Genomic DNA, 57,671 nt, shown 5'->3' on the forward strand with positions numbered 1-57,671 from the left:
CAATTTTTCGTAAATCCGCATTGATTGGATTTTGATTAGCAAGTAAAAAACCGCCAACTAAAGCAAAAGCTAGGTAAAGATACATCGTTTCTCCTTTAAATAAGTGTTTTTACAGCTTTTATAAAAGCTGGGAGTTTTTTAATGCTACCACATTTTTGTAATTTTTAGATAAGGTTCCTCTCAGAATAACTCAAATTATTTTTTGAGATAGTCTTTCATTTCTTCAAAGGTCACTTCATTAATGTTAGCGGTGCCAATTTCAGGAACAATGACGGTTTTGATGATTCTTCCACGTGCTTTTTTATCATGAGTTAAGGCTTTAAACAAAAGCTCTTCATCCCAAGGTTGATATTCGTCAGGTAAACCATATTTTTTGACCATCTTTCGGATTTGGTCAGTAATTCCTTTGGGCATAAGGCCTTTGAGTTCGGCAATTTTACTGATTTGAACCATTCCAATAGCAACTGCTTCTCCATGCATCACTTTGCCATAGCCTGCAGTATTTTCGACAGCATGGCCAATCGTATGACCAAAGTTCAGATAGAGCCGTACGCCATTGTCTAACTCATCATCAACAACCACTTTTCGTTTTACTTCACAAGACCGATAGATAATTTCTTCAATCTTATCAAGATTTTCGACCAAATCATCCGCTGACAAGTCTGTCAGTAAATTCCAGAGGTCTTTGTCAGCAATTAGGGCGCACTTGATGACCTCTCCCAATCCTTCGCGGAATTCTCTTTGACCGAGCGTTTGCAGAACCTCAGGGTCAATTAAAACCCCGTCAGGTTGTGTAAAAGTCCCAATCATATTCTTAGCCATTTTGGAATTAATTCCTGTTTTCCCACCAATAGAACTATCCACTTGAGCGGTCAAACTTGTTGGAATTTGCAAGAAATGAATGCCACGCATATAAGTAGAAGCTACAAAACCAGCTAAATCACCTGTCACTCCACCACCGAGTGCAATAATTCCATCAGAACGTGTCATTCCAAATTCGGCGCAAAAATTCCATGCATTTTCGGCTGTTAGTAAATTTTTACTGGCTTCTCCTTCGGGAAATTCAAAAGTTGCGACTTCAAAACCTGCTTTTTCAAGTTGGTCAACAACTTTCTGACCATAAAGTCCGTTAACATGATTATCAGAAATCAAAACAATTTTTTGCTTCTTCCACAATGAAGAAACCCATGTTCCCATATTAGCCAAGGCCCCATTTTCGATGATGACATCATAGGGATGTTCTGGTAAATTCACATTTAATTTCATGCTTCTTTCTCCATTTCTAATGTAATTTTTACAACAGGCATTTCTTTACCTGTCCATAAATAAAAGCTTTCGGCCGCCTGCCCAATGAGCATGCCAAGTCCATTTTCAGTTTGAGCGCCTTGCTCTTTTGCCCAACGTAAAAATGGTGTTTCTCTTACTTTATAAATAGCATCTACCACCAAAAGTTTTTCAGGAAGAACTAAGCTCTTTTCTAGCGGCAAAGATTCTCCGTCCATTCCGACTGAGGTTGCATTTACTAATAAGTCGGTCTGTTTCAACTCTTTTTGTAATCTATCAACTTCAGATAAGTCTGTCAGTAAAATTTCAATCCCTGTTTTTACTGACAGCTTTTCCAATTTTTCTTTTAGCGGAATATATGAGGCCGATTTTCTTGCTGCGACCACAATTTTTTTAGCTTCAGACAAAGCCGCCTGAGCAATAATCGCAATTGCTGCACCGCCTCCACCAAGAATAAGCATTTGTTTATCTTTGATATTGAAATGATATTTTTCTAAACTATTGAAGAATCCAATACCATCTGTGTTATGTCCAATTAATTTACCTGATTGATTGACTACTGTATTAACAGCACCAATTAATTCAGCGACCGGACTCAATTCATCCATAAATGGAATAATTTCTGTTTTATAGGGCATTGAAATATTAAGCCCATACATATCCAAAGTACGAACATTATCCACAATAGCTGGCAATTTTTCAGCCTCAACTTCCCAGGCTAAATAAACACCATTTTCATCAGTTAAATCAAAAGCCAGATTATGAATAAAAGGTGACAAGCTGTGTTTAATTGGGTTTGCTACAACAGCAGCCATACGAGTGTAGCCGTTAATGTTCATAAAAATTCTCCAAAATTACTGATGAAACTACTAACATATTCATAAGTGCGCAAGACGCAACCGGCTATGCTAGTGTCTTTGTCAGTAAATTCTATTGTCATTGACATATCAATCAACAAAAAAAGGACTGACAGTTTTGTAAGTCCTATTTTATCATAAAGTTAAGCTTCCTTGCGACTTCCAAGAACGCGTTTCAAAACCCCAATAATCGCCGGTAATAATGAAACAAAGACAATGGCAATCATGATGATTTCAAAATGTTTTTTAACAAAAGGAATTCCACCAAATAAATAACCTGCACCTAAGGCAACAATAACCCAAGCAAAACCACCAATGAAGTTAAAGAAAATAAACTTTTTATGTGGCATTTTACCAGCACCAGCTGTAAATGGAACAATTGTCCGAATGATTGGCATGAATCGCCCTAAGAAAATGGCCCAAGAACCCCATTTTTCAAAAAATTGATGAGCTTCTTCCATATATTCTGGTTTTAAGAAGCGAGAAAGCCATTTATGTTTTGGAATGACATCCCCAAATCTTCGACCAATTTCATAATTCAACAGATTAGCAATGAAAGCAATAATCCCCATCACCAAAATCAATAAGCCAATAGATAATTTTCCGTTTGACATTGCTGCCAAAGAACCAACAAAAAATAAAATTGAATCCCCAGGCAAGAATGGGAAAATCACTAATCCTGTTTCAATAAAAATAATCGCCCCTAAAACAACATATATCCAAATATGACCATTAGGCATCTGGGCAAAATTAGCCATCCAGTCATTAAAGAAACCAAAAATCGAAAGTTGTACAAACATAATATTCCTTTTCAAAAGTTAAAAATTCTTACAATAGTTCTGTTTACTTAAATAGAATACATAAAGAATTCATTCAAGCACTCGTTCAATTTTACAACAAAAAGCCCTTTTTGACAATAACAACTTTCTTATATTTTATCAGAGAAATCTCAAATTTAATGGTCAAACAATGTCAGAAAACCTGACATCAGCTTGCTTATGAGCAACATTTGTGGTATAATTTTCCCAGAATAAAATAAACTGAGCTTAGCTCCTAAAATATAGGAAACTAAAAGAATGTTATTCCAACACTTATTTTGAAGAACATTTTTTTAATTTTCATTTTTTTATATTTAAAAGAAGACAAGCTCAAATCTCATATTCGAGGAGACAAAATGAAGAAATTATTTTTCGCTCTGGCAATGATGCTTGCCACTGTTACAGCTTTCCTAGTCGCACCTTCGGTTAAGGCCGAGACAACTGTAAAAATTGCATCCGATAGCTCATACGCACCATTTGAATTTCAAAATGGTCAGAAAAAATGGGTAGGGATTGATGTTGATATAATGCAAGAAGTTGCTAAAATCAATGACTGGAAATTAGAAATGTCATATCCAGGTTTTGATGCAGCTCTTCAAAACCTTAAAGCTGGGCAAGTAGATGGTGTAATTGCCGGTATGACAATCACCGACGAACGTAAACAAACTTTTGATTTTTCTAATCCTTACTATACATCAGCTTTGACCATTGCTACTACTAAAGACTCTAAACTTACTAATTACAGTGATCTTAAAGATAAAGCAGTCGGAGCAAAGAATGGGACTGCTGCTCAAACGTGGCTTCAAGAAAATCAAAAGAAATATGGTTACACAATCAAAACCTATTCTGACGGTGTTCATATGTTTGCCGCTCTAAGCTCTGGTAATATTGCTGGAGCAATGGACGAAGTTCCAGTTATTTCTTACGCTATGAAACAAGGGCAAGATTTAGCAATGAACTTCCCATCAATCTCCCTTCCAGGAGGCTATGGTTTTGCCGTAATGAAAGGCAAAAATTCAACGCTCGTTGATGGTTTCAATAAAGCACTCGCTGAAATGAAATCAAACGGAGATTATGATAAAATCCTAAAAAAATATGGGATTACTGCCACTAAAAAAGCAACACCTAAAAAAGATGTTTATACCATTGCTTCAGACAATAGCTTCGCTCCATTTGAATTCCAAAATGATAATAAACAATTCACTGGTATAGACGTTGACTTGCTTAACGCTATTGCTAAGAACCAAGGTTTCAAACTGAAATGGAATTTCATTGGTTTCCAAGCAGCTGTTGACTCTGTTCAATCTGGACATGCTGACGGAATGATGTCAGGAATGTCAATTACTGATGCTCGTAAACAAGTTTTCGACTATGGTAATCCTTACTATTCTTCAAACTTGACTATTGCCACATCAAGTACAGATGACTCTATCAAGTCATGGAAAGACCTTAAAGGTAAAACACTTGGCGCTAAGAACGGAACTGCCTCTTTTGATTATCTTAACGCCCATGCAAAAGAATATGGCTACACCGTAAAAACTTTCTCTGATGCGACAACCATGTATTCATCATTGAATAACGGTTCTATCAATGCTCTAATGGATGATGAACCCGTCATTAAATACGCCATTAAACAAGGGCAAAAATTTGCCACACCAATTAAACCAATTCCTGATGGTCAATATGGATTCGCTGTTAAAAAAGGAAGCAATCCAGAATTGATTGAAATGTTTAACAATGGTTTAGCAAATCTCCGCGCCAATGGTGAATATGATAAAATCATCGATAAATATTTAGCTACTGGTGCTAAAACAGTCCAATCAAGTACAAAAGAAAATACTTTCTTTGGTATTTTAAAAAATAACTGGGAACAAATTGGCCGTGGTTTACTCGTTACACTTGAACTTGCTATTCTATCATTTATCTTAGCAATGATTGTCGGAATTATCTTTGGACTTTTCTCAGTAGCTCCAAGCAAGATTCTTCGTACAATTGCCCGCATTTATGTTGACCTTAACCGTTCAATTCCGCTTTTAGTGTTAACAATCTTTATCTTCTACGGAATTCCTAACTTGTTACAAATCATTACGGGTCATCAATCACCACTTAATGAATTTACAGCGGGTGTTATCGCCCTTACTTTGAACTCTTCTGCTTATATTGCAGAAATCGTTCGTTCTGGTGTTCAAGCTGTACCTTCTGGACAAATGGAAGCTAGTCGCTCACTCGGTGTGACTTACCTGACATCAATGCGCAAGGTTATCTTACCTCAAGCTATTAAAATTACAATTCCTAGTTTGATTAACCAATTCATCATTACATTGAAAGATACAACATTAGTTTCAGTTATCGGACTTGTTGAATTGCTCCAAACAGGTCAAATTATCGTGGCACGTAACTTCCAAGCCTTCCGTGTTTATGGATTAATTGGTTTAGTTTACATGATTGTCCTCCTCTTCTTAATGTGGATTGGACGTCGTGTTGAAAAAAGAATGAAATAAGGAGAACATACTAATATGGGAATCAATACTCAAATCGAAGTCACTGATCTTCACAAATCTTTTGGAAAAAACGAAGTTCTAAAAGGAATTACAACAAAATTTGAAAAAGGTGATGTAGTCTGCATCATTGGTCCTTCAGGTTCTGGGAAATCAACTTTTCTTAGAGCTTTAAACGGGCTCGAAACAGCTACTTCTGGCGATATTATTATTGACGGATTTAACCTTACTGATAAAAATACAAATCTTAATCTTGTTCGTCAAAACGTTGGAATGGTTTTCCAACATTTCAATCTTTTCCCAAATATGACTGTGATGCAAAATATTACATATGCTCCAGTTGAATTGAAAAAGATGTCAAAAGATGATGCAGATAAAAAAGCGATTCAACTTCTTGAAACAGTTGGCTTGTTAGATAAGAAAGATGCAATGCCTGAAATGCTTTCAGGAGGTCAAAAACAACGTGTTGCCATCGCCCGTGCCCTGGCAATGAATCCTGACGTTATGCTCTTTGACGAGCCAACCTCAGCGCTTGACCCTGAAATGGTTGGTGACGTTCTAGCCGTTATGCAAAAATTGGCCGAAGAAGGAATGACAATGCTGATTGTTACTCACGAAATGGGCTTTGCACGTAAAGTTGCTAACCGCGTAATCTTTACGGATGGTGGAGTTATCTTGGAAGATGGTACACCAGAAGAACTCTTTGATAGCCCAAAACATCCCCGTTTACAAGATTTCTTATCAAAAGTTTTGAACGCATAAAATAGAAAAATTCCCATTAAAATTTAAATGGGAATTTTTTTATTTATTATTTTATTTATTAATAGTCTATTTTATTATAAATACAAGTGTTTTTGATAAAATAAAAACCAGAGCTCTGGTTTTTTATTTTTTTACTATTTTCCAAAATTTATAAAACTTATTAAATAATGTAATTGTTCCAATAGCAACTACACCGCCAGCAAACATTCCAACTGTTCCTGCCACTTGCATTTCCAAATTGTGAGCTGACACGTTTGGAGATTTAGATTGCTCGTTATTTAATGCTACACCAGATGATTGAGGCATTTGGTAAATCTCTGTAGGCACTTTTAACGACGGTTTAAGTGATGAATTAATCTCCTTGTTTACTTCTTTGAAGGTATCATTCAATCCACTATTAGGTTTTTCGTTTTCATGAATTACTTCTTTTTTTACAGTCTCTTGTTCCTGTGGTTGATCTACTGTTGTCGAATCTTTGCTAGTTTGTTTACCTTGTTCATTTTTTCTTTCTGCTGTAGAACTCTGCTTACTTGAATTGTTATCACTTGTGGTAGGTACAATAACTTTTGAAACGATGATTGTAAAGTACAACTCTTGATTTTTATATTTCGCACCTGAGATAGCATCTTTTAAAGTAGCATATTGCTGACCATCAGTTGTTACTACTTTCGAAATATAGTAATTCTCCGGTAAATTAGGGAGTTCAGGCATAATAACTGCTTCATTTAGCTCACCTTCAGTATCATTAATTGCTGGCAGTGAAATCGACTGGTCTACCACATCAGCACTATATTGATAATTAAAATGTGCTTTTCCAATAGGAAGCTTCTTATAACTAACATTAATTACATTATTTTCCGCATCATTATTTGCCACAACTAAAGGAGCGGCTGACACAAAAATATACCCGGGTATTTCTGGTGTAAGGAAAGAAAAGGTATTTATATCAACAATATCTCTGAGCTGTTTACCTAACAACTTAATTGTATCTCCCACATTAGCTTTTATTGTGGAAGGGGGAAAATTTGCTATTGGTTGGTTGGTATCTTGATCAAGATAGTTCACCTGAACGCTCTGCGTTCCTTTATAAGCATTAAACACATCTTCTGTACTCGAATAGGTCAAACGTCCAAAATTACCTCCAGTCGAGCCAATTATCCCCAGTGACATTGAACGAGCAACTGTTATTTTTTCCGAAAGAGTTGTAGCTTTTTCCCCATTTTCTGACGATATTGTATATGTTAACTCCCCTGTTACATTCTTATCATTAGTAGATGTGCTACTTGGCTGCCAGTCTATTTTCATATTTTCAGTAATTGGACTGCCAGTATTTGGAACTGAAGTAGTTGGATAACCCTGTTTAATTAACTCCCCTAAATTATTTGTCTGACGAATTGAAATATTATTGGATGGCGCGTTTTCTGTACCAGAACCGTCTAAATCTACATCAGAGTTTTGATATAGATCTCTACCCATGAAGATTGAATCAGACAGGCCACCAATACCCAAATACTTTCCAACAACCTTTGAAGTCCCATCGGCAGCTAAATTTAATTCTAAGTTATTTGCAATAAAATCTGTAGATTTTGGTGTTAAGATAAATCCTAGAGAATCACCAGCAGCAAAAGGGTCTGTACTAGAATTTGCTTGTAATGAGAAATTACCCGAAAAGCTCACTTTCTGAGTCATATCAATAGCACCATTAAATAAAGCATATCCAGCAGATTTAGACTTATTATTTACTAAATTCACTGAAAAGGGAGAAGTTGCTACAGTCTCAGCTGACCCAGTATTTGTCCATAATGCCGAATTCTGATTCGCCTCTAACGGATATATATGATTTCCGGTATCAAAACTTTGACCTGGAACTAGCTGAGAAATTGTAGTATCTGCCTGAACTACTCTATAGAAAGCATCATTCAAAAAATGGAATGACAGTGTATAAGTGAAAATGATCATAAAGAGAATCAATTTTGAACAAAAATTGATTTTCTTTATAAAATAAGAAGTTGTTAACTTAAAATATTTGTCGTTATTGTTCAAACTTAATTCCTTTCTTATAAATTATTCTAATTGACTTTCACTCACTAACTGCCTTGATTTAAGAAGAGCACTCTTTTCATTCATAATTAAATCACGAACTTGCAAATCTTGAGATTCTAATTCTAATAAGTTAATCGCTTCTGATAAATTCTTAACTTCTTTAGCTTCTATGCATCCGATGATATAATTCACGCTTCTAGAATTAAGATATTTTTCTGGTAGTTGAGGCACCTCTAAAATTTCTTCTTTTAGAACCTGCTTTATTTCTTTTATAATTTCATTTTCTTTTTTTTGATATTTTTTCAAAAATAATCTTTTAACCATTCTTTTCCCTAAAGGAAAATAGTCTCTCATCCATAACCATTGGGAGCCTATACGTATACCATTACCTAATATCAGGGCAACAAAACTGATTGAGAACATTCTTACAAAAACTTCTGTGGCACCTGTTTCTGCTGCTACTCTCCCAAACATACCAGATTTTTCATTCATAAACCAAACAATTAAAATCAAAGAAATGATAAATCCTAGAAAAATTGCTTGCCACTCAATCTGACGGGCGACTCGTCGTTCATAATTCTGTTTCAACTCATCTGAACTTTGTAAAAGTTCTTCTAGCTTTGTTAATACATCCAATAGCTGATGACAATAATCAAGAATCACGTTGCCCCTCTCTAATTTACATGTTTTATTTAACGAACTCCATCAATTTTAACATGTTTGTCTTTATTTTGCAATCTTATTCCTTTGAAATTAAAAAACACCCGTAGGTGCTTTTTTATCTATGAGATGAAACGTTCAATCGGTTAAGCGCTCGGTGGAGTGCCACTTCCGCTCTTTTTATTTCATCTGATTTTTTCTCAGCTTTCGCAACTTCAAGTGCTTTTTCAGCTCGAATTTTTGCACGTTCCGCACGTGATACATCAATATCACGATTACGTTCGGCAGAGTCTGCAACAATTGTTACAAGACTATCTTTTATTTCGATAATTCCACCATTAACTGCAATATAATCAACATGCGTTTCATCATCTGGACGACGAACTTTAAGTTCATCAATTTCAAGTCCAGCGATTGTTGAAATCATATTTGGTAAAATACCAATTTCACCATTCGTAGTCCGAGCAGTAATATAATTTGCATGGTGATCATAAATCATACCAGCAGGGGTAATTACTTGAAGTGTCATGACGTTTTCAGACATTCGATCCCTCCAATTTTTTCTATGAAAATTTAAATTACAAAGTTAAAAATACTTTTCTATAACCAAAACTCTAACAGTCACTCAAATTTTACAATTTAATCAACTTTTACTGACAGAATTTTTGTCAGTAAATTTTTTAGTCAATAGAGGATTTTCACTTTCTCAATTTATCAGAAATCGAATTAATAGCCCATTGATTTTGCTTTTTTGAGTACATCCTCAATTGGACCTACACCACGGAAAGCATCTTCAGGAACTTCGTCATATTTACCCTCCAAAATTTCTTTGAAGTCATGAACAGTTTTATCAATTGGTACATATGAACCAGGTTGACCAGTAAACTGTTCCGCCACGTGGAAGTTTTGTGAAAGGAAGAATTGGATACGACGTGCACGTCCAACGAGAACTTTTTCATCATCAGACAATTCGTCCATACCAAGAATAGCAATAATATCTTGCAATTCCTTGTAACGTTGGAGAACACGTTGAACTTCCATTGCCACTTTATAGTGTTCTTCACCAACAATTTCAGGTGTAAGCGCACGTGATGATGAAGCAAGTGGGTCAACGGCTGGATAAATCCCCATTTGTGTCAAGCGACGTTCCAAGTTAGTTGTTGCATCCAAGTGAGCGAAGGCTGTAGCTGGCGCTGGGTCAGTATAGTCATCGGCAGGGACATAAATCGCTTGGATAGATGTAACAGAACCCTTCTTAGTAGAAGTGATACGTTCTTGCAATTGCCCCATTTCAGTAGCAAGTGTTGGTTGGTAACCAACGGCAGAAGGCATACGTCCCAAAAGGGCAGAAACTTCTGAACCAGCTTGTGTGAAGCGGAAGATGTTGTCAATGAAAAGCAATACGTCTTGGCCTTGGACATCTCGGAAATATTCCGCAATTGTCAAACCAGTAAGGGCAACACGCATACGTGCTCCTGGTGGTTCATTCATTTGACCAAAGACCATGGCAGTTTTTTCAATAACGCCTGATTCTTTCATTTCCCAGTAAAGGTCGTTCCCTTCACGAGTACGTTCCCCAACACCAGTAAACACAGAAATACCTCCGTGTTCTTGGGCGATGTTGTGAATCAATTCTTGAATAAGGACAGTTTTACCAACACCGGCACCACCGAAAAGTCCAACTTTACCACCTTTAAGATAAGGTGCAAGCAAATCGACAACTTTAATCCCAGTTACAAGAACTTCATTTGCAGTTGACAATTCGTCAAATGTTGGGGCTTTTTTATGGATAGGATTACGTTCTGCATCAGCAGCAAATTCTTCCCCGCCGTCAATAACATCACCAAGGACGTTAAAAACACGACCAAGAGTAGCTTCCCCAACAGGAACGCTGACTGCTTTACCAGTATCAAGGACTTCAAGTCCACGAGTCAAGCCATCAGTAGATTCCATAGCGATTGTACGAACTGCACCATCACCAAGTTCCAAAGCAACTTCAAGAGTAATTTTTGTTTTTAGGCCGTTGACATCTTTGTAGACAATCAAGGCATTGTTAATCTCAGGCAATTTGGCATCAGAACCAAATTCCACGTCAACGACGGGACCGATAACCTGAGTAATTTTACCAGAACTCAATGTTTTTCCTCCTGTTTTTATTTTCTGTCAAAGAACAGAATTTCTATCAGTAAATTAAAGAGCTGAGGCTCCTGCAACGATTTCCGTAATTTCTTGCGTAATCGATGCTTGACGAGCACGGTTGTATTGAATGGTCAAATCATTGATAACAGAGTGAGCATTGTCAGTTGCAGTACGCATTGCTGTCATACCTGCAGCGTGTTCTGCTGTCTTAGCATCAACGATTGAACCGTAAATCATACTTTCAGCGTATTGTGGCAACAATTGATTTAGGATTGTTTCACGATCTGGTTCTAATTCAAATGTTTCAAGAGATGGTTTTTGTTGACCTGATTCTTCAAAAGAAATAGGCAACATTTTTTCCATGCGTGCATCACTTACCAATGAGTTCACATGGTGATTATAGCAAACATAGAGTTCATCGAATTCTTCTGCTTGATATTCAGTTACAGCTTCTGTAACAATCGCTCTAACTTCTTCAAAAGTAGGTTGGTCTGAAAGACCGCGAAGGACATAAGAAACTTTAACATTACGCGCTTTGAAGAAATCTGCCCCAGTACCACCAAGTGCAAGAATAGTATATTCACTTTCATTTGCATGACGTTTACGGATAGTATTCATGACAGATTTTAAAATATTTGAATTATAGCCACCGACAAGTCCACGATCCGATGTGATTACAAGATAGCCAGTTTTTTTAACTTCTCGCTTTATCATCATCGGATTTTTTGCTGGCTCATTGTCAGAGGAAACCAAGTCAGTCGTAATTTTACGAACTTTTTCAGCATAAATTTGAAATGCTTTGGCATGAGATTCAGCTTTTTGAAGTTTCGCAGCGGAAACCATTTGCATGGCTCCAGTTATTTGACTTGTTTTCTTTGTTGAGGCAATCTTAGTTTTTATTTCATTAAGTGAAGCTCCCATTAGTTAGCCTCCTTATTAATAATTGGTTGTATTTTTGAATGCTTTAATTGCTTCGTCGAGTTTTGCTTCTTCTGGCAAATCTTTAGTTTCAGTAATCACGTTCAAGAGTTCTGCATAATTTGCATCGAAGAAATCGAACATTTTAGTTTCAAAATCAAGAACATCATCAACTGGAACATCATCAAGATGACCATGAGTCAATGCATAAAGAATTAAAACTTGTTTTTCAACAGCCAATGGTTTGTGCAATGGTTGTTTCAAAACTTCAACGGTACGACGACCACGATTCAATTTTGCTTGAGTCGCTTCATCAAGGTCAGAACCAAATTGAGTAAAGGCTTCAAGTTCACGGAATGACGCAAGGTCAAGACGCAAAGTACCAGCAACTTTCTTCATGGCTTTGATTTGTGCAGCACCACCAACCCGAGAAACTGAAGAACCAGCATCGATGGCAGGGCGTACACCTGAATAGAATAAGTCATTTTCAAGGAAAATTTGACCGTCAGTAATAGAGATAACGTTTGTTGCAATATAAGCTGAGATATCTCCGGCTTGTGTTTCAATGAATGGCAATGCAGTCATTGAACCACCACCAAGATCGTCAGATAATTTGGCAGCACGTTCCAAAAGACGTGAATGTAAGTAGAATACATCACCTGGGTATGCTTCACGACCTGGTGGACGGCGGAGCAAGAGTGAAAGTTCACGATAAGCAACCGCTTGTTTTGATAAATCATCATAAACAACTAAGACATGTTTACCATTGTACATGAATTCTTCACCCATTGCTGCTCCAGCATAAGGAGCGATGTAAAGAAGTGGTGAAGGTTGAGAAGCTGACGCAGTTACGACGATTGTATAATCCATCGCACCGAGTTTACGGAGCGTTTCAACTTGTGTACGAACAGTTGATTCTTTTTGTCCAATCGCAACGTAGATACAGATCATATCTTGACCCTTTTGGTTCAAGATTGCATCAATAGCGACTGATGTTTTACCTGTTTGACGGTCTCCGATAATCAATTCACGTTGTCCACGTCCAATTGGAACAAGGGCATCAATCGCTTTAAGACCAGTTTGCAATGGTTCAGAGACTGATTTACGTTGCATAACACCAGGAGCTTTTGCTTCAACTGGACGAGTTTTACCTGTATTGATTTCTCCAAGTCCATCAACAGGTTGTCCAAGTGGATTTACAACACGTCCGATGAGTTCTTCACCAACTTGGATTTCCATGATTTTACCTGTACGTTTTACAGTGTCACCTTCACGAATTGAGAGGAAATCACCAAGTACGATAATACCAACGTCTGTCGCATCCAAGTTTTGCGCCATACCAAGGACACCATTTGAAAACTCAACAAGCTCACCGCTCATCGCATTTTCAAGGCCATAGGCACGGGCGATACCGTCACCAACATAGGTAACGACACCAGTTTCAGCAACTTCAAAATCTGGTGTGAAATTTTCAATTTGTTTTTTAATCAGTGAGCTGATTTCATTAGCTTTAATTGCCAAAAATATGCTCCCTTCTAGAAATTTTTACTAGTTCAAGGCTATTTAGCTTTAAACTGCAGTTATACTGTTTGAGCATATAATAGGTAAGATTTAAAATTACCTTTGCATGTTCTCAAAAGTTTAACAGTGTGAGTTTGAAAAATTTTCTACTGAGTTTTGAGCAGAGAAAGAAAATTTTTCTATCCTGACTAAAGGATTTCAGCGGCGATTTTAGCCAATTGTGTTTTTAGTGAGGCGTCAATAATTTTTCCACGAGAATTCACAATGAATCCACCGAGAATTTTTTCATTGACTGTGTTAATTACTGTTACTTCATTTAGGTCAAATTTTGCTTTCGCCATAGCTGTAAATTTTTCAATTTGAGCATTTGTCAAAGCAATGCTTGAAACCACCTCAACGTCAGCAATCTTAAACATATCATCTGCTGCATTTTTAGTTTCATCAAGTATTTCACCCAAATCTCCTAAACGGCCATTTGAACGAACAGTATTAAGGAAATTTGACATTACTTCTGAGGATGTTTGAAGTAAAGTATCAATCAATTCAGATTTTGCAGAGAATGAATAAACTTCGCTACTTAAAAAAGAAGCCAAGTTATCTTCTTTGAAAAGTTGAATCATTTCGCGAACTTCAGCAAGAATTGCTTCAAGTTGCCCTTTTTCTTGGGCAACTTCTAGTAGCGCTTTACTGTATTTTTGTGAATTTACTTTTGTCATCTTATTCTCCTAACTTAGCGAGATAAGAGTCGATTAATTCCTGTTGCGCAGAAGCATCTAATGATTGTCCAATAAGCTTTTCAGCAATTTGAACTGAGATGTCCGCAACATCGCCTTTAACTGTGTTAAGAGCTTCTTTGCGTTCTTGCTCGATATCTTCTTGCGCACGCTTTTTCAAACTAGTTGCTTCTTCATTTGCTGTTGCAAGTACTTTCGCACGGTTTTGTGAGGCAGTATCATTTGCAACTTGAATGATGTTAGCAGCTTCTTCTTTTGAACCTGCAAGTTCTGCTTGACGTTGTTTAACCAAGTCAGCAGCTTGTTTGTTGTTCGCTTCTGCTGCATCGATATCATCAGATATTTTTTTCGCACGACTTGCAAAAACACTAGTAATTGCATTCCATGCAAAGAGGCGCAACAATACCAATAAGATAATAAATGCACCAGATACAACGATGATGTTACCGAGAACGGTATTCGGAGCAGCTTCTAATAATAATGTTGACAATTTCTACTCCTTTCTTAATGTTCTGCTATAATTTTGTGGCTAATGTACAAGTTTGTCAAAAGGACAAAGACATAAGCTTGGAGGGCTGAAATGAAAAGTGAAAAGCCAATCCATGCAACTTCAAGAATCCACGCAACTGGGAGCATCCACATGGTTGATTGAATCATACCGGCGATAAGACCAAGCATGATTTCACCCGCGAAGATATTCCCATAAAGCCGTAAACCAAGTGAAAGTGCATTTGTAAATTCTTCCAGAATATTCATTGGAAGAAGACCTTTCGGATCTTTCCAGAAGGCAACTTTGAGGTAACCTTTAAAACCGAATTTTTGTACACCCAGTGTATTTGACATTACAACAACAAGTAGTGCAAGTGTCAAATCGACTGTTGGATTTGCAGTTGGTGATTTCCAAAGAGAAACATCACCTGGCGTACTAATTTTAGTTACTAGCCCAATGCAGTTGGCAATAAGAAGGAAAGAAAAGAGGGTAAAGTTCATGAGCGTAAAGCGGGGTGCTTCATGAGGGCCGACGTTATCTTTGGAAACTCCATTGACAAAATCAACAACCCACTCAAGAACATTTTGTTTACCTTTGGGTTTGAGCTGCATATTGCGGCTCGCCCAGAATACCAGACCGAACACAATGAGGACAGTCACAAAAGTCATTACTGTGATTGTTCCATCAAATGGAATTGGCCCAATATTAAAGGTCCATGTTGATTCCATACCTGTTCTTCCTTTCTGTTTTTAAAATTTTGTTGAGAAAAATTTTAACGGAAAAGGAATGCCATAGCAAGGGCGATGAAGAATGTACCTTCGACAAAGGCGATACCCATGAACATCGAACCACGAAGTTTTCCTTCAAGTTCTGGTTGGCGTGCAACGGCTTGGAGGAAGTTTGAAACGATAAGTCCATCACCGATAGCGGCTCCGAGTGCTGCAAGACCGATAGCAATTGCTCCAAGAGCGGCAAGTGTAATTGTCATTATAGACCTCTTTCTATATTGCGATTTCGCAAATTTATTTTACTAAGAAATTCTACTACTATTCGTAGTTTTTGTCAAAGACAAGCATGAGAATTTCATCATTTCTCTCATTTTTGTCTTTGTAAGCGTTTGATAGACAAAAAATTGAAATTTTGTACCGAATAAACAGAGAAAATTTTTAGATTAAATCAAGCGTCCTTCTTGTTTATAATTTATTGGGAGCCATTTTAATACAGATTCGATTTTTTTGGTCCAATAATACCATTCGTGGACGCCATCGGAGTTTTCATAAGTGATATCGAAACCTAATTTTTTCAATTGGGCTGTCGCGTATTCATTTCCCGGAAAAAGAAAATCTTGTTTCCCACACCAAGCGTAAAGTTTGGGTTTGTTTTCTTGTTTTCTTTCTGCTAAAGATAAAATTTCATTATCTGACCCTTTAAAAGTTTCCCAATTTCCAAAAATCCCTCCCCAGTAAGCTGGATTTTCTTTGAAATTTTCTTCCATTCCGTCAAAAGTCAAAACGCCAGACAAACTAGCCGCATAACTAAAATGTTCAGTTCCTAATGCGAGACGATAAGCTCCATATCCTCCCATTGATAAACCAGCGATAAAGTTTTTTTCTCTTTTTGTGGATAGATTTGGGAAAAAATTGTTAATTACTTTGGGAAGTTCATGAGCAATCGCATCAAAATAATTCATACCATATGTGGTGTTCACATAAAAACCAAGATCTGTTGAGGGCATGACAATTGCCAAATTAGTATGCCGAATTAATCGTTCAATTCCTGAACGAATCATCCAAGAATTCTCGTTACCACTCATTCCATGCAAAAGATAAAGCACAGGAATATCTGTTTGGGTAAAACCTTCCACTTTACTTGATTCAGGATAAATAACATTAACTTTTCGATTCATCCCAAGAACTTCTGAGTAGTATTCGATATTAATTACTGCCATAAAATATCTCCTTAATAAATTTATGTTGTTATCATTTGTTGATAACTTTCTACCTATTAAAAGTGGATTTTCTTAAATCCCTTAATTTTGAAATTTCCTTTCTCTTTTATTCTGACCTTCTTTCACTTTTTCAAAGTGTGCGCTGTGAAGTCATTACTCCATTTTATTTTTGGGGTACATTAGAAATCAAATAATGGTAGTATTTTTACGTTTCTAGAGGCCTCCAACGTCTTCTTTATTGTAACATTTTATAGATGTCTTTTGCTCACTTTTTCCTTTCATTTATCTAACTGTTTGGATTCGCCACTGTTGATTAATTTGCGTCAGTTTAAGCGCTCCCTTTTGGTCAGTCCTAAGTATTTTTATTTGGTATTTTTTTAATGTTTCTAGAGTTTCTTGGTTGGGATGACCATAGCGATTTTTCTCTCCAACCGAAATGAGTGCAAGTTTGGGATTAATTTCTTTAATAAATTCGGGGTTTGAACTTGTTTTACTGCCATGATGACCTACTTTTAAAACATCAACTTTTAACTTAGGGTAATTTTTAAGAAGTTCTTTTTCTCCTTCTTGTCCTAAATCGCCCGTAAATAGAAATTTTGTCTGATAAAAATTTCCATAGGTCACGATAGAGTCATTATTAACCCCTTTTCCTGTGTACCCATTTGATATGACTCGTAATACGCTATCAAAGATTGGAATTGCGTCTCCAACTTTACTGACGTGAATCGCAACTTTTGATTTCTTCAATTTTTTTACAAAATGATTATTTGTCAATTCACCTGGACTAACCCAAATTTCTTTTATTTTTATTTTATCGGCTAAATACAAAAAATCTCCAACATGGTCAGCGTCCGTGTGCGTCAAAATGAGCTGGTCGATTTTACTCACCCCAACAGATTCAAGATATGGAATGAGTGTTTTTTCGGCATTTGTTTGAGTTTGGGACTTTTGCCAATTTTCTTGCGGAAGAGCTAATCGTCCGCCTGTATCAATCAAGATTGTTTTTTTATTAAATTTATCTTGCAAAAAAATACTATCCCCTTGGCCAATATCTACTGCTGTGATACTGGGGGAAATTGGATTTTTACAAATAAAAAAGCTACAAACAATTAAGGCAGCAAAAATTATTTGCCTTCTCTTCTTAAAGAGACTATCAATTAACAAACCGATAAGACAAAATAAGATTATCAATTCAATTGAGTTTGGATTCCCTAAAACTAAGGGATAGTGCAAGGGTAAATCAATCTTATAAATCAGCCACTCTAAAATTTGAAAAATTATATTTAAATTAAAACTATAGCCAATTAGAGACAAGAAAAAGACTCCCAGTAGCAAAGGTAGTAAAATTACGTCAAATAAAAATCCAAATCCAATCGTTAGTAGAATTGAAAAAGGTTGAAAAATATGAAAATCTAAAATGAGTAAAGGTAGAACACACAAGGAAATCACTGATGATTCTGTCAATAATTTTCTTATTCTTTTTAGTTCTGAAAATCTATGACTAATCATTGAAATAACAAAAGCATAAAATAAAGTTAATTGTCCTCCCGTTGTCAGTAAAAATTTAGGACTCACAATCATCAAAAGAAAGGTTGTCACTGCTAGATTATCTAATGCATTTAGACGGATATTTTTTTGAAATAAAGCTCGTAATACTGAAACCGAAAACCCTGTCATAAATGCATAAAAAATTGAAAATGGAATTTGCCAAATATTTAATTTTTCTCTTGTCATTCCTAGTCGCAGAACAATTCTACGAAACCAATCAATGAAAAAATTAACTTGCATTCCGGATAAGGCAAAAAGATGAATGATTCCTAACGAGCTGTAAATGTCTCCCATTTGATTAAAATCTTTACTTAAAAATCCAAAAAGTAAGCCAGTCATATAGTCATTCATTGGCTTTGGAAAATGAGTTTGTGACCAGACAATTGCTTTTCGTCTTAAAACGTGGAGGTCAAAAGTGTCGTTTAAAACTATTTTATTAATTTTATCAATCGTAATTTGCCGATATATATTCTGGCTTGCTAAATATTTTTGGTCATCAAATCCATTAAAATTTCTTTGTTTTTCCGGAATTTGGAGGTTTCCTGTGAAACTCAACTGACAATTTTGACTTAGATTTTGATAAAATTTCTGTTCTTTTTTACTTTTTAGAGTCTCGTAAACTTGATAATTTTGGCCTCTTTCTTTTCCTTGAAAACTTAATAAATCACCATTAACTTGGATCGTGTCGGGAATAATTGTAATTTTGGAAAGAGTGGTTGGCTGATTTTCACTATTATTAATCGTATCCATTTTTACTACTAAGAAAAAACTTCCCATCACTAATAAAACAGGAATGACTAAATAATATTTTCTATATAAGGCAAGTAAACTTGAAAAAATGAACAAAATGAGACAAAGTAAATTAAAATTAAAAATTAAAAAATACAAGATAACAGAAAGATAAGCTAAAAATATCAAAGGCATTTTATTCAAAACATAGCTCATCTTTCAATTTTTCTAGTGTTTTATCTCCAAAACCAGAAACTTTTCCCAAGTCTTCAAGTGATTTGAAATCACCATTTTTCGTCCGAAAATCGATGATGTCCTGAGCTTTTTTCTGACCAACACCTGTTAATTTTTGTAATTCTGTCACATCCGCTTCATTGATATTTATTTTTGAAGTGGTTGTAGAGGTTTGACTATTGACAGAGTTATTAGGACTGTCAGTATTTTCTGAGCTTGAACTTTCACCAATTTTTGGGACATATATTACTTCTTCATCTTTTAATTTCGCTGACAGATTAATTGATTTCTGGTCAGCTTAGTCAGTAAAACCACCGGCTTCTTTAATTAAATCAACTAAACGTTCATCTGACGAAATTTGATAGACATTAGGTTTTGTCACCGCACCTTTTAAATCAACCATAATTTTACTGACAGATTTTTCATTAGGTCCACTAAATTTACTGACAGACTTTTGGCTGCTGACGGGACTTAAATTTTCTACTGACAGATTTGTAGTTGGCTTTTGACCGTTGGTTAAAACGTAAAAAATTCCACCAGCAATGAGTCCACAAACAACTAAAATAATCATTTTCCAATATTCTTTTACTTTTTCTAAAATCTTATCCATACTTTTATATACGAAAAAACTCTTGGAAAGTTTCCAAGAGTTGAATTATAAAATATTTTTTATTTAAAGATGAATCGATAAGCCAAAATTATTAGAATGATAATGACGATAAGAGCCAAACGCAATGGAGAATTTCTCCGCCATGGATTTTTCTTTTCACCATTTTCACTAACCAGTCTGTCAGTTGTTTTTTTCTTCGAATTTTGACCTGTCAGTCCTTTAAAAAGTTGACTCATAATTTTTTCATCGCTGTAAGAAAGAACGTTTCGCGCATAAATTTTCTCACCCGCTTTTGCTATGGCAAGTGTTGCTAAAAGTTGTAATCCAAGAGCAATCCAAGCTTCTGTCGTTGTTGAATATTGAATAGCCAATCGGCTAGTCATCAATGTTGGACTGATAAATGGAATAAAACTAAGAACTTTCAAAACAATATTCCCCGGAACAGTCGAGCCAGCAATTCCCCCAATATAACCAATCATCGCTAAAAAGGCAATTGGCTGAGTAGCTTGTTGCACCTGGGCTTGCTCATTAACCAGAGATGCCACAATTGATGCGAGAATTAAATAGCCCAAAATCCCAATCAAAGACATGGCTACCAAATAAATTCCGAAACCGAAGGTAATCCCAGAAAGCATGGCCCCAATCGCTTTAATTTGATCTAAATTTTTGATAAAAGGATAAGCAATCCCGAAACCAAGCACATAAATTCCAAGCTGAGTCGCTAATAGTAGAATTACACCAATAATTTTCCCATAATACTGCACGTTTGAGCTAGTGGCCGCGAGTAACGTCTCCATAATACGACTGGATTTCTCGTTACCAATTTCCTGACCAATGATTCCCACATACATCATCATCAATGTAAAAATTAAAATCGAAGCAATGGAGCCAATTGCAATATTCGCGCCAGTCTGTCCATCACCTGTTGACTTTTGTCCAGAACTTGTTTGTGTTTTCATTGTAAACTTAGCTGGACTAAGAAGTTCTTGAACATCAGCGGCTGACAGATTGAGACGTTGTGCTGTTTTTGAAATATTAACTTGAGTCAACGCAGTTTGAAAACTTGATTGGTCAAATTTAACACTTGATTTATTATCAGTGACAATGGTATAAGCTCCATTATCTTCGGTTAAAAATCCATCAATTTTTCCGGAAGAAAGGTCTTTTTTAGCGCCTTCTAAAGAAGACTCATTACGAATGTCTGCTTTTAAAGTGTCGTTTTTAGAAAGAATCTGAGTTAGAGCAGGATTATCGACTACAGCAATTTTTGGACTTTGATTAGCCCCACTACTGATGACTAAACCGATAATTAAATAAATCGCTCCTAGCAAAAATGGTGAAAGGACTAGTGCCCAAAAGCCCACTCCTTTGACACGACTCCGGTAAATATTTTTTGCAACAAGCCAAGTTTGATTTTTCATTTTATTTCCTCACTTCTTGCACTTAAATTTTCTTGATTGTTCTCAGCTACTTCCATTCGGAAAATTTCATCCAGTGACGGTGGAGATTGAACAAATGCTTGAACATAGCCCTCTTTAGATACTTTTTGGAAAATTTCACGCCCAACTTCTGCCTCAGATATTTTTATTGAACGACCGCTTCCTCTTTTTTCAATTGATTCAACTCCTGTGATTACAGAAAGTTCTTCATTTGGTAGATCAGACTCCAAATAAATGCGGGTACGACCATAAGAAGCTCGTATGGCTTCAACCGTTCCATTTAAAATTGTTTGACCACCTTTTAACATTAACAAATGATCAGATAAAAGCTCAACATCACTCATATTATGATTAGAGAAAATAACCGCCGCTCCATTATCACGACTCCGTTTAATCTCATTTCGCAAGAGTTCTGTATTCACTGGGTCAAGACCTGTAAATGGCTCATCCAAAATCAAAAATTCAGGCTCATGAATTAAAGTGGCAATGAATTGAATTTTTTGGGCATTCCCTTTAGAGAGGGTTTGCACTTTATCAGTTGGTTTACCAACGACCTCTAAGCGTTTCATCCAGTCTTGTAGCTTTATCCGGGCATCTGCTCGTTTCATTCCATGGAGTTCCGCAAAGTAAAGAATTTGGTCTTCAACCGTCATCTTTTGATAGAGTCCACGTTCTTCAGGTAAGAAACCAATTTTTTGTTTAATTTCTTGGGTAATCGGTCCATCTTGCCAAGTAATTTTTCCTTGGTCAGCTGATATAAAATTAAGAATCATCCGAAAAGTCGTTGTTTTCCCAGCACCATTTTGACCAATTAAGCCCATAACTTCACCTGGTTTAACAAGCATATTGAGATTATCAACAGCGATTTTATCACCAAAGCTTTTTCGAACTTTGTCAATCTTTAATGTCATAATTTTCCTTACTCTTCCTTTTTTTCTAATTATATCATTTTATTTTCACTTTTAACCTCCTTTTCCCTCTTAAGTAAGACAAAAATGTCTTAATTTTGTCATTTTAATTTTCTTTCTTCATTTGATCTCTAAAACCTAAAAAACTTAGGATCAAAAGTAGCATGCTTGCAAAAAATGCAGGTCCAGCAGAACTAAAACTACTCATGCCCCACAGCCATCCTTGACCCTGAGCTAAATAAACTCCTGTGTTGATTAAGTCAATTAGAAAAACTAAACTCATGATGAGCCATAAAACTTTTAAGCTTTTCATTTTCCGAGATTTTATCCCCAGATGCCAAATCCAAAAAGCAGCAAAAGTAAAGATTAAACTTCCAAAAAGATAAATTAGCTCGACGGATTGAAGCCAGTAAAAATGCTGACTCTCAAGGGCAAAACCAATAACTGTCAATAGTCCTGCAAAAATCAGGACAGGGATAAAAATGGACCAGATAAATTTGTTCATTTTTTCTTCCTTTCTACTTTTAATTTATTTAATTTTATTTTAATATTTTTCTTACCAAACACAAAATGTTTTACTTTTTAATAAAATAATAAAAAATCTTGACTAATTGGCCAAGATTTTTTCTAGTTCATTCTCTGACAAATCTGTCAGTAATTTTATTGCAGTAACTTTGTCAGTATTTTGAAGAGAGCGTTCTAACCAAACAATACCATACCATTTTTCAAACTTATAACCCGCTTTTGGAAAAAGTCCAATTTTCTCAAAACCAAATTTTTTATGAAATGCAACACTTGCCAGATTTGGATAGGTAATACAAGCATAAGCACGCTGATAATTAAGTGCCGACAAAGCTGTCAGTAACTTTTGATAAAGGGCACTACCAGCGCCATGTTGCCGTTCATTTTCATCTAAATAAATTGATAATTCAACCACCCAATTATAAGCCGCCCGTTCTCGATAAGCGCCAGCATAAGCATAACCAATGATTTTGTCATTTTCAATCGCCACAATATAAGGATAGCGACTTCCTATTTTTTTCAATTCGCTTTTCAAATTCTGCAATCGTTGGGACTTCATACTCAAAAGTAATGGCTGTTTTTTCAACATAAGGTTTATAAATTTCTAAAAGTCTTTTAGCATCAGACTTTTTCGCTAATCTAAACTCCATTTCCTTCTCCTTTACATTTTTAACTATTATACACCATTTATTAATTACTGACAGAAATTTCTACACATTTTTAATTAACAAATTTCTATCAGAGGTAAATAAAAAATTACTGACAGCTCTGTCAGTAAAAATTTTCCATAATAAAAAAGCTGGATGCTCCAACTTTTACATCTTAACCAACGATTGTCACAATGACTAAACCAATTAAAGTTAGAATCACAACAAATCCTGCATTTACAATTGTAAAATATTTTACAAATCCTCGCGTTTCTCCACGCGCATTCATTCGAATAACTTTGTAAGCAATCAGCGTTGCCATTGACGAAACAATTGTACCAATTCCCCCAATATCAGCTCCCAGCACCAAAGAAACAGCATGAGGAGTGAACGGAGAAATCAAAATTGGGGCCGCGATATTAGAGATAAATTGACTCATAATCACAGTTCCTAAAAAAGAAGCTTGCGGTCCAACTAAAGTATCACTGATAAAATCAGTTAACACACTGATATTAGCAATATTTCCTACAATCAAAAAGAAAAAGATAAATGTAAATAAAAGGTGATAATCAATTCCTTTAAAAAGTCTCGGACGATAAATCAACACAACTAAAGCAACAATTGCTCCAGCAAGATAAAAATTCACATAACCAAAAACAGAAGCTGCCATCAATAACATCAAAACAACAAAAATAGAAGTTTCGACTTTATTAAATTGCGTCACTTTAGTTTCAATCACCAAAGGCTCATTATCAATGAATTGACAAGCAATCATCAAAATTAATAGTCCTAAAATCCATAGAGCCCCAGTTCCTTTAAAAAAGTCCAAATTAGTTAAAGCGACACCACCATGATGTGCAGCCACTTTATAAAAAGAATACAAATAAAGATTATGTGGATTGCCCTGTGGAAGTAAGGCAGAACCAATGTGACAGGCTGGAACAATCAATGCTGCTCCAATATAAACTGACTTTCGATTTTTAATTTCTTTAGTAATCGCTAAATAGAGCGGTAAGACCGTCAAGATTGTTAAATCATTTGTAAAAAAAACGGCTAAAAAGAAGGTAAGTAGCGTCGTAAATCGAACGAGCTGACGCGTTGTTGTACTTCTTTTGACTAAGGATTGTCCCAAATACTGTAACAAACCTGTTTCTTTAAATCCACCAATCACAAGCATCAAACCTGAAACCGTAACGATGACGTGATAATTAAAGAAACGCGTTGTCACTCCACCCAAACTAATGGCAATAATTGCAATAATAAACGAAATCAGAAAAACTTTGTCCACTAGAAACCAATTTTTAATGGCCGTCCATACTTTTTGGGATTCGCGCTGAGTAGCTGAATGTTCCACTACTTCTCCTAACTAGCATATAAAATTTTGCACCACAATAAATTATAACATCTAAAGATGGCAGTGACAAGCTTTTTCTCATTTAAAAGTAAATTAATTTCAAAGGAACATTTTCAGGTTGATAATCCATTTATTATCAATTCTTTCAATCTAAAATTCCATAAAAAAATCCCTCTGACTAGGAGGGATTTGAAAGAAATTAAGCTACTCGCTATAGCTTATTAACGTAACCATGACTTTTAGGTAAACGCTTTCCTATAAGGATAATTATATTCTATCATTTTGTGTATCCGTTTGCAAGAATTAACTGAAATACATTTAATCTTTTTTTATATTAGAAGTCATATAAGACTTTTTAACTTTTACAGAAAAATTTCAACTACCATTTTTCTAAGACCATAGCCATTTCCCAAAAATCGGCCTCCATTTTACTACTAATCAGAAAAGCCTCAAGCATCTGTTCTTGCTCTTGTTCATCACTATCCTGGTAAAGCCGATTGATAATATCGCACTCTTTTACTATTTGGAGGGTAGCTTCTTCACTACCATAGGTCTCAATCCATTTTTGGTACAACGGATTGGGCGACCCGACCTCAATTAATTGCATACCAATTTCATGATAAAGCCAAGCACAAGGTAGCATTCCTGCAATAGCACTATTGACAGTCCCATCAATAAGCTGTCGATACATATGAGAAACATAATGATAAGCAGTAGGAGCAATAGGCGTTTCTAAAACTTCTTGTTCACCAATCTCTAATTCTTTAAAAAATCCTTCACGAACAAAAATTTCTCCATTTTTTAGTTCTTCTGCATTTAATCTTAAATGTGCTTGAACCTCTTCACTAGTAGACTTCTCGGCAATAAGGAAATATAACTTGCTAAAATGTTCAAGATAATAACGATCCTGCAACAAATAATAGCGAAAAACCTCAGGAGCTAATTCTCCGCTCACTAACCCCTGAATAAAAGGATGATTAAAACTTCTTTCCCAAAACACTGATGATTTTTTTCTTGCTAATTCAGTAAATAACATTTAATTTTTTCCTTCATAATATCAACACTCAAGCCTATGCTTTAAAATAAACATGCCAATGTCGATGACAATTTGGATTAAAAGCAAAGTCACACTTCACACAATGCCCCTTTGAATAATTATTAAAATTCATTTTTGTTCCACAATGACCACAAAGGACTGGAAAATCATCTTTATCTGTAGCCATAAACTGATGATTTTCTAGCTCGTCATGACAATGATAACATGAAAAATATTTTTCACAATATCCACATTTTAGGGCGACAATATCATTTTCTTGACGATAATGAATACATCTGCCTTCCTCATCTATCGCTTTGCCCCAGATTTTTTCTCGCAATTAAGCTCACCTCTCACTACCAATCAACTTTCACAACTTCGCCACTTTTAAAAGTTTGTAATTCACCTGACTCTGCTTTTAAAATCAAGCTTCCATCATCAGAAAATCCTTCTACTCGCCCTTTAACAGCTTTTGCTCCCAATTTCAAAGTCACATTTTTACCAAACAACAATGACCTCTTTCGATACTCATCAATTAAATCTGGCTGTCTATAATTTGCGAAATTATTTATCACTTCTTTAGCCATTTCCGCTAATAACTGATTTCTGTCTATCTCATACTCAGGGTTTATTCCCTGAGCCTTTTCAGATAAATCCGCTGGAAAATCTTTTGTTGAAAGATTTAAGCCAATTCCCATAATGAAATTTCCAGCGGAGCTTGATTCTAAATCTAAAGCAGCTTCAGTGATAATTCCGCCAACTTTATAGGTCCCCAAATAAATATCATTAACCCATTTAAGTTGAAAGTTTTTATCTTTATAAAATTGCTCAAGGACCTTGACAACAGCCACAGCCGTACTTGTCGTCAATAATCCTATTTCCAAAACATCATGACTTGGGTTCGGTAAAATAAGACTAAAATATAATCCAGTATCACTTGGAGAATAGAAATTTCGGCCACGCCGACCGTGACCCTCCGTTTGATTATTTGCAACAAAAATAAGAGGTTGTTTGACCTCATGTGAAGACAAATATTGCTTCGCTAACTCTTGCGTAGAAGTCACCTCATCAAAAACAAAAATTTTATCTTCAAATTTCATTCCGCTATAAAAATTTATCGTATCTTCATCTAATGAATCATTTCCAACATACTTATAGCCCAAATTTTTACGGCTTTCGATTTGATTGCCCTTGCGCTTTAAAGTATTAATTGCTTTCCAGATACTTTCTCGACTAAGCTTTAGTTCCTCAGCTAATTCATCACCCGAAACCCAGTTTCCTTTTTGTTGAAGAAGTTTTAACAAGACAAATTGCTTTGTTGTTCGCATAATTATCACTTTCTAAAATACATTTCAAAGCCCCCTTCTTTTCTAAGACGTCGCACGATAAAAACAGTCAAAATGGCTTTGATACAATCACCAGGAATAAAAACTAAATTAGAAATCAACGAAGTAATTAATGGAATATTAGATTGAATAGATAGCCAGATTGCTCCGACTAGATCAACAAAAATAACTCCAAACACTAAAACAATGATTAATTCTCCAATCCAATTCTTGGAATTTGTAATTTGCAATTTCTTAATAAAAAAACCTATTAAAAATGGTGTAAAAAGCCAAGCTATTCGGTAGCCTCCCGAAGGTCCTAAAAAACTCGCTGCTCCCCCATTTCCACCCGTTAAAACAGGTAAGCCAATTAAAGCTAAGGTAAGAAATGCTCCTACCGAAATTGTACCATATTTGGGTCCAAGAAGTCCCCCAGCCATCATTATTCCCATATTTTGCAAGATAATTGGGATAGGAATAAAACCAATTGGTATTCCTGGTAAAAATCCTAGAAGAATAATAAATGCAGTCATAAAGGCTGAATACGTTAATGTTTTGACTTTTTGATTCTTAGTCATATTTGCTACTCCTGATTTTATATTTTACAATAAAAGAATTTTTTATTATACTGATATCATATCAAACAGTAACCCTAAAATCAAATTTAGGTTAACTATTAATTTTATTGTTTGCTTTTTTATTCATACAAAGGAAAATTTTAGATGGAAAAAAATAAATTTAATTTTTCAAAACTGGCCGCACTTTTTACTGATTATCCAGCTCTTAAAATAGATGAAACTTCCTATAACTACCAACAAATCAATGATTTAGTACAAAAAAAAATAGCAGATTATAGCAACTCCTCCAAAACTGTTATTACTCTAATAAATGATAGTCCCTTTAATTTTATTATTGATTTTCTCGCAATTATCGAAAGTGGAAATTATCCACTTGTCGTGGATAAATCTTTTAAGAAAAAGTCTCTTGAATTCGGACTTATTCCTGAGGATACTTTGTTTTTAGCAAGCACATCTGGGACAACTGGACAGCCCAAAATCTATTATCGTAACTGGGAGTCTTGGAAAATTGGCTTTGAAGTTTGCAATAATCTATTTCATTTGAACAAATTACAGGCTCTTGCAACTACAAGTCCTCTCACCACCTCTTTAGGACTTCACACACTAATGTGCGCTTTATATTTAGGGAAAACCTTCCTAGCAATTACAAAACCTTCTCAATTTACAAACATTAAGGAAAGTTATGCTCTCTTCACCGTCCCAACCTTTCTCTTAAATAACCTCAATGAATTATTTCCCTTAACTTCTCCAGAGATTATTTTTTTAGGTGGAGGAACACTGAGTCCAGAGGCAATTAATAAAGTAAGAAAAAAACTTCCACAAACTCAAATGATTGAATTTTATGGAAGCTCTGAAACAAGTTTTATTTCATGGCAAGCAGTTAATGATGGTAAAAAAGCATCCTCTGTAGGAAAACTCTTTCCATACGTAGAGCTCACTTTAGGACCACAATATCGTCTTACAGTTAAAAGTCCTTATTTATTTTCTGGTTATCTTAATCAACCTTATCCACAATCATGGACAACTGATGATTTAGGAACTTTAAAAAAAAATCATCTGTATTTATTTGGACGCCGGTCTGACATTATCGAGCACGGTGCAAATAAAATTTTTCCAGAAGAAATTGAGCGTATGGCAAAAGATTTATGTGAAGACTGCATCGCTTTTGGAGTTTTTGATGAAAGATATAGTCAAAAAATTGCTCTACTCCTCTTAAATCCTATCGAGAAAGAGAAATTAATCAGAATACTAGCTCAAAGACTTCCTAAATACAAACTTCCTCAAATATATTTAGAAACTCCTACTCTTAATTTTACTAAAAATCAAAAAATATCCAGAAAAGAATTAGAAAAAGAATATTTTAGAGGTGTCTATCATGAGCTTTAAAAATCCCGTCGGTATAATAGCAGCAAACCGTTTACCTATAGGAAAAATCAATGGTTTTTATAAAAAAACTTCTCCTGAAACTTTATATCAAAATCTAATTAAACAACAGTTTAATAAAAATACACTTCTCAAAAAAGCTGATATTGACTATATTATTTTGGGAAATGTGACTAATCAAGGAGGAAATTTGGCTCGACGTTGCGCCTTAAAAGCAGGATTTTCTAGCAAAGTCCCAGCTTTTACTATTGACCAGCAGTGCGGTTCTGGACTGACAGCTATGATTAGCTCTGCAAATTACATTATTTCTGGTGAAGCTTCCATTATTTGCACAGGTGGGATAGAAAGCACATCTCAAGCCAATATTGTGCTTGATTCAGAGAGTCATCAGCCGATTAACCGATTTAAAATGGCTCCTGAACCCTATGAAGATTTTGACATGGGAACAATTGCCGATATGACAGCCCTAAAATACAATATTTCTCGTAGTATTCAAGACCTTTACGCTCTAAATAGTCATAAAAAAGCGACTCAAGCCATTGAAGGAAAACTTTTAGAAAACGAAATTTTTCCCTATCAAGATGAAGAATTTACAATAAGTAATGATCAAACTGTTCGCCCTAATTGCTCAATAGACGCTTTGAGCAAATTAACCCCTGCTTTTACCACTAACGGAACAGCCACTGCTGGAAACTCTTGCCCAATAAACGACGGTGCTTCTTCAATCATATTGTCATCCACTAATAAACCTTTTGATTTTCAGGGATATTATCTAGGACAAACAACTATTGCTTTATCTCCATCAGATTTCTTATTAGGCCCAATAAAAGCAACTGAAAAACTTTTACAGAAATTTAGCCTTAAACTTAATGATATTGAGGCTATCGAATTAAATGAAGCCTTTGCCAGTCAGGCCATTTTATTCCAAAATTATTTTAAGCTTGATGATATAAAATTAAATGCTTATGGTGGTGCCCTTGCATTTGGTCATCCTTACGGTGCAACTGGTGGCATTCTAATTTCTCGACTCTTAAATCGCCTAAACCAAGTGCAAAAACCATGTCTTGGCATCGCAACTTTGTGCGTAGCTGGAGGTATGGGAATCAGTGTACTGATAGGTAACCACTGGTATCAAAAATGATTTTAATCGCTCAAACAAGTCTTCCAAGACATTTTAAATTAGAGGGCCAAAAAAATTTTCTCTCCTTACTTCCACAATTGTGGCAAGAATTAGAAGGAATTCCCCACAGTCTTAAAAATGGAGAAAATTGGTTACTATCCGAAGAAATTATTCGATATTCATCTTCTAATTATTCATTTGATAAACTGAAACTTTATTTACTAAGTGAACACATCACTCGTCATTCAAAAAAATATATAATCAATCTAAGTCTTGAAATAACTAGCAATACAAAGTTATTGGCACAAATTAACCTAAGTCTATTATCTGAGGATTCCTGGAATGAAATTATACAAAAAAATCAATAAGGCTGATTTAATTGATTATCTTCAATCAGTTAAAGATACCAATTCTTTACACTACGGTAAAAATCCTATTATACCTGGAAATTTTTTATTATTTATTTTAGAAGAGATGTATCAAGAGTTCTATTCTGTGCCTTTATCATATCTAAAAGCAAATTTCTGCTCACCAGCTTATTTGAATGAACGCTTTTGTTTTATATTTAATCAAAACGCTTTTCAAATTACTGACAGAAATCAAACATTAATCCTAAAAGGAGAATGGAAGCAATGAACAAACGAACAATTTTGATTACTGGTGCAACAAGGGGAATCGGCTGGGCAATTGCTCAGAAGGCTGCTCAATCCAATCACAAAGTCATTTTAACTGGCCGTGACCCACTAAGTTTAAAAAGTAGGGCTGAAGAATTACAAAAAAAATTTCCCGAAACAGAAATCCAAGCTATTCCACTAGATGTTTCTAATCGCTCTAGCGTTGCTAATGCAGCCAAATTAATAAAGGATATTGATATTCTAATTAATAATGCTGGAATTACTGCTGATAGTACTTTTAAGAAAATGAGTCCAGAAATTTGGGATGAAGTCATTTCTGTCAATTTGACCGGTGTCTTTAATAGTACTCACGCTTTGCTTGATAAAATCAATCAAGGTGGACAAATCATTACACTAACTTCAAAATCAGCTTTATTTGGTAACTTCGGGCAAGCAAACTATGCAGCGTCCAAAGCTGGCATCATTGCCTTTACGAAAACATTAGCTAAAGAATTGCAAAAAAATAAGATACGAGTAAATTCTGTTTCCCCTGCTGCCGTAACTGATATGACTCTACCAGTATTAAAAAGTTTAAAAGAAACTTATGGTCAGAATATCCCTGATGAATGGAAAATGGGTTCAAGCTCCGATGTCGCTAATTTTATTATTAATGATTTAATCGAAAGCGAAATGACAGGTAAAATTTTTTCCGTTAATGGCCCTGAAATTGGCTATTGGCAGGAACCCACATTTCATAAACTTTAATATGGCATAGAAAGAGAATTAAATGACTTGGTATCACGAATTAGGAATAAAATACCCTCTTTTTCAAGGCGGAATGGCTTGGGCTTCTAATGCCGAATTAGTAGCTGCTGTTTCAAACAATGGAGCTTTGGGAATTATTGGTAGTGGCGGACGGACAGCAAATGAATTGAGAAGAATGATAAGAAAAACAAAAACTCTCACTTCACAGCCTTTTGGTGTTAATTTAATGCTACTCGATAAAAATATCAAGCAACTTTTAGAAGTGATTTGTGAAGAAAAAATATCAGTAGTGACAACTGGTGCAGGGAGTCCTAAAGAAATTATTGATACTATTATTGCTAATAATATCAAACTTTTCCCTGTGGTTCCCAATAAAGAAATTGCCCTAAAAATGTTAAAACTTCCTATCTCCGGAATCATTGTAGAAGGAAATGAAGCAGGAGGTCACGTGGGTAGCCAAAACTTGGCCTCACTTCTCAAAGAAATTGCTCCAATCTGTCCCTTACCGCTCATCGCTGCTGGTGGAATTTATGATCACCATACTGCTTCTTTGGCTAATATTTTAGGTGCAAACGGGGTACAAGTTGGTACCGCCTTTTTATTGGCAAAAGAATGTCATATTTCACCAATTTACCAAGAATTAATCTGCAAAAGTGAAGAAAATGGCACAAGTTTAATCTCAGATAAGAATGGCCATCTGACAAGATTATTAAAGCCTTCGTCAGAACCTTCTTCTAATAAATCTTTGAGAGCCGCAGTAGAAACAGGCGATTTAATCAATGGTGCATTTATGGCTGGTAGCTCTTCTGCTTATCTTGAAAAAATTGAGCCTGTTGAAACTATTATTCAACGAATTATGAAAAAATAAAATTTAGATTAATCCTCTTTATTATTTCAAGTGATTCTATCAGAGTTTTCATTGTACCTCTTTTCTCTAATATCACAAACTAAGTAAGATATAAATCATAAAAAAATACTCCCCAAAATCAAGGGAGCAGATTTTTTATTTTACCCGATAGAACCCTCCATTGAATAAGAAATCAAGCGATTTAATTCAACAGCGTATTCCATTGGCAATTCTTTGGTAAAGGGTTCAATGAAGCCCATGACAATCATGTCAGTTGCTTCTTTTTCTGTAAGTCCACGACTCATCAAATAATAGAGTTGTTCTTCCGAGATTTTTGACACTTTTGCCTCGTGTTCCAAGGCAACTTGCGAATTATGAATTTCATTGAATGGTACGGTATCTGATTTTGATAAATCATCCATCAAAATTGTGTCACATTCAATATGAGAAGCAGATTTTTTAGAATTTTTTCCAAAAGTAACTTGCCCACGGTAATTGACTGCTCCACCATTTTTGGCAATAGACTTAGAAATGATTGAACTTGAAGTATTTGGTGCGTTATGAATCATTTTAGCACCTGTGTCTTGATTTTGGTTTGCTCCAGCAAAAGCGATTGAGAGCATTGTTCCACGCGCTCCTGGTCCATTCAAATGAACGGCTGGGTATTTCATGGATACTTTTGAACCCAAGTTTCCGTCAATCCATTCAACGGTTGCATTTTTTTCTGCAGCAGCACGCTTGGTAACCAGATTATAAACATTATCTGACCAGTTTTGAATAGTAGAGTAGCGCATGTAACCACCCTCTTCAACAAAGATTTCAACCACTGCTGCATGAAGTGAACTTGCAGAGTAAGTTGGTGCAGTGCATCCCTCAACATATTGAATAGATGCACCTTCTTCAACAATAATCAAAGTCCGTTCAAACTGTCCTGATTTTTCGTTGTTAATACGGAAATAGGCTTGAATAGGAATCTCACATTTGACTCCTTTAGGAACATAGACGAATGACCCACCAGACCAAACGGCAGAATTTAATGCTGCCAATTTGTTATCCGTTGGTGGAACCAGTTTACTGAAATATTTTTTGAAAATTTCTGGATAGTCACGTAATCCTGAATCCGTATCAGTGAAAATAATTCCTAATTTTTCAAATTCATCTTTCATATTATGGTAAACAACTTCTGATTCATATTGAGCAGAAGCTCCTGCCAAATATGAACGTTCAGCTTCTGGAATACCAATTTTTTCAAAAGTGTCTTTGATTTCTTGAGGAACATCTTCCCAAGAACGCGCAGCTTTTGCTGATGGTTTTTGATAATAGACAATGTCATTAAAATCAATACCAGAAAGATCTGGGCCCCATTTTGGCATGTCCAATTTTTTAAAAGCTTCAAAAGATTTCAGACGAAATTCTAACATCCACTCAGGTTCATTTTTTGTTTCAGAAATTTCGCGAATGACTTCTTCGGTCAAACCTAAACCTGTTGTGAATTCAAGTTCTGCATTATCGTGAAATCCAAATTTATATTCTTCGAGGTCTTTGACGACTTCTTGTGTACTATTTTCTGTCATTTTTCTTCCTCTTTGGCATATTTATTACTGACAGACTTGTCAGCTTTGCTGACAAATCCTTCATCCATTGATAAAAAGCTCAATTCAATCGCTTTTTACTGACAGACTAGACTCCTCAGTTTTACTGACGAGCCTTTATTTACTGATAAAAAATCTGTCAGTAACTTTTAGCTATTCGCCATGAATTACTGTTTCTTGTGCTTCACCAACATCAATGGCCTTTTTTAAGGCATTCCAAGCCAGAGTGGAACATTTTACTCGAGCTGGAAATTTGCTAACCCCTGCAAGAAACTGAGCATCACCAAGTTCTTCTTGTCGTTCGTCAGTTTCACCAGTCACCATTGCTGAAAAAATTGTTGCCAACTCTTTAGCTTCTTCTTTTGTTTTTCCAAGAACAGCAACGGTCATCATTGAAGCTGAAGCTGTTGAGATTGTGCAGCCATGACCACTAAAAGCAATGTTTGAAATGACATCATTTTCAAATTCAACGGTCAAGCGAATCACATCACCACAGGTTGGATTGTTGAGGTCAACCATACATCCTGTCTGTAACTCTCCAGCATGACGTGGATTTGATGAGTGGTCAAGAATTACTGCACGATATAGATTATCTAATTTAGATAAAGCCACATTTTCACACTTTCTTTATTTTAATATTGATAAAAATAAATTCTAAAAGTTACTGACAGCCTTCTTTAATGACTTATAAAATTTCTGTCAGTAACTTGTTGATTATTCTTTTTCTCTAATCATCAGTTTTTATTCCATTTTTACGAATATAACTAAGGACAAGGTTTGCTGCAATTACCATGGCTAAAATGATGATGACAAATAGAATAAGTAAGCCAATCGAACCCTGAACGAGTGAACGAAATAGGCTTAGTCCTCCTGAGGCATAGATAAATCCCCAAGCTAAATAACCTGGAATTGCAGCCAAGGTGTATTTATACCAAGACCAATTTGTTAATCCAGCGCCAAATTGCACAGCAGTTTGAAAACCGACTGTTAAAAAGGAGAGAGGAATAATTGGCCAACCTATTTTTTGAATGGCCAAAATTCCAGAGGAGGTCTCTGAATTTTTTTCAAGCTTTTTGCCCCACTTCGTTTTTAAAATTCCATGGTAACTCAATTTCCCTAACCAAAAAGTACATTGAGCTCTAAAGAAAACAACAACAAATAGAAATGTGGTTGCCAACCAAAGTGGGAGGGAGGCGACCCAATTAAGCATATTAATCAAGGTTGAAAAACTCCTTTGTTTTTTTAAGTGCTTCAACTAATTTATCACAATCTGCTTTTGTATTATAAAGATAAAAGCTTGCTCTAGCAGTTGCCGGAGTTTCGAGATAATTCAATAAAGGTTGAGCACAATGGTGACCAGCTCTTACAGCTACCCCCTCCATATCAAGGGCAGTTGCGACATCATGTGGATGAAGTCCTTCAATATTAAAAGCAATTAGACCGCCTCTTTTTACATTATCTTTCGGTCCATAAATCTTTAAGCCTTCAATTTCTTGAAGTTTTGGCATTAGGTAATCAATCAATTCAATTTCGTGCTGATGAATTTGGTCAATTCCAAGCTCTTGAATATAATCAATCGCAGCTCCTAAAGCAATAGCACCCGCAATATTAGGTGTGCCAGCTTCAAATTTCCAAGGAAGTTCTGTCCATGTTGAATGACTTTCATAAACAAAATCAATCATTTCTCCCCCAAATTCGACAGGTTCAAATTGATTTAGAAGTTCTTCTTTGCCATAAAGCACGCCAATTCCGGTTGGTCCCATCATTTTATGACCTGAGAAAGCAAAGAAATCGACATCCATTTTTTGAAGGTCAATCGCCATATGTGGTGTAGATTGTGCACCATCAACCACCATGTAGGCACCGTGCTCATGAGCAATTTTGGTAATTTCTTCTACTGGATTAATTGTCCCTAATACATTAGAAACATGAGCAATCGATACAAACTTAGTTTGATTAGTGATTTTTTTGCGTAAATCATCCATATCTAGCTGACCATCTTTAAGATAGACAAACTTTAAGATTGCTCCTGTTTTCTTAGCAACTTCTTGCCAGGGAACAATATTAGAATGGTGTTCCATAACCGAAATGACAATTTCATCCCCTGTTTTTAAGATTTGCCCTGCAAATTGAGCAACCCAGTTGATTGAAGTCGTTGTTCCTCTAGTAAACAAAACCTCTTTTGTTGATTTAGCATTGATAAACTGACGGACTTTTTCACGCGCCGCCTCATATTTTTCAGTTGCTCGCTCTGCCAAAGTATGAACACCGCGGTGGACATTAGCATTATCATTTTCATAATAATCTTTTATCGCAGCCAAAACCTCCAAAGGTTTTTGAGTCGTTGCCGCATTGTCCAAATAGACCAAAGGTTCATCATTAACAATTTGATTCAATACTGGAAAATCTTTTTTTACGCCTTCAAGCATTACATGCCCAGCTTTCTTTCAATAGTTTCAATAAATTCTGCTTGAACTGATTTGACAGGAATTTCACTGACAACCGATCCGAGAAATCCTCGAATAACAAGTCGTTTAGCAGTTTCTTCATCAAGCCCACGAGACTGAAGATAGAATAAATCTTCCTCATCTACCTGACCAACAGAAGCTGCGTGCCCCGCAGTTACTTCATTTTCATCAATCAAGAGAATTGGATTGGCATCTCCTCGTCCTTTATCAGAAAGCATTAAAACATGAGAAGATTGTTGGGCATCCGCATTTTTAGCCCCTTTGATAATATGACCAATGGCATTAAATGTCAAAGTTCCTTTATCAAGAATAACACCATTTTGCAAGATATGACCAACAGAATTTAGACCAAAATTTGTAACTCTTGTATCAATTCCTTGCGTTTGATGACCTGTTGAAATCCCAACCACTTTAATCTGTGAATGTGAACCATTCCCTTTGAGGTCACTATCAAAGTCAGCAACAACATTTCCGTCATTCATGACACCAACGGACCAATCAACTGTTGCATTATCACCAATCAATCCGCGACGAACAACTGAAGCTGTAACATTTTTGCCTAAACGGTCAATGGCTGCAAATTTGACTTGAGCACCTGCTTTTGCAATCACTTCAACGACAATATTTGCTTTTGCTTTTGAGCTTTGCTCACCACTTGTTTCCAAACGTTCAAGGTAATCAACTTTGGCATTTTTTCCAACGATAATTAAAATTCGTTTATTAAATGGAACTTCTGATGAGCCCTCTTGCATCAAAATTGATTCAATGGGTTCAAGGACTTCCACACCATCTGGAACATAAAGAACTAATCCAGAATTAAATGTCGCAGTATTTGCTGCTGTTAAACGACTTTCATTAAATGGAACCACAGAACCAAAGTTTTCTTCAAGTAGTTCAGGAATTTCGGTTAAAGCTGAATTGAAATCTGTAAAAATTACGCCTTGTTCAGCCAGCGTTTTCGTCATTTGTTCCATAACCGTTTGACTTCCGACTTGAACAAGCAAGGGATGATTTGGAATTTCTGTAAAAGTAGGGACAGATCCAATTTCTTCGTTTTCAGAAATTGTTAAATGGTCTAAGCCCCAACGATTAATTTTTACTCGTTCAATATTAGGTAATTCTAGATTTTCAAATTCAAGTGCAGCTTTTTGACGCAAATCTGATAACCAAGCTGGTTCAGCATGCATTTGTGAAAAGTTTAAGATTTCTTGATTCATAATTAATATTAGCAAGTTTGCATTTTCTTAACTGAATTCATTAATTTGCTGACAAATCATTCTGTCAGTAAATTAATGAGCTTTAAACTTACTGACAGCTATGTCAGTAAGCAAAAATAACTTACTATCTCCTTTCCTTAAACTTCTTCTTTATATTCTAATCCAAGTTCCTCAGCGATATTGACATATCCTTCAGTTTCCAGACGTTTAGCTAGTTCTGCGCCGCCCGTTTTCACCACACGACCATCCATCATAATGTGGACAACATCTGGTGTAATATAATCAAGCAAACGTTGATAGTGGGTAATAATAAATGCCCCAAACTTTTCACCACGCATTGAATTAACACCTTTAGCAACAACTTTTAAAGCATCAATATCAAGTCCTGAGTCAATTTCATCAAGGATGGCAAAAGTTGGTTCTAACATCAAAAGTTGAAGGATTTCATTACGTTTCTTTTCACCACCAGAAAAGCCTTCATTGAGATAGCGCTCAGCCATTTCTTCTTTCATGCTCAAAACTTCCATATTTTTATCCAATTTTTTGATAAATTCCATAACAGAAACTTTGTCATCCTCAGCACGTTTAGCATTCATTGCTGCTCGCAAAAATTCTGCGTTCGTAATACCTGGAATTTCAGATGGATATTGCATTGCTAGGAAAAGTCCTAGGCGGGCTCTTTCATCAACGCTCATTTCTAAAACGTTTTGTCCGTCAAAAAGAACTTCTCCTTGTGTAACGCTATAATTAGGATTCCCCATAATTGCGGCAGATAATGTTGATTTACCAGTCCCATTAGGTCCCATAATCGCATGGATTTCATTGGTGTTGATGACTAGATTGACTCCTTTGAGAATCTCTTTATCTTCAATCGCCACATGAAGATTTTTAATTTCAAGTGTAGCCATTTTTTCGCTCCTTTGAATTGTCAATTGTATTTGACATTTATAGTCTCTATTCTAACAAAAAATTGACAAAATTTGTTATTTTCGCATACATTATTTTTATTAATCGCAATATAAATAATAAATGACTACAGGAATTTTTAGATATCAAAAAACCTCTAAAATTAGAGGTTATTCTTATTTTTTATTTCGACTTCTACGATAATTTTGAATTGGGAATTCTTGTGTTGGTTCATCAATTTCCTCATCTATCATTGAAAGATTTTTAATATCTTCTTCATCTACATCTGCATCTGCATCTTCATCAGAATGGAGAACTTTATCACGATAACTAGAATTTCCAACAAATTTCAATGCTTTTAAGACTGGCTGTCGATTTTCGCCTAGAATTCCAACAAGTTCAATAAATATTTCCAATCCAAAGAGACAAGCAATCACTAAGAGAATCCCACCGATACGACTTGAAAATTGCAAAAGAATGGAGATAAATGCAAATATCGATGCAATTCCATAAATGACCAGAACAGCTCCACGATGAGTAAAACCAAGTGCCATTAGGCGATGGTGAAGATGCCGTTTATCAGCCGTTGCAATTGATTGACGATTAAGTTTACGACGAACCATTGCCATGACTGTATCCGTAATCGGTACTCCTAAAATTAATAGAGGAGTCAAGACGGCTACAGCCGTTGCGTTTTTCAAACCTTGTAACGAAGCAACCGAGATGATAAATCCAAGGAACAAGGCTCCTGTATCTCCCAGATAAATAATCGCTGGATGATAATTATAAGGAAAGAATCCCATAATTGCAGCAACGATTGTAAAAATGGTAATCGGTAAAAATACATTCGGACTTGGTAAGAAAAAGTAAGAGACAATTCCCATTGTTGTCAGTGAAATAATTGATACTCCACTTGCTAGTCCGTCCAACCCGTCAATTAAATTTATTGCATTAGTAATAGCAAGTATCCAAAAAACGGTAAAAATAAAGGATAGCCAAGCGGGGAAGATTAGTAAAGGCCCCCCAAACGGGATTTTTAAATTATCAAAACGGGCATTAGTAAAAAACCAAATAAAGCTCGCAGCAATAGTCAATCCTAAAAGTTTCATTTTAGGTGAAATTTCTTTTATATCATCAATCAAACCAGTCAAAACAACAATTCCAGCACCAACAATAAAGGGCCAAATGTAATTGAAATAGCTGACTAGCTGAATTGGCTGATGACTTTCACCGTGTACTGGAGGTTCTGAATGAATAGGAGGCTGACTATGAACAATGTGTGGCAGAATAAACAAGGTTGCAATCGTAAAAGCAATGAAAATGACCAAACCTCCAGCAGAGGGCATTGGCTTTTTATTCACACGACGCTCATTAGGTTTATCCACCGCACCAATTGCCTTGGACACAAAAGTCATAATTGGCGTTAGAATCACAGAGATACCAAAAGTGATAATAATAACGATTAGGAACTTAAGTGCAAAGGGGATTTCTTTTAATGTATCAACCATATTTAGATTTTTCTAAGAACATCTAAAGCACGTGTCGCAATAAGACATTCACCATACTCCTGCAAAAATTCTCGACTCATTTTTGTTGCTTCCCCATATTCCATCATTCGTGAACGGGTGCTTTCAACATGCATCTTGCCTTTTTCTTTTTGATTATCCAAGACAACAAGATAAAAATTACCATCATAACGATAAAACTCTGATTCTTCGTCAGCAAACTTTACATTCTTTATTCCTGTTAAGACAGACATAATATCTTCATAACGAATAGAGTAATAAATAAAATCTGGCTCTTGTTCAGCTTCGTCTTTTTTTGTTCCTGGTAAACCAAGCCCAGGTTTAAAATCAGTAATTCCTCGCTCGCGCGCCATATCTGCCCCTATTTCATTTAATTTATTATAAAAACCAGTCATCAATTCTTCAAACTCTTCTGGGTCATCTGGTATTTCTCCACCTTCCCCTAACATCGCTTCTTCATGAACAATCATGTGAACCCCTTGAGGAAAAGGTTGAATTTGGAAAGTTAACATTCCAACATTTCCAAAACGATTTTCTAAACCAAGTTCATCGACCAATTCATAGAAAAATTGCTCAATCACTTCTTGGTTACCGAAAAAGTCTGATAATTTGATGTCATAATCTGTCAAATCATCAAAAGACAAGGTGATTTTTATAGTGTTTTCGTTAATATCTTCATACTTCATTGTATTTTCTCTTTTCTATAATTTTTCTTCCATCACTTTACTAGTCTTACTAGTATTATACCACAGACCAGAAAAAAAACAGCAGACATGCCGTTTTTTTGATATTCTCTTTAACTATAGTCTCTTCTTATTATAAAACTTTTGCTAAAAAGTCTTGTGTTCGTTTTTCTTTTGGAGAATCAAAAATTTGTGTAGGTTTTCCTTGTTCAACAATTGTTCCATCAGCCATAAACAAGACTCTGTCAGCAACTGTTTTAGCAAATCCCATTTCATGGGTTACAACGACCATTGTCATACCTTCTTTGGCAAGTTCTTGCATCACGGCTAAAACTTCTCCAACCATTTCAGGGTCAAGTGCTGACGTTGGTTCATCAAAAAGCATCACATCTGGGTTCATAGCCAAAGCACGAGCAATAGCTACCCTTTGTTGTTGCCCACCTGACAAGGCTTGTGGATAAGCTTCTGCTTTATCTGAGAGCCCAACTCTTTGAAGTAAATTTTCCGCAGTTTTTTTAGCTTCTTCTTTGGTCATTTTACCCGTTTTTACTGGAGCCAAACATAGATTTTCAAGGACTGTCATATTAGGAAATAGATTAAATTGTTGAAAAACCATCCCCATTTTTTCTCGGTGTTTGAAGACATCCACTGATTTATCAGCGATATTAACTCCTTCAAAATAAACTTGACCATCTGTTGGTTTTTCTAATAAGTTCATCGTTCTTAAAAAAGTTGATTTTCCAGAACCAGAGGGTCCAATCATCACAACGACTTCACCTTTTTTTATTTGGATATCAAGTCCTTTTAAGACTTCATTTTTTCCAAAATATTTATGCAGATTTTTTATTTCGATTAAATATTCATTCATTATTTTGCATATCCTTTCCCGAGTTTCTTTTCAAATAAAACAAGTAAGCGACTGACAACAAAAGTGACTACAAAATAGTAAAGAGCTACAAATAACATCGGGCTAATGGTTTGATAAGTCAAATTTGCTACTGTTTGTGCACCATTGAAAACTTCCATTACTCCTATAGTATAAAGAAGCGAGCTATCTTTGATAATTGTCACAAATTCATTGCCGACGGCTGGTAAAATATTTCTTAAAGCCTGAGGTAAAATAACGGTTGCCATCGCTTGTCTTGGGCGAATTCCTAATGAATAGGCTGCTTCTTTTTGACCAAGAGGAACAGCTTCAATTCCAGCCCGAACAATTTCCGCCATATAAGCCCCCGAATTCAATGAGATTACAATAATCCCTGGAATCAAGCGCCCCAAATCTTGTTGTAAAATCCCAACTTGAAAGGTTGGTAAAGATAGACTTCCCATTAAGCCAAAACCAAGCATAATTTGAACGAGCATTGGTGTTCCACGGAAAATTTCAATATAGATATTTGCCAACCAGCGCAAAGGAGCAATTTTAGAAATCTTTGCAAGGGCAGTAACAATCCCTAAGAGTGTTCCAATCAAAACCACGAAAGCTGAAATCAAAATTGTGACAATCATCCCGTCATTAAAATAGGGCAGATATTTCGGTAAAAAATCAAAGTTCATATTTTCTCTTTTCTGTTTTATAATTTCTATTTTTATAAAAAAGCAATAGCATAATTATAATATAAAAAGTATAAAAATACAACAATTAATGTATAATAATTAATTGAAAATAAATAAAAACTCCATAATTGGAGTTTTTTTATTCTGTCAGTAAATAATCATTCTTCTTTCAGTACTGATTGAAAGTCTGTCAGCAGCAACTAACTCATGAATTTCTCCATCAATTTGGACTGGTTGACTTTCTGCTAATTCTACAGAAAATCGAGGACTCACTCGATGTAAAAATAAGGGATGTTTTAAATGCATTCCACGAAGAACACTTGGAATTAATGAAAAAGTCCGTAATAAATGATGTTTATTATATTCAACAAGGTGAATATCTGCATTTTCATTGGTGGCCTCAGGAGAAATTTTTACTCCGCCCCCAAAGTATGGATGTTTGGTAAAAGTCATCAGAAAGGCATTTTCTAGTGAAATTCCTTGATTTTCTACTTCAATTAAAGCTGGAAATGGTTTTTTAGTTATCAAAACGTGCAAAGCAGTCAAAATATATGAAAAACTTCCTAATTTCAATTTGTTAAGCACTTGTTTAAGCTTTCCTTCATTGGCAGATTTCACGATAGTTGCATCTAAACCAATTCCAATGTTATTTAGAGCATAGCCACTCAATCCTTTAGATTGGTAATTCATGATAAAAATCTCATGATTAATTCCTCTACGAGCAGCTTCAAAAGATTCAATTGGATCAAGTTTTAACTTTAAACTTCTAGCGAAATCATTGCCAGAACCTGAAGGAATATAAGAAAAGGCCTCTTCTTCTGGAAGTTCATTAATGACAAGTGAAATGGTACCATCCCCACCAATAATAACTAAGTGGTCATCCGGATTTTTAAGGTTTAATATTTGTCTGACCAAAGTGCCTTCTTCTCCAGCAGCTTTAGTTTTAAAAAGTCGATATTCATAATTATTTTTTTCCAAATATGGAATCAAAGTCTCCAAAGTCCGAGCACCTTTACCTGCACCAGAATTGGGATTTGCAAGGAGATAATAAGTCATAGAATTATTTTACCAAAAATGACAGAGATTTTATGTTTTTAATGATTTTGTCAGTAAATTTAATAAAAAAAGTTACTGACAAAAATAAAAAAATTACTGACAGAAATTCTGTCAGTAATTTTTATTTATTTTCTAGATTTAAAATTAGTTTTCCACAGTTTCTGTTTCAACTTCTTCTACTTCTGGAGCATTTGTTAAATCAGCTAAAGGTTCAATGTTACGGTAACGGAACATACCTGTACCAGCAGGAATAATCTTACCGATAATAACATTTTCTTTCAAACCAAGCAAGTGATCTTCTTTACCACGAATTGCAGCATCAGTAAGGACACGAGTAGTTTCTTGGAATGATGCAGCTGACAAGAATGAATTTGTTTCAAGAGAGGCTTTAGTAATCCCCATCAAGACTGGGCGACCAGTTGCAGGCATTTCACCATTCAAGAGCGCAGTTTCATTCAAAGCTTCAAAGTCAGAAATATCCATCAAAGTACCTGGAAGAACATCAGTTGATCCGTTGTCCATAATACGAACTTTACGAAGCATTTGGCGAACCATTACCTCAATGTGTTTATCACCAATTTCAACCCCTTGTGAACGGTAAGTTTTTTGTACTTCACCAAGCAAGTAAGTTTCAACTGACAATGCATCACGGACTTGAAGCAAGTGTTTAGGTTCGATAGAACCTTGAATCAAAGGTGCACCACGGTGAATAAACTCACCTTCTTCAACCATCAAGACATCAGCCATACCTACAGTGTAGCTACGAGTATCTGTTTTACCTTTAACAGTAATTTCACGAGTACGTGTAGCAGGATCTTCAACGATTGATTCAACTGTACCAGTTACTTCAGTGATGATTGCTTCCCCTTTAGGGTTACGTGCTTCAAAGATTTCTTGAACACGAGGCAAACCTTGAGTGATATCTGAACTTGACGCAACACCACCCGTGTGGAATGTACGCATTGTCAACTGAGTACCAGGTTCACCGATTGATTGAGCGGCGATTGTACCAACAGCTTCACCAACTTCAACAGCATCACCTGTTGCCAAGTTGATACCATAACAATGTTTACATACACCATGTGGAGTTTTACATGTAAATACCGAACGGATAGTTACTTCTTTAACACCAGCATCAATAATTTTACGGGCAACATCTTCAGAAATCAAAGTATCGTCAGCAATAATCATTTCACCGGTTTCTGGATGAAGTACTGATTTACGAGTATAACGACCTACCAAACGTTCAAAGAGTGGTTCAACCATTTCTTTACCAGTAGCAATATCAGAAATTACAAGTCCACGGTCAGTTCCACAGTCGTCTTCACGAATGATAACATCTTGGGCAACGTCAACCAAACGACGAGTAAGATAACCAGAGTCAGCTGTCTTAAGGGCCGTATCGGTCATCCCTTTACGGGCACCGTGAGTTGAGAAGAACATTTCCAAGACAGAAAGACCTTCACGGAAGTTTGAGATGATAGGCAATTCCATGATTTTACCATTAGGAGCGGCCATCAAACCACGCATACCAGCAAGTTGAGAGAAGTTAGAGATATTACCACGGGCTCCAGAGTCCATCATCATAACGATTGGGTTTGTCAAATCTTGTTCATCAATCAATCGTTTTTCAAGAGCTTCTTTTGCATCACGCCAAACACCTGTAACAGCGTTATAACGTTCATCATCAGTAATCAAACCACGACGGAATTGTTTAGTAATTTGTTCCACACGTTTGTGTGCAGCATCGATGATTTTATGTTTATCTTCAACAACAGGAATATCGGCGATACCCACAGTCAAACCAGCCAAAGTAGATTGGTGGTAACCAAGATCTTTCAAACGGTCAAGGTACTCAGATGTAGCTGTCGTACGGTAACGTTTGAAGACTTCAGCGATGATATTTCCAAGATATCCTTTTTTGAATGGACGAACAGTATCAATCCCAGCCAAAACTTCTTTGATATCTTGACCAGCTTCCATAAAGAAGCGATCATCAGTTGAAGTTGTCAAGTTAACATCAGTTGGTTCGTTCAAGTAAGGCATTCCTTCAGGAATGATTGAGTTGAAAATAACTTTACCAACAGTAGTTACTAAGATTTTATCTTTTTGGTTTTCAGTCCAAGGTTTGTTGAGTGATTTTGTTGCGATACCGATACGAGTATGTAAATGTACATAACCATTACGCATTGCAATTTCAACTTCTTCAGGAGTTGCAAAAATCATTCCTTCGCCTTCACGACCTTTTTCTTCCATAGTAAGGTAGTAGTTACCAAGGACCATATCTTGAGATGGTGTAACGACTGGTTTACCATCTTTAGGGTTCAAGATATGTTCAGCAGCAAGCATCAAAAGACGTGCTTCAGCTTGTGCTTCTTCAGACAATGGCAAGTGAATGGCCATTTGGTCACCGTCAAAGTCGGCGTTGTAGGCTTCACAAGCAAGCGGGTGAAGACGGATGGCTTTACCATCAATTAAGACTGGTTCAAAAGCTTGAATACCTAAACGGTGAAGCGTAGGTGCGCGGTTAAGAAGAACAGGGTGTTCTTTAACAACTGTTTCAAGTACATCCCAAACATCAGAGTCTTGACGTTCAACTTTACGTTTAGCCGCACGAATATTAGCAGCCAATTCTTTCTTAACAAGTTGAGCCATTACGAATGGTTTGAACAACTCAATCGCCATTTCACGTGGAACACCACATTGGTACATTTTGAGTGTTGGACCTACAGCGATAACTGAACGTCCAGAATAGTCAACACGTTTACCAAGCAAGTTTTGACGGAAACGTCCTTGTTTCCCTTTCAACATGTGTGAAAGAGATTTCAATGGACGGTTACCAGCACCAGTGATTGGACGACCACGACGACCATTGTCAATCAAAGTATCAACAGCTTCTTGAAGCATCCGTTTTTCATTTTGAACGATAATATTTGGAGCATTAAGTTCCATCAAACGTTTCAAACGGTTATTACGGTTAATAACACGACGGTATAAGTCATTCAAGTCAGATGTGGCAAAACGTCCACCATCTAATTGAACCATTGGACGCAAATCTGGTGGAATAACTGGCAATACGTTTAAGACCATCCAAGATAAAGCATTTCCTGATTTTCTGAAAGCTGACAAAACGTCCAAACGACGAATAATTTTTACACGACGTTGTCCAGTAACTGTTTTAAGCTCTTCTTTGAGTTCAGAAACTTCTTTATCAATATCAACGTCATTCAACAAATCTTGAATCGCTTCAGCACCCATTTTTGCAACGAATGAACCAAAACCATTTTTCAAAAGTTGTTCACGATATTCACGTTCAGTCAAGAGTTGTTTCTTCTCAAGATCAGTTTCTTTAGGATCTATCACTACATAACTTGCAAAGTATATTACTTCCTCAAGTGCACGTGGACTCATATCAAGAGCAAGTCCCATACGTGATGGAATTCCTTTGAAGTACCAAATGTGTGAAATTGGAGCAGCAAGCTCAATATGACCCATACGTTCACGGCGTGATTTTGCAGTTGTTACTTGAACACCACAAAGTTCACAGACTTGATTTTTGTAGAAAACACCTTTAAGTTTTCCACAAGCACATTCCCAGTCTTTTTGAGGACCGAAAATACGTTCATCAAAGAGTCCTTCACGTTCAGGTTTTTGTGTACGATAGTTAATTGTTTCTGGTTTTTTAACTTCACCGAATGACCAGTAACGAATTTTTTGTGGAGATGCGATACCAATACGCATACTCTCAAATTTATTTACATCAACCAATTCTTTCTCCACTTCTAATAAATTTAACGCTAGACGATTATGAGATTAGAGATTTACTGACAGAAATTTTTGTCAGTAAATAAATCTCAAAATATTAATTACAAAATCTTATTTTTCAGTATCAGCGTTAATCAAAGCTTCTTCTTCAGCTTCTGCTTGTGCAACAATAGCTTCCTGTGCTTCAAGCATTTCAGGAGTAATTTCTGTATTATCTGGACGAGTCATTACTTCATCTTCATCCAGTTCACGTAAGTCAAGAACATTACGGTCAGCATCAAGGACTTTCATATCAAGACCAAGTGATTGCAATTCTTTAACCAATACGCGGAATGATTCAGGAAGACCTGGTTTAGGAATACGTTCACCTTTAACAATTGCTTCATAAGCGCGCGTACGTCCAATCACGTCATCTGATTTGTAAGTCAAGATTTCTTGAAGAACATTGGCAGCACCATAGGCTTCAAGCGCCCAAACTTCCATTTCCCCAAAACGTTGTCCACCGAACTGTGCTTTACCACCGAGCGGTTGTTGGGTAACGAGTGAGTAAGGACCAACTGAACGAGCATGGAGTTTGTCATCAACCATGTGGTGAAGTTTAATCATGTACATGACACCGACTGAAATTCGGTTATCAAATGGTTCACCAGTACGTCCGTCATAAAGGACTGTTTTCGCATCATCAGCCATTCCAGCTTCTTTAACAGTATCCCAGATATCTTCATCAGATGCTCCATCAAACACTGGAGTTGCAATGTGAATTCCAAGTGTACGAGCAGCCATACCTAAATGGAGCTCCATAACTTGTCCGATATTCATACGTGATGGTACCCCAAGTGGGTTCAACATGATATCAATAGGTGTTCCATCTGGTAAGTAAGGCATATCTTCCATTGGAACGATATTTGAAACGACCCCTTTATTACCATGACGTCCGGCCATTTTATCCCCAACGTGAATCTTACGTTTTTGAGCGATGAAGACACGAACAAGTTTATTCACACCTGATGGCAATTCATCGCCATTTTCGCGTGTAAACACACGAACGTCATGGACGATACCGCCACCTCCGTGAGGAACACGAAGTGATGTATCACGAACTTCACGAGCTTTTTCACCGAAGATTGCACGAAGCAAACGTTCTTCCGGTGTTGGATCAGTTTCACCTTTAGGAGTTACTTTACCAACAAGCAAGTCGCCATCTTTAACTTCAGCACCAATACGGATAATTCCTGATTCATCAAGGTTTTTGAGTGCTTCATCCCCAACGTTTGGAATTTCACGAGTAATTTCTTCAGGGCCAAGTTTTGTATCGCGTGTTTCTGATTCATATTCTTCGATGGCAATTGATGTATAAACGTCGTCTTTAATCAAACGTTCTGACATGATTACCGCATCCTCGAAGTTATAACCTTCCCAAGTCATATAAGCAACAAGTGGATTTTGACCAAGGGCCATTTCTCCATTTTCCATAGAAGGTCCATCAGCAATGATGTCCCCTTTCTCAACTTTTTCTCCAAGTCGAGCCAATGGGCGTTGGTTATAAGAAGTTCCTGAGTTTGAACGACGATATTTTGTAATATTGTAAATATCAAGTTCACCAGAAGTACGACGAACACGAATTTCATTACCATCAACATACTCAACAACACCAGCATGTTTTGCAAGAAGTGCAGCACCTGAGTCACGAGCAGTTTGATGTTCCATACCAGTACCAATCCAAGGTGCATGTGGGTCAATCAACGGAACTGCTTGACGTTGCATGTTGGCACCCATGAGGGCACGGTTGGAGTCATCGTTTTCCAAGAATGGAATACATGCAGCAGCAACGGCGATAACCTGTTTAGGTGAAACGTCCATATAGTCTGCTGTTGAAGCTTCAACTTCAATATTGTTACCAGTATGACGAGCCATAACTGTTTCGTTAGCAAAGTGGCTATCTTCAGTCAATGGTGAGTTTGCTTGGGCAACAGTATAGTTGTCTTCTTCATCGGCGGTTAAATATTCAACCTCGTCAGTAACCACACCGTTCACACGGTCAACACGACGGTATGGAGACATGATGAAACCATATTCGTTTACTTTGGCATATGATGACAAGTTGTTAATCAAACCGATGTTTGGTCCTTCAGGTGTTTCAATAGGACACATACGTCCATAGTGAGTATAGTGAACGTCACGTACTTCATATGAAGCACGGTCACGTGAGATACCACCAGGTCCTAAGGCAGAAAAACGACGTTTGTGTGAAAGCTCAGATAAAGGATTGTGTTGGTCCATAAATTGTGACAATTGTGATGAACCAAAGAATTCTTTAATTGAAGCTGTTACAGGACGAATGTTAATCAAACCTTGTGGTGTGATATTTTCATTTTCTGAAGATGACATACGCTCGCGAATAACACGTTCCATACGTGAAAGTCCGATACGTACTTGGTTTTGAAGCAATTCACCTACTGAACGGATACGACGGTTACCTAAGTGGTCAATATCGTCTACTTTACCAATTCCTTCAGCAAGACCGAGCCAGTAGCTGATATTTGAAATCACATCGGCTGGTGTCAAGACGCGGCATTCTGCATCAGGGTTACCATTTGAAAGCAATGTAACAACACGTTCTGGATCTTTTGGTGAGTAAACTTTGATACTTTGCAAAGTAATTGGTTCAGGAATTACAGCGTCGTCAGATGGTTCAACAACAAAGTTTCCAAGACCGTTATCAAGCAATGGTTCGATTAAATCAAGCACATCACGAGTAACAAGAGTATCTGTATTAACGAGAATTTCACCAGTTTCTGGGTCAACAATTGGTTCAGCCAAAGTCAAACCAAGCAAACGATTTTTAAGTGCTAATTTCTTGTTAAATTTGTAACGTCCAACAGGCGCGAAATCATAACGTTTTGGATCGAAGAAACGAGCAACAAGCAAGCCACGTGAGCTATCTGCTGTTTTAGGTTCTCCTGGACGCAAGCGGTCATAGATGTCTTTGAGCGCTTCTTCTACACGAGTGTCAGCTGGGTTTTTATGAACATCTTTTGCAATAGTGTCTGTTAAAAGTTGAGTTTCTCCCAACAATTCAAGGATTTCTTCATCTGAACCAAATCCAAGAGCACGAAGCATTGTTGTAAAAGTTAATTTACGTGTACGGTCAATACGAACATACCCAATGCCTTTAGCATCTGTATCTAACTCGAACCAAGCTCCACGGTTAGGAATTGTTGTATGTCCAAAACTTTCAAGACCGTTTTTATCAGCTTTAAGATGGAAGTATGAACCAGGACTACGTACCAATTGGCTAACGATCAAACGTTCTGAACCGTTATTGATAAATGTCCCCATTTCAGTCATGAGTGGGAAGTCACCAAAGAAGACTTCTTGTGTTTTTAATTCACCAGTTTCTTTATTTACAAGACGGAAGGTTACATAGATAGGTGCTGAATAGTTTGCGTCATGTGCGCGAGCTTCTTCAACAGTGTATTTTGGGGTTTTCATTTCATAACCAACAAATTCGAGTTCCATTGTACCCGCAAAGTTGTCGATTGGAAACATTTCTTTGAAGACATTTGCAAGACCTTCATCGAGGAAGTTTTTATAACTTAATGTTTGAACTTCGATGAGGTTTGGCAAACCGATTACTTCTTTAATACGTGAAAAACTGCGTCTTGTACGGTGTTTACCGTATTTTACGTCATGTCCTGCCAAGTGTTTTCTCCTCTATTTTTTAGATTTGATTAAAAAAGTCTGTGTTTTTGATGAATTTTTGATTAAAAAAACCGAAAAGTCTGTAGTTTGTCTTTTTTATAACTTTTCTGGTTTATTCAATATAAAAGACGCCAAAAAAGCAACGAAAACAGTAGTGTTTCGTTGCTTACAAAGCCTATGGGGACAATATATCCCACAGATTTTGCTGACAAACCATTATTTCTATTATACTATTTTATATGAAAATTTTCAAGCTTTTTCTAGTTTAACGGTCTATTTTTTCAATGATGCTTTTAAATGCTTCTAATTCTGAACGAGATAATGATTGAACTAAAGAAACAAAGGTTTCATTTCGTCTTTTCCCTTCCAATTCTGCCAACATAATATAAGACATTTGATTCCCTATAAATGTTGATAAAAAATCTACCAATATTCTCTTTTCTTCTTCCAGAGGAGAATCTGTCAGTAGAAAAAGAGTTCCCAATCTCAAATGATTTCCTTCTATAGGTAAGAAAGTAAGAAATTTATTTGGAAATTTGTTCGAAATTTCTTTCACTGGTTTTAAAATTGATTGGGCCATTGGCAGGCTTGCGCTCATTTCGTAGTGATTTAATAGTTGGCTAGAGATATCTTTTGATATTTTTTGATAAATGAAAAAATTTTGGAGGTTTATATCATCCTGATAAGAACTATCAGAATCAGTAAAACCATAACCTAAACAATTTCGTTTGGTATCTATGATAAAAAGGCTAGAATCTAAAACTTTGGCACTTTTCTCTACCACCTCTTGATAAGCTAGTGGTTTTCCAAGATCAATAAATGATCTTTTCAAAATAATATTTATGTCTTGGATTTTGTCATAAATTTCTTTCAATTTTTCCCTTTCTCTTCTTAAAAAGCATATTAGTATTCCTATGATTACTTTTATAATACCATATAACGCTATAGATGTCAATTTTGCTAAAGAATTTTCAACAATTAAGTTTTTAACTTAAATATTGCTATTTTTTTAAGTTTTAGGTGTTTTATATCTAATAACTATATGCTATAATGTATTTGTTACAAATATTAAAAATATTTATTCAATACATGTTGAGGTGATTTTAATGTTCTATGACCGTCTAAAAACTTTAGTTATTGATTCTCAGAAATCTTTCAACCAGGTCGAAAGAGAGTTGAGATATCCCAGAAATGCCCTTGCTAATTATCGCTTGGGAAAAGAACCTTCTGCCAAAAGATTGACAGAAATTGCTGATTATTTTAATGTCACAACTGAATACCTTCTTGGTAAAGATGACAAGTACAGTTATAATAAGGCAAAGCTTTTGTTTGAATATCTTACATTAGATAATAAACAAAACTTGCTAAATTATATTCAAAATCGAATTGATGAGCTTGAACTTCTTGAAAGAGAGCCCATTTCTTTGAGTACTGAACAATTTGTATTTTGTGGTGACAATACTTGGGCGCTACAAGAAAGCCGCAAAACAATCAAACTGCTCACAAAGCAACTTCCTGATGATTACGATGCAGTTTTTGAACTCGTTGGGGGTCCTTTAGATGCGGAAGCTCCTGGTAATGGAGATTTACTTTTTGTAAAATTTACTGACGCAAATTTTGCAGAGCTAGTTCATAATTTCTTGTTGCAACATGACCATTTTGCCAAGCTTTCAGTAAAAGATGAAAAGCTTACTTGTCTAAGTCGTGATGGTGGAAGCCTTGCCGAAGTTCCTGAACTTTTTGGCAAAATTGCTAAAATTTATCGTTTCAGAACTATTTAATTATGAGTTTACATTAATTTTCAAATGTTGTTAAAAAGTGCTGATGGAATTCGTCAGCGCTTTTTTATAAGTGTGATATAATATAAAAAATATCCATAATAGGAGGTCGATATGACAAGGATTCAAGATGATTTATTCGCTACTGTTAATGCTGAATGGTTAGAAAGTGCAGAAATTCCTGCTGACAAACCAAGAATTTCAGCTTTTGATGAATTAGTACTAAAAAATGAGAAAAATTTGGCTAAAGATTTAGCTGATTTATCACAAAACCTACCTACTGATAATCCAGAATTGCTCGAAGCAATCAAATTTTATAATAAAGCAGGAGATTGGCAAGTGAGAGAAAAAGCGGATTTTTCTGCCGTAAAAAATGAACTTGCTAAAGTTGAAACTTTAAATACTTTTGAAGATTTTAAAAATAATTTGACTCAACTCGTTTTCCATTCACAGGCTCCTCTTCCATTTTCTTTTAGTGTTGAACCTGATATGAAAGATGCTATTCACTATTCTCTTGGATTCTCTGGCCCAGGCTTGATTTTACCTGATACCACTTATTATAATGATGAACACCCTAGAAAAAAAGAATTACTTGATTTTTGGGCTAAAAATACAAGCGAAATTTTAAAGACATTTGATGTTGAAAATGCAGAAGAGATTGCAAAGTCTGCCCTTAAATTCGATGCTCTTTTAGTTCCGTCAGCAAATACTTCTGAAGAGTGGGCAAAATATGCTGAACTTTATCATCCAATTTCTACTGACAGCTTTGTCAGTAAAGTTAAAAACCTAGATTTAAAATCTTTAATTAAAGATTTAGTAAAAACTGAGCCTGATAAAGTCATTGTTTATGAAGATCGTTTTTATGAATCATTTGATTCACTTATCAATGAAGAAAATTGGTCGCTCATTAAAGCTTGGATGCTGACAAAAATTGCACGTGGCGCTACTTCTTTCTTCAATGAAGACCTTAGAATTCTTGGTGGAGCTTACGGACGTTTCCTTTCAAACGTTCAGGAAGCAAGAAGTCAAGAAAAACATCAACTTGATTTGACTGAGTCTTATTTTAGCCAAGTAATTGGTTTATTCTATGGTAAAAAATATTTTGGTGAAGCTGCTAAGGCCGATGTCAAACGGATGGTCACTGCAATGATTAAGGTTTACCAAGCGCGTTTGTCTAAAAATGAGTGGCTCAGTCAAGAAACAGCTGAAAAAGCCATTGAAAAATTGGATGCTATCACTCCTTTTATTGGTTTCCCAGATAAATTGCCTGAAATTTATAGTCGTTTAAAAACAACTTCTGGCTCTCTCTATGAAGATGCCCTTAAATTCGATGAAATTTTGACTGCTCGAACTTTTGAAAAATTCTCAGAAGATGTTGATAAAACAAGCTGGCATATGCCTGCTCATATGGTCAATGCTTATTATAGTCCTGATAGTAATACAATTGTTTTTCCGGCCGCAATTTTGCAAGCTCCTTTTTACTCTCTCGAACAATCTTCCTCACAAAATTACGGTGGAATCGGCGCTGTCATTGCTCATGAAATTTCACATGCTTTCGATAACAACGGTGCCCAATTCGATAAAGAAGGAAATTTAAACAAATGGTGGCTGGATAAAGATTATGAGGCTTTTGAAGAAAAGCAAAAAGAAATGATTGCACTCTTTGACGGTGTGGAAACCGAAGCTGGTCCAGCAAATGGAAAACTCATTGTGTCAGAAAATATTGCTGACCAAGGAGGAATTACGGCAGCACTGACAGCAGCTAAAGATGAGAAAGACGTTGATTTGAAAGCTTTCTTTAGTCAGTGGGCTAAGATTTGGCGCATGAAAGCAAGTAAAGAATTCCAACAAATGCTTTTGTCAATGGATGTTCATGCACCCGCTAAACTTCGTGCCAATATTCCCCCAACAAATCTCGAAGAATTTTACGAAACTTTTGATGTTAAAGAAACAGATAAGATGTATCGCGCACCAGAAAATCGTCTTAAAATTTGGTAATAGATAATTGGATATAAAAAGTACTTCTAAAATATAGAAGTACTTTTTATTTATTGGAGCAATTCATCTTCAATAATTATTTTCCCTTGAGCTGTAAAAGAAATTCCCTCTTTTTTTAGAAGTTCCATTTGCTCACTTTTAGCAGGCTCTGGCAATCCAATTGTTCTGTCGGAACGAACTACACGCCACCATGGCAGTTCATATTTTTTGGACATCGAATGCAAAATTCTAGAAACCTGCCGCGCACCATTTGGCAATCCAGCTAAAGCTCCCACATCTCGATAACTCATGACCTGCCCTTCTTTTAAATTTAGAATAACTTCTAAAATCTTTTTTGTATTTTCGGTAATTTCTGCCATTTATTATCCTTTTTAGCTCTTATAAATAAGTCTGTCAGTAACTTTTTTACTGACAGACTTATTTTTTATTAGATATGCAATTTTCGACGAAGTGACAAGCCTCTTGGTCCAAACCATTTTTCTAGAAGTCCAAGTTTAGCAGCAAACCAGAGATAAGTATAAAAACCTGCACCACCGGCAATGGCAGCAATAAATACTGAAGCAATTCGACCTGGGCTCTTACCGAAAATAAAACCTAAAATGATTTCAACGATAATTACCACGATAGCCATAAATCCTGTCAGTAAAGTTGCTCCTTGAATTCCGCGAACAGTATTCTTAATTGAAAAATGAGTTAACTCATGTAGTTTTCTAATGAATAAGAAAACACCAACTAAGAATGAAACAGTCGTTGCAAGTAAAGGTCCATAAGTATGGAAAATAAGAATCATTGGAACTTGCAAAACTAATTTAATGACAAGAGTCAGGATGAAAATTCGCATTGCCAAACGTTTATGGTCCATTACTGTCAGTGGAGGATAGACAATCATATAAAGTCCTAACAAGAAAGTTTGTAAAATAGCAAAGACAAACAAACTACTTTGTAATCCAGAAGGAATTTGGTAGAAAATTGTATAAATAGGTTTTGTCAATAGTGACATTCCAATCACCGCCGGAAGCATAAAACCAACGTATAATTGGAAATTATAACCCACTAATGTTGCAAGTTCACGCCGATTCCCTTGAACATAATGCTCTGTAATCAAAGGGTCTGAAACAGAACCAAGCGTCAAAGCGACACCCAACAAAACCATAGTTAATTTATCAGTATTTGCTGAGAAATAACTCATCAGAACAAGCAATTCATTATGACTATAGTTTGTTACCCAAGGCATCATATTCATAAAGGTTGAGTTATCAATAATTTTAAAAATTTGAATAGCTGAACCAATGACAATAAATGGAATGGCTGTGTGTAATGTTGATCTAAAAATTTCTAAAGCATTAATTTTAGATTTTACAGGACCAGGATTGATTAATTTATTAAGATTTCCTGATTTCTGTAAGTAATAGAATAATACAGCGTAGGAACCTAACATCCCAATAAAGGCAGCCAAGGTAGATTGTGTCACGGCATTTTGCCAATTGTGCGAACCTAGCTTCATGATAGCAAAGGTTGCCGCTAGCATCCAAATGACCCGAACAATTTGTTCCAAAAGCTGACTCATAGCATAAGCTTTAACCTGATTCAGACCTTGGAAATATCCTCGAATAACTGACATTGATGGGAAAATCAAGACAGCCAATGCTAAACTTTTCATGACTGGAATTAAATCTGCGCTATCCTTACCGCCAACAAGGGCTGAGAGTGGTCCTGCAAGAAAGAACATGAGCCCTGACGCAACAATTCCAAGAACCAGCATCACTCCGAGCATTTGCCGAACGAGCCGGTAAGCCATGTTAGGGTCATCTAATGTATTATAGCGAGCCACTTCACGCGCAATTGCCGCCGGAATCCCCACTGTTGAAATCAATAGGAAAAGAGCATAGATATTATAACCCATACTAAAGAGGGAGTTAGCCTCATTACCAAAACGCCCCATCCAAGCATACCAAGGAATAATATAAATTACCCCTAGTATTTTCCCAATCATATCCGCACCAGTCCGCCAAGCAGCGCCAGAGAGCATCTGATCTTTTGATTTTGCAGCCGTTTTTGGTGACTGCTGACCTGTATTCATTATTTTTTCTGAATCTTCCATTGTTCCATTTTACCCTAAGTTCTGTATTTTGACAATAAAAGAATGGTTTTAGATCATTAATTCACGATGTCATCTATTACCATCTATAAACAAATGGGACATGCACCAGCTCTTGGCTTGTGCTATAATATAGGGTAATGGGATTTTTTCCCTTAGTTTCCTTGTTTTAGAAAGGTATCGCGAATTTAGCGATAAATAGGCATTCCTCACATGATTAGGCTTGAACAAGTTATAGAAATACTAAAAAAAGATAATAATTTTCGTGAGATTTCTTCTGCTGGCGAATATTATTTCAACTGGCCAAAGGAAGTAAACTTTGACCAACTCTCTTATGATTCACGAAAATCGACAGAAAATACCCTTTTCTTTGCCAAGGGTTTGAATTTTAAAAAAGAATATTTAACAAACTTAGAAGCTGCTTTTTATGTTTCAGAATTTGATTACGAAGTAGCTCTTCCAGCAATTATTGTCTCTGATGTTAAACGTGCAATGGCTCTAATCGCTGCAAGCTTTTATGATTTTCCACAAAATAAACTCAAAACCTTAGCTTTGACTGGTACAAAAGGAAAAACCACTTCTGCTTATTTTGCTAAAGCAATCCTTGACAAAATGAACGGTGGCAAAACTGCACTTTTATCTACTGCCCAAACAACTTTGGATGGAAAAAATTATTTTAAATCAGAATTGACAACTCCTGAAAGTCTTGATTTACTAGAAATGATGGCAAAAGCGGCTACAAATGGAATGACACATTTGGTCATGGAAGTTTCAAGCCAAGCTTACAAAACAGAACGAGTTTACGGTTTAACATTTGATGTTGGGGTTTTCTTAAACATTTCTCCTGACCACATTGGCCCAGTTGAACATCCAACGCTAGAAGATTATTTTTACTGCAAACGTCAACTTCTCAAAAATTCACGTTATTTTGTTGCTAATTCCGAAATGAATCACTTTGCCATTATTAAAGAGGAACTTAAGGAACGTAAAATTCCAC

54 protein-coding genes and 1 pseudogene (2 of these 55 cut by a window edge) are annotated in these 57,671 nt (G+C 36.0%); 12 read left to right on the forward strand and 43 right to left on the reverse strand.

The window, feature by feature from the left end:
* The 4 genes from QJV49_RS03880 to QJV49_RS03895 form a co-directional block, all read right to left on the reverse strand.
* Positions 1 to 85: the beginning of a DMT family transporter gene (locus QJV49_RS03880; protein WP_225511931.1), read on the reverse strand. It extends 839 nt beyond the left edge of the window; the window shows 85 of its 924 coding nt (coding positions 1–85); the start codon lies at positions 83 to 85; its stop codon lies beyond the left edge, outside the window.
* Between the two features lie 110 nt (positions 86 to 195).
* A complete protein-coding gene (gene aroB, locus QJV49_RS03885) occupies positions 196 to 1,266 on the reverse strand; it encodes a 3-dehydroquinate synthase (protein ID WP_225511930.1) in 1,071 nt (356 codons plus the stop codon).
* Entirely contained in the window at positions 1,263 to 2,123 is an 861-nt protein-coding gene (locus tag QJV49_RS03890) for a shikimate dehydrogenase (protein WP_225511929.1), read from the reverse strand. The genes aroB and QJV49_RS03890 overlap by 4 nt, the downstream gene beginning before the upstream one ends.
* A gap of 161 nt (positions 2,124 to 2,284) precedes the next feature.
* A complete protein-coding gene (locus QJV49_RS03895) occupies positions 2,285 to 2,941 on the reverse strand; it encodes a VTT domain-containing protein (protein WP_225511928.1) in 657 nt (218 codons plus the stop codon).
* Positions 2,942 to 3,315: 374 nt separating this feature from the next.
* Between QJV49_RS03895 and QJV49_RS03900 the strand changes: the two genes are divergently transcribed.
* Complete coding sequence (locus QJV49_RS03900; protein WP_225511927.1) at positions 3,316 to 5,460, forward strand: amino acid ABC transporter substrate-binding protein/permease; 2,145 nt, start codon at positions 3,316 to 3,318, stop codon at positions 5,458 to 5,460.
* A gap of 15 nt (positions 5,461 to 5,475) precedes the next feature.
* Positions 5,476 to 6,219 (forward strand): amino acid ABC transporter ATP-binding protein, encoded by a 744-nt coding sequence (locus QJV49_RS03905; RefSeq protein ID WP_003132766.1) that lies wholly within the window; start codon positions 5,476 to 5,478, stop codon positions 6,217 to 6,219.
* Positions 6,220 to 6,342: 123 nt separating this feature from the next.
* Here the strand turns inward: QJV49_RS03905 and QJV49_RS03910 are convergent, their stop codons facing one another.
* From QJV49_RS03910 to QJV49_RS03970, 13 genes are all read right to left on the reverse strand, one after another.
* Positions 6,343 to 8,262 carry a lectin-like domain-containing protein gene (locus QJV49_RS03910; RefSeq protein WP_225511926.1) on the reverse strand — a complete coding sequence of 640 codons (1,920 nt, stop codon included), beginning with the start codon at positions 8,260 to 8,262 and terminating at the stop codon, positions 6,343 to 6,345.
* Positions 8,263 to 8,283: 21 nt separating this feature from the next.
* Entirely contained in the window at positions 8,284 to 8,925 is a 642-nt protein-coding gene (locus tag QJV49_RS03915; RefSeq protein ID WP_225511925.1) for a hypothetical protein, read from the reverse strand.
* A gap of 115 nt (positions 8,926 to 9,040) precedes the next feature.
* Positions 9,041 to 9,466 (reverse strand): F0F1 ATP synthase subunit epsilon, encoded by a 426-nt coding sequence (locus QJV49_RS03920; protein ID WP_047206667.1) that lies wholly within the window; start codon positions 9,464 to 9,466, stop codon positions 9,041 to 9,043.
* Between the two features lie 182 nt (positions 9,467 to 9,648).
* The gene (gene atpD / locus QJV49_RS03925; RefSeq protein ID WP_225511924.1) at positions 9,649 to 11,058 is read right to left on the reverse strand and encodes a F0F1 ATP synthase subunit beta; all 1,410 of its coding nucleotides are present in this window, start codon (positions 11,056 to 11,058) and stop codon (positions 9,649 to 9,651) included.
* A gap of 54 nt (positions 11,059 to 11,112) precedes the next feature.
* A complete protein-coding gene (locus QJV49_RS03930; RefSeq protein WP_025016981.1) occupies positions 11,113 to 11,982 on the reverse strand; it encodes a F0F1 ATP synthase subunit gamma in 870 nt (289 codons plus the stop codon).
* A 15-nt stretch (positions 11,983 to 11,997) separates the two neighbouring features.
* On the reverse strand, positions 11,998 to 13,500 hold the full coding sequence (gene atpA / locus QJV49_RS03935) for a F0F1 ATP synthase subunit alpha (RefSeq protein ID WP_225511923.1): 1,503 nt from the start codon (positions 13,498 to 13,500) through the stop codon (positions 11,998 to 12,000).
* Positions 13,501 to 13,688: 188 nt separating this feature from the next.
* Positions 13,689 to 14,216 (reverse strand): F0F1 ATP synthase subunit delta, encoded by a 528-nt coding sequence (locus QJV49_RS03940; protein WP_225511922.1) that lies wholly within the window; start codon positions 14,214 to 14,216, stop codon positions 13,689 to 13,691.
* A gap of 1 nt (position 14,217) precedes the next feature.
* Positions 14,218 to 14,724: a F0F1 ATP synthase subunit B gene (atpF, locus tag QJV49_RS03945; protein ID WP_010906128.1), complete on the reverse strand. Its 507-nt coding sequence runs from the start codon at positions 14,722 to 14,724 to the stop codon at positions 14,218 to 14,220.
* A gap of 14 nt (positions 14,725 to 14,738) precedes the next feature.
* Positions 14,739 to 15,452 carry a F0F1 ATP synthase subunit A gene (gene atpB / locus QJV49_RS03950; RefSeq protein WP_225511921.1) on the reverse strand — a complete coding sequence of 238 codons (714 nt, stop codon included), beginning with the start codon at positions 15,450 to 15,452 and terminating at the stop codon, positions 14,739 to 14,741.
* Positions 15,453 to 15,496: 44 nt separating this feature from the next.
* Complete coding sequence (locus QJV49_RS03955) at positions 15,497 to 15,712, reverse strand: F0F1 ATP synthase subunit C (RefSeq protein WP_004255250.1); 216 nt, start codon at positions 15,710 to 15,712, stop codon at positions 15,497 to 15,499.
* 183 nt (positions 15,713 to 15,895) lie between these two features.
* Positions 15,896 to 16,672 carry an alpha/beta hydrolase family protein gene (locus tag QJV49_RS03960; RefSeq protein WP_225511920.1) on the reverse strand — a complete coding sequence of 259 codons (777 nt, stop codon included), beginning with the start codon at positions 16,670 to 16,672 and terminating at the stop codon, positions 15,896 to 15,898.
* A gap of 282 nt (positions 16,673 to 16,954) precedes the next feature.
* Positions 16,955 to 19,165, reverse strand: coding sequence for a DNA internalization-related competence protein ComEC/Rec2 (locus QJV49_RS03965; RefSeq protein ID WP_225511919.1), 2,211 nt, complete (start codon positions 19,163 to 19,165; stop codon positions 16,955 to 16,957).
* Entirely contained in the window at positions 19,146 to 19,313 is a 168-nt protein-coding gene (locus QJV49_RS03970) for a helix-hairpin-helix domain-containing protein (protein WP_228766058.1), read from the reverse strand. The genes QJV49_RS03965 and QJV49_RS03970 overlap by 20 nt, the downstream gene beginning before the upstream one ends.
* Positions 19,314 to 19,362: 49 nt before the next feature.
* Here QJV49_RS03970 and QJV49_RS03975 point away from each other — a divergent pair, with 49 nt between their 5' ends.
* Entirely contained in the window at positions 19,363 to 19,485 is a 123-nt protein-coding gene (locus tag QJV49_RS03975) for a hypothetical protein (RefSeq protein WP_255597690.1), read from the forward strand.
* On the opposite strand, the gene QJV49_RS03980 is transcribed toward QJV49_RS03975, so the two are convergent.
* The 10 genes and pseudogenes from QJV49_RS03980 to QJV49_RS04025 form a co-directional block, all read right to left on the reverse strand.
* Complete coding sequence (locus QJV49_RS03980; RefSeq protein WP_225511918.1) at positions 19,482 to 19,793, reverse strand: SLBB domain-containing protein; 312 nt, start codon at positions 19,791 to 19,793, stop codon at positions 19,482 to 19,484. The genes QJV49_RS03975 and QJV49_RS03980 overlap by 4 nt on opposite strands.
* Before the next feature lie 59 nt (positions 19,794 to 19,852).
* Positions 19,853 to 21,214: an ABC transporter permease gene (locus QJV49_RS03985; protein WP_225511917.1), complete on the reverse strand. Its 1,362-nt coding sequence runs from the start codon at positions 21,212 to 21,214 to the stop codon at positions 19,853 to 19,855.
* Positions 21,211 to 22,143, reverse strand: a complete 933-nt coding sequence (locus tag QJV49_RS03990; RefSeq protein WP_225511916.1) for an ABC transporter ATP-binding protein — start codon at positions 22,141 to 22,143, stop codon at positions 21,211 to 21,213. The genes QJV49_RS03985 and QJV49_RS03990 overlap by 4 nt, the downstream gene beginning before the upstream one ends.
* A 103-nt stretch (positions 22,144 to 22,246) precedes the next feature.
* Positions 22,247 to 22,645, reverse strand: a complete 399-nt coding sequence (locus QJV49_RS03995; RefSeq protein WP_225511915.1) for a hypothetical protein — start codon at positions 22,643 to 22,645, stop codon at positions 22,247 to 22,249.
* A gap of 102 nt (positions 22,646 to 22,747) precedes the next feature.
* Positions 22,748 to 23,312: pseudogene (locus QJV49_RS04000) on the reverse strand (GNAT family N-acetyltransferase).
* Positions 23,313 to 23,484: 172 nt separating this feature from the next.
* Positions 23,485 to 24,663: an SLC13 family permease gene (locus QJV49_RS04005; protein WP_225511914.1), complete on the reverse strand. Its 1,179-nt coding sequence runs from the start codon at positions 24,661 to 24,663 to the stop codon at positions 23,485 to 23,487.
* Positions 24,664 to 25,042: 379 nt separating this feature from the next.
* Positions 25,043 to 25,699 (reverse strand): thiaminase II, encoded by a 657-nt coding sequence (gene tenA, locus QJV49_RS04010; RefSeq protein WP_225511913.1) that lies wholly within the window; start codon positions 25,697 to 25,699, stop codon positions 25,043 to 25,045.
* 34 nt (positions 25,700 to 25,733) lie between these two features.
* On the reverse strand, positions 25,734 to 26,039 hold the full coding sequence (locus QJV49_RS04015; protein WP_225511912.1) for a CHY zinc finger protein: 306 nt from the start codon (positions 26,037 to 26,039) through the stop codon (positions 25,734 to 25,736).
* A 16-nt stretch (positions 26,040 to 26,055) separates the two neighbouring features.
* Positions 26,056 to 27,027, reverse strand: a complete 972-nt coding sequence (locus tag QJV49_RS04020) for a biotin--[acetyl-CoA-carboxylase] ligase (protein ID WP_225511911.1) — start codon at positions 27,025 to 27,027, stop codon at positions 26,056 to 26,058.
* A 5-nt stretch (positions 27,028 to 27,032) separates the two neighbouring features.
* Positions 27,033 to 27,602 carry a biotin transporter BioY gene (locus QJV49_RS04025; RefSeq protein ID WP_225511910.1) on the reverse strand — a complete coding sequence of 190 codons (570 nt, stop codon included), beginning with the start codon at positions 27,600 to 27,602 and terminating at the stop codon, positions 27,033 to 27,035.
* Between the two features lie 144 nt (positions 27,603 to 27,746).
* Here QJV49_RS04025 and QJV49_RS04030 point away from each other — a divergent pair, with 144 nt between their 5' ends.
* Genes QJV49_RS04030 through QJV49_RS04055 form a run of 6 tightly spaced genes read left to right on the forward strand, consistent with a single transcriptional unit; the run spans position 27,747 to position 32,352 of the window.
* The gene (locus QJV49_RS04030; protein WP_225511909.1) at positions 27,747 to 28,988 is read left to right on the forward strand and encodes an AMP-binding protein; all 1,242 of its coding nucleotides are present in this window, start codon (positions 27,747 to 27,749) and stop codon (positions 28,986 to 28,988) included.
* Positions 28,978 to 30,126 (forward strand): acetyl-CoA C-acyltransferase, encoded by a 1,149-nt coding sequence (locus QJV49_RS04035; protein WP_225511908.1) that lies wholly within the window; start codon positions 28,978 to 28,980, stop codon positions 30,124 to 30,126. The genes QJV49_RS04030 and QJV49_RS04035 overlap by 11 nt, the downstream gene beginning before the upstream one ends.
* Positions 30,123 to 30,473, forward strand: coding sequence for a hypothetical protein (locus QJV49_RS04040; RefSeq protein WP_225511907.1), 351 nt, complete (start codon positions 30,123 to 30,125; stop codon positions 30,471 to 30,473). Before QJV49_RS04035 ends, QJV49_RS04040 begins: the two co-directional genes overlap by 4 nt.
* Positions 30,448 to 30,741 (forward strand): hypothetical protein, encoded by a 294-nt coding sequence (locus tag QJV49_RS04045; RefSeq protein WP_015426950.1) that lies wholly within the window; start codon positions 30,448 to 30,450, stop codon positions 30,739 to 30,741. The genes QJV49_RS04040 and QJV49_RS04045 overlap by 26 nt, the downstream gene beginning before the upstream one ends.
* The gene (locus QJV49_RS04050) at positions 30,738 to 31,484 is read left to right on the forward strand and encodes an SDR family NAD(P)-dependent oxidoreductase (protein WP_225511906.1); all 747 of its coding nucleotides are present in this window, start codon (positions 30,738 to 30,740) and stop codon (positions 31,482 to 31,484) included. The genes QJV49_RS04045 and QJV49_RS04050 overlap by 4 nt, the downstream gene beginning before the upstream one ends.
* Positions 31,485 to 31,506: 22 nt before the next feature.
* Complete coding sequence (locus QJV49_RS04055) at positions 31,507 to 32,352, forward strand: nitronate monooxygenase family protein (RefSeq protein ID WP_225511905.1); 846 nt, start codon at positions 31,507 to 31,509, stop codon at positions 32,350 to 32,352.
* 140 nt (positions 32,353 to 32,492) lie between these two features.
* On the opposite strand, the gene sufB is transcribed toward QJV49_RS04055, so the two are convergent.
* The 14 genes from sufB to QJV49_RS04125 all read right to left on the reverse strand — a co-directional run bounded on the left by sufB (position 32,493) and on the right by QJV49_RS04125 (position 51,674).
* A complete protein-coding gene (gene sufB / locus QJV49_RS04060; protein ID WP_004255207.1) occupies positions 32,493 to 33,905 on the reverse strand; it encodes a Fe-S cluster assembly protein SufB in 1,413 nt (470 codons plus the stop codon).
* Between the two features lie 171 nt (positions 33,906 to 34,076).
* On the reverse strand, positions 34,077 to 34,535 hold the full coding sequence (gene sufU / locus QJV49_RS04065) for a Fe-S cluster assembly sulfur transfer protein SufU (RefSeq protein ID WP_012898355.1): 459 nt from the start codon (positions 34,533 to 34,535) through the stop codon (positions 34,077 to 34,079).
* 115 nt (positions 34,536 to 34,650) lie between these two features.
* Entirely contained in the window at positions 34,651 to 35,133 is a 483-nt protein-coding gene (locus tag QJV49_RS04070; RefSeq protein ID WP_225511953.1) for a hypothetical protein, read from the reverse strand.
* 1 nt (position 35,134) lies between these two features.
* On the reverse strand, positions 35,135 to 36,352 hold the full coding sequence (locus tag QJV49_RS04075; protein ID WP_225511904.1) for a cysteine desulfurase: 1,218 nt from the start codon (positions 36,350 to 36,352) through the stop codon (positions 35,135 to 35,137).
* On the reverse strand, positions 36,352 to 37,608 hold the full coding sequence (gene sufD, locus QJV49_RS04080; protein WP_225511952.1) for a Fe-S cluster assembly protein SufD: 1,257 nt from the start codon (positions 37,606 to 37,608) through the stop codon (positions 36,352 to 36,354). Before sufD ends, QJV49_RS04075 begins: the two co-directional genes overlap by 1 nt.
* Positions 37,609 to 37,745: 137 nt before the next feature.
* Entirely contained in the window at positions 37,746 to 38,516 is a 771-nt protein-coding gene (gene sufC / locus QJV49_RS04085; RefSeq protein ID WP_225511903.1) for a Fe-S cluster assembly ATPase SufC, read from the reverse strand.
* Between the two features lie 174 nt (positions 38,517 to 38,690).
* The gene (locus QJV49_RS04090) at positions 38,691 to 40,022 is read right to left on the reverse strand and encodes a glycosyltransferase family 4 protein (RefSeq protein ID WP_225511902.1); all 1,332 of its coding nucleotides are present in this window, start codon (positions 40,020 to 40,022) and stop codon (positions 38,691 to 38,693) included.
* 2 nt (positions 40,023 to 40,024) lie between these two features.
* Positions 40,025 to 40,726 carry an adaptor protein MecA gene (locus tag QJV49_RS04095; protein WP_004255173.1) on the reverse strand — a complete coding sequence of 234 codons (702 nt, stop codon included), beginning with the start codon at positions 40,724 to 40,726 and terminating at the stop codon, positions 40,025 to 40,027.
* A gap of 130 nt (positions 40,727 to 40,856) precedes the next feature.
* A complete protein-coding gene (locus QJV49_RS04100) occupies positions 40,857 to 41,591 on the reverse strand; it encodes an amino acid ABC transporter ATP-binding protein (protein WP_225511901.1) in 735 nt (244 codons plus the stop codon).
* Complete coding sequence (locus QJV49_RS04105) at positions 41,591 to 42,277, reverse strand: amino acid ABC transporter permease (protein WP_004255158.1); 687 nt, start codon at positions 42,275 to 42,277, stop codon at positions 41,591 to 41,593. The genes QJV49_RS04100 and QJV49_RS04105 overlap by 1 nt, the downstream gene beginning before the upstream one ends.
* A 147-nt stretch (positions 42,278 to 42,424) precedes the next feature.
* Entirely contained in the window at positions 42,425 to 43,333 is a 909-nt protein-coding gene (locus QJV49_RS04110) for a diacylglycerol kinase family protein (protein ID WP_225511899.1), read from the reverse strand.
* 144 nt (positions 43,334 to 43,477) lie between these two features.
* Positions 43,478 to 47,101 (reverse strand): DNA-directed RNA polymerase subunit beta', encoded by a 3,624-nt coding sequence (gene rpoC, locus QJV49_RS04115; protein ID WP_225511897.1) that lies wholly within the window; start codon positions 47,099 to 47,101, stop codon positions 43,478 to 43,480.
* Between the two features lie 108 nt (positions 47,102 to 47,209).
* Positions 47,210 to 50,800 carry a DNA-directed RNA polymerase subunit beta gene (gene rpoB / locus QJV49_RS04120; RefSeq protein WP_225511895.1) on the reverse strand — a complete coding sequence of 1,197 codons (3,591 nt, stop codon included), beginning with the start codon at positions 50,798 to 50,800 and terminating at the stop codon, positions 47,210 to 47,212.
* Between the two features lie 265 nt (positions 50,801 to 51,065).
* Entirely contained in the window at positions 51,066 to 51,674 is a 609-nt protein-coding gene (locus tag QJV49_RS04125) for a transcriptional regulator (RefSeq protein WP_225511893.1), read from the reverse strand.
* 232 nt (positions 51,675 to 51,906) lie between these two features.
* Between QJV49_RS04125 and QJV49_RS04130 the strand changes: the two genes are divergently transcribed.
* The gene (locus QJV49_RS04130; protein WP_225511891.1) at positions 51,907 to 52,581 is read left to right on the forward strand and encodes a helix-turn-helix transcriptional regulator; all 675 of its coding nucleotides are present in this window, start codon (positions 51,907 to 51,909) and stop codon (positions 52,579 to 52,581) included.
* Between the two features lie 111 nt (positions 52,582 to 52,692).
* Positions 52,693 to 54,576 carry a M13-type metalloendopeptidase gene (gene pepO / locus QJV49_RS04135; protein WP_225511889.1) on the forward strand — a complete coding sequence of 628 codons (1,884 nt, stop codon included), beginning with the start codon at positions 52,693 to 52,695 and terminating at the stop codon, positions 54,574 to 54,576.
* A 50-nt stretch (positions 54,577 to 54,626) separates the two neighbouring features.
* Here pepO and QJV49_RS04140 read toward each other — a convergent pair whose 3' ends face one another.
* Both QJV49_RS04140 and QJV49_RS04145 read right to left on the reverse strand, forming a co-directional pair.
* Positions 54,627 to 54,935 (reverse strand): MGMT family protein, encoded by a 309-nt coding sequence (locus QJV49_RS04140; protein ID WP_225511887.1) that lies wholly within the window; start codon positions 54,933 to 54,935, stop codon positions 54,627 to 54,629.
* A gap of 68 nt (positions 54,936 to 55,003) precedes the next feature.
* A complete protein-coding gene (locus QJV49_RS04145; protein ID WP_058205208.1) occupies positions 55,004 to 56,677 on the reverse strand; it encodes a polysaccharide biosynthesis protein in 1,674 nt (557 codons plus the stop codon).
* Between the two features lie 210 nt (positions 56,678 to 56,887).
* Here QJV49_RS04145 and QJV49_RS04150 point away from each other — a divergent pair, with 210 nt between their 5' ends.
* Positions 56,888 to 57,671, forward strand: the 5' portion of a protein-coding gene (locus tag QJV49_RS04150; RefSeq protein ID WP_225511885.1) for a UDP-N-acetylmuramoyl-L-alanyl-D-glutamate--2,6-diaminopimelate ligase. It continues 668 nt past the right edge of the window; only the first 784 of its 1,452 coding nucleotides appear in the window; its start codon is at positions 56,888 to 56,890; the stop codon falls past the right edge of the window.

It is taken from the genome of Lactococcus sp. NH2-7C (genome assembly GCF_029953655.1).
In the GTDB taxonomy this organism is placed as follows: Bacteria; Bacillota; Bacilli; order Lactobacillales; family Streptococcaceae; genus Lactococcus; species Lactococcus lactis.

Bases quoted from the DNA above. Each gene is read 5' to 3' on its own strand.
- aroB (WP_225511930.1), bottom strand. From the start codon at position 1,266: ATGAAATTAAATGTGAATTTACCAGAACATCCCTATGATGTCATCATC.
- QJV49_RS03890 (WP_225511929.1), bottom strand. From the start codon at position 2,123: ATGAACATTAACGGCTACACTCGTATGGCTGCTGTTGTAGCAAACCCA.
- QJV49_RS03895 (WP_225511928.1), bottom strand. From the start codon at position 2,941: ATGTTTGTACAACTTTCGATTTTTGGTTTCTTTAATGACTGGATGGCT.
- QJV49_RS03900 (WP_225511927.1), top strand. From the start codon at position 3,316: ATGAAGAAATTATTTTTCGCTCTGGCAATGATGCTTGCCACTGTTACA.
- QJV49_RS03905 (WP_003132766.1), top strand. From the start codon at position 5,476: ATGGGAATCAATACTCAAATCGAAGTCACTGATCTTCACAAATCTTTT.
- QJV49_RS03920 (WP_047206667.1), bottom strand. From the start codon at position 9,466: ATGTCTGAAAACGTCATGACACTTCAAGTAATTACCCCTGCTGGTATG.
- QJV49_RS03930 (WP_025016981.1), bottom strand. From the start codon at position 11,982: ATGGGAGCTTCACTTAATGAAATAAAAACTAAGATTGCCTCAACAAAG.
- QJV49_RS03940 (WP_225511922.1), bottom strand. From the start codon at position 14,216: ATGACAAAAGTAAATTCACAAAAATACAGTAAAGCGCTACTAGAAGTT.
- atpB (WP_225511921.1), bottom strand. From the start codon at position 15,452: ATGGAATCAACATGGACCTTTAATATTGGGCCAATTCCATTTGATGGA.
- QJV49_RS03955 (WP_004255250.1), bottom strand. From the start codon at position 15,712: ATGACAATTACACTTGCCGCTCTTGGAGCAATTGCTATCGGTCTTGCA.
- QJV49_RS03960 (WP_225511920.1), bottom strand. From the start codon at position 16,672: ATGGCAGTAATTAATATCGAATACTACTCAGAAGTTCTTGGGATGAAT.
- QJV49_RS03965 (WP_225511919.1), bottom strand. From the start codon at position 19,165: ATGAGCTATGTTTTGAATAAAATGCCTTTGATATTTTTAGCTTATCTT.
- QJV49_RS03980 (WP_225511918.1), bottom strand. From the start codon at position 19,793: ATGGATAAGATTTTAGAAAAAGTAAAAGAATATTGGAAAATGATTATT.
- QJV49_RS03985 (WP_225511917.1), bottom strand. From the start codon at position 21,214: ATGAAAAATCAAACTTGGCTTGTTGCAAAAAATATTTACCGGAGTCGT.
- QJV49_RS03990 (WP_225511916.1), bottom strand. From the start codon at position 22,143: ATGACATTAAAGATTGACAAAGTTCGAAAAAGCTTTGGTGATAAAATC.
- QJV49_RS03995 (WP_225511915.1), bottom strand. From the start codon at position 22,645: ATGAACAAATTTATCTGGTCCATTTTTATCCCTGTCCTGATTTTTGCA.
- tenA (WP_225511913.1), bottom strand. From the start codon at position 25,699: ATGTTATTTACTGAATTAGCAAGAAAAAAATCATCAGTGTTTTGGGAA.
- QJV49_RS04020 (WP_225511911.1), bottom strand. From the start codon at position 27,027: ATGCGAACAACAAAGCAATTTGTCTTGTTAAAACTTCTTCAACAAAAA.
- QJV49_RS04025 (WP_225511910.1), bottom strand. From the start codon at position 27,602: ATGACTAAGAATCAAAAAGTCAAAACATTAACGTATTCAGCCTTTATG.
- QJV49_RS04030 (WP_225511909.1), top strand. From the start codon at position 27,747: ATGGAAAAAAATAAATTTAATTTTTCAAAACTGGCCGCACTTTTTACT.
- QJV49_RS04035 (WP_225511908.1), top strand. From the start codon at position 28,978: ATGAGCTTTAAAAATCCCGTCGGTATAATAGCAGCAAACCGTTTACCT.
- QJV49_RS04040 (WP_225511907.1), top strand. From the start codon at position 30,123: ATGATTTTAATCGCTCAAACAAGTCTTCCAAGACATTTTAAATTAGAG.
- QJV49_RS04045 (WP_015426950.1), top strand. From the start codon at position 30,448: ATGAAATTATACAAAAAAATCAATAAGGCTGATTTAATTGATTATCTT.
- QJV49_RS04050 (WP_225511906.1), top strand. From the start codon at position 30,738: ATGAACAAACGAACAATTTTGATTACTGGTGCAACAAGGGGAATCGGC.
- QJV49_RS04055 (WP_225511905.1), top strand. From the start codon at position 31,507: ATGACTTGGTATCACGAATTAGGAATAAAATACCCTCTTTTTCAAGGC.
- sufB (WP_004255207.1), bottom strand. From the start codon at position 33,905: ATGACAGAAAATAGTACACAAGAAGTCGTCAAAGACCTCGAAGAATAT.
- QJV49_RS04070 (WP_225511953.1), bottom strand. From the start codon at position 35,133: ATGCTTAATTGGGTCGCCTCCCTCCCACTTTGGTTGGCAACCACATTT.
- QJV49_RS04075 (WP_225511904.1), bottom strand. From the start codon at position 36,352: ATGCTTGAAGGCGTAAAAAAAGATTTTCCAGTATTGAATCAAATTGTT.
- sufD (WP_225511952.1), bottom strand. From the start codon at position 37,608: ATGAATCAAGAAATCTTAAACTTTTCACAAATGCATGCTGAACCAGCT.
- sufC (WP_225511903.1), bottom strand. From the start codon at position 38,516: ATGGCTACACTTGAAATTAAAAATCTTCATGTGGCGATTGAAGATAAA.
- QJV49_RS04090 (WP_225511902.1), bottom strand. From the start codon at position 40,022: ATGGTTGATACATTAAAAGAAATCCCCTTTGCACTTAAGTTCCTAATC.
- QJV49_RS04095 (WP_004255173.1), bottom strand. From the start codon at position 40,726: ATGAAGTATGAAGATATTAACGAAAACACTATAAAAATCACCTTGTCT.
- QJV49_RS04100 (WP_225511901.1), bottom strand. From the start codon at position 41,591: ATGAATGAATATTTAATCGAAATAAAAAATCTGCATAAATATTTTGGA.
- QJV49_RS04105 (WP_004255158.1), bottom strand. From the start codon at position 42,277: ATGAACTTTGATTTTTTACCGAAATATCTGCCCTATTTTAATGACGGG.
- QJV49_RS04110 (WP_225511899.1), bottom strand. From the start codon at position 43,333: ATGACTTATTATCTCCTTGCAAATCCCAATTCTGGTGCAGGTAAAGGT.
- QJV49_RS04130 (WP_225511891.1), top strand. From the start codon at position 51,907: ATGTTCTATGACCGTCTAAAAACTTTAGTTATTGATTCTCAGAAATCT.
- pepO (WP_225511889.1), top strand. From the start codon at position 52,693: ATGACAAGGATTCAAGATGATTTATTCGCTACTGTTAATGCTGAATGG.
- QJV49_RS04140 (WP_225511887.1), bottom strand. From the start codon at position 54,935: ATGGCAGAAATTACCGAAAATACAAAAAAGATTTTAGAAGTTATTCTA.
- QJV49_RS04145 (WP_058205208.1), bottom strand. From the start codon at position 56,677: ATGGAAGATTCAGAAAAAATAATGAATACAGGTCAGCAGTCACCAAAA.